The sequence below is a fragment of the Longimonas sp. genome, from assembly GCF_040409695.1.
In the GTDB taxonomy this organism is placed as follows: domain Bacteria; phylum Bacteroidota; class Rhodothermia; order Rhodothermales; family Salinibacteraceae; genus Longimonas.
In genome coordinates this window covers 1-43,826 of the sequence record NZ_JARWGJ010000062.1, presented here as the reverse complement: position 1 = coordinate 43,826, position 43,826 = coordinate 1, and the positions used below count along the sequence as shown (strand labels likewise).

34 protein-coding genes, 1 tRNA gene and 1 riboswitch are annotated in these 43,826 nt (G+C 58.3%); of the genes, 23 read left to right on the top strand and 12 right to left on the bottom strand.

Features of this window, described 5'->3' with window-relative positions; all coding sequences use genetic code 11:
• Positions 1-114 precede the first annotated feature (114 nt).
• Together leuS and PPP56_RS03700 are read right to left on the bottom strand one after the other, a co-directional pair.
• A complete protein-coding gene (leuS, locus tag PPP56_RS03705) occupies positions 115-2,727 on the bottom strand; it encodes a leucine--tRNA ligase (RefSeq protein ID WP_353562688.1) in 2,613 nt (870 codons plus the stop codon).
• A gap of 153 nt (positions 2,728-2,880) precedes the next feature.
• A complete protein-coding gene (locus PPP56_RS03700) occupies positions 2,881-4,047 on the bottom strand; it encodes a phosphopentomutase (RefSeq protein ID WP_502912544.1) in 1,167 nt (388 codons plus the stop codon).
• A 275-nt stretch (positions 4,048-4,322) separates the two neighbouring features.
• On the opposite strand from PPP56_RS03700, the gene PPP56_RS03695 reads away from it, so the two are divergent.
• On the top strand, positions 4,323-5,009 hold the full coding sequence (locus tag PPP56_RS03695; RefSeq protein WP_353562686.1) for a phasin family protein: 687 nt from the start codon (positions 4,323-4,325) through the stop codon (positions 5,007-5,009).
• Positions 5,010-5,434: 425 nt separating this feature from the next.
• On the opposite strand, the gene PPP56_RS03690 is transcribed toward PPP56_RS03695, so the two are convergent.
• A complete protein-coding gene (locus PPP56_RS03690) occupies positions 5,435-7,093 on the bottom strand; it encodes a S41 family peptidase (RefSeq protein WP_353562685.1) in 1,659 nt (552 codons plus the stop codon).
• Positions 7,094-7,663: 570 nt separating this feature from the next.
• Between PPP56_RS03690 and PPP56_RS03685 the strand changes: the two genes are divergently transcribed.
• The 6 genes from PPP56_RS03685 to PPP56_RS03660 all read left to right on the top strand — a co-directional run bounded on the left by PPP56_RS03685 (position 7,664) and on the right by PPP56_RS03660 (position 14,714).
• The gene (locus PPP56_RS03685) at positions 7,664-8,269 is read left to right on the top strand and encodes a hypothetical protein (protein ID WP_353562684.1); all 606 of its coding nucleotides are present in this window, start codon (positions 7,664-7,666) and stop codon (positions 8,267-8,269) included.
• Positions 8,270-8,427: 158 nt separating this feature from the next.
• Positions 8,428-9,423: a Rossmann-like and DUF2520 domain-containing protein gene (locus PPP56_RS03680; protein ID WP_353562683.1), complete on the top strand. Its 996-nt coding sequence runs from the start codon at positions 8,428-8,430 to the stop codon at positions 9,421-9,423.
• Positions 9,424-9,768: 345 nt separating this feature from the next.
• Positions 9,769-10,338 (top strand): hypothetical protein, encoded by a 570-nt coding sequence (locus tag PPP56_RS03675; protein WP_353562682.1) that lies wholly within the window; start codon positions 9,769-9,771, stop codon positions 10,336-10,338.
• Between the two features lie 218 nt (positions 10,339-10,556).
• Positions 10,557-12,095 (top strand): lysine--tRNA ligase, encoded by a 1,539-nt coding sequence (lysS, locus tag PPP56_RS03670; protein ID WP_353562681.1) that lies wholly within the window; start codon positions 10,557-10,559, stop codon positions 12,093-12,095.
• A 200-nt stretch (positions 12,096-12,295) separates the two neighbouring features.
• The gene (locus PPP56_RS03665; protein WP_353562680.1) at positions 12,296-13,651 is read left to right on the top strand and encodes an MFS transporter; all 1,356 of its coding nucleotides are present in this window, start codon (positions 12,296-12,298) and stop codon (positions 13,649-13,651) included.
• Positions 13,652-13,760: 109 nt separating this feature from the next.
• A riboswitch (TPP riboswitch) is annotated at positions 13,761-13,867 on the top strand.
• Positions 13,868-13,940: 73 nt separating this feature from the next.
• Positions 13,941-14,714 (top strand): 3-oxoacyl-ACP reductase, encoded by a 774-nt coding sequence (locus PPP56_RS03660; protein ID WP_353562679.1) that lies wholly within the window; start codon positions 13,941-13,943, stop codon positions 14,712-14,714.
• A gap of 25 nt (positions 14,715-14,739) precedes the next feature.
• On the opposite strand, the gene queG is transcribed toward PPP56_RS03660, so the two are convergent.
• The 4 genes from queG to rpsT form a co-directional block, all read right to left on the bottom strand.
• Positions 14,740-15,729 (bottom strand): tRNA epoxyqueuosine(34) reductase QueG, encoded by a 990-nt coding sequence (gene queG, locus PPP56_RS03655; RefSeq protein ID WP_353562678.1) that lies wholly within the window; start codon positions 15,727-15,729, stop codon positions 14,740-14,742.
• A 159-nt stretch (positions 15,730-15,888) separates the two neighbouring features.
• Complete coding sequence (locus PPP56_RS03650; protein ID WP_353562677.1) at positions 15,889-16,746, bottom strand: PKD domain-containing protein; 858 nt, start codon at positions 16,744-16,746, stop codon at positions 15,889-15,891.
• A 434-nt stretch (positions 16,747-17,180) separates the two neighbouring features.
• Positions 17,181-18,674 (bottom strand): PKD domain-containing protein, encoded by a 1,494-nt coding sequence (locus tag PPP56_RS03645; RefSeq protein WP_353562676.1) that lies wholly within the window; start codon positions 18,672-18,674, stop codon positions 17,181-17,183.
• Positions 18,675-19,474: 800 nt separating this feature from the next.
• Positions 19,475-19,726, bottom strand: a complete 252-nt coding sequence (gene rpsT, locus PPP56_RS03640) for a 30S ribosomal protein S20 (RefSeq protein WP_353562675.1) — start codon at positions 19,724-19,726, stop codon at positions 19,475-19,477.
• A 188-nt stretch (positions 19,727-19,914) separates the two neighbouring features.
• On the opposite strand from rpsT, the gene PPP56_RS03635 reads away from it, so the two are divergent.
• The 11 genes from PPP56_RS03635 to PPP56_RS03585 all read left to right on the top strand — a co-directional run bounded on the left by PPP56_RS03635 (position 19,915) and on the right by PPP56_RS03585 (position 31,276).
• Positions 19,915-20,808: a peptidoglycan DD-metalloendopeptidase family protein gene (locus tag PPP56_RS03635; RefSeq protein WP_353562674.1), complete on the top strand. Its 894-nt coding sequence runs from the start codon at positions 19,915-19,917 to the stop codon at positions 20,806-20,808.
• Positions 20,809-20,963: 155 nt separating this feature from the next.
• A complete protein-coding gene (locus tag PPP56_RS03630) occupies positions 20,964-21,440 on the top strand; it encodes a bactofilin family protein (RefSeq protein ID WP_353562673.1) in 477 nt (158 codons plus the stop codon).
• Positions 21,441-22,432: 992 nt separating this feature from the next.
• Complete coding sequence (gene atpB / locus PPP56_RS03625) at positions 22,433-23,614, top strand: F0F1 ATP synthase subunit A (RefSeq protein ID WP_353562672.1); 1,182 nt, start codon at positions 22,433-22,435, stop codon at positions 23,612-23,614.
• Between the two features lie 109 nt (positions 23,615-23,723).
• Complete coding sequence (gene atpE / locus PPP56_RS03620; protein ID WP_353562671.1) at positions 23,724-23,954, top strand: ATP synthase F0 subunit C; 231 nt, start codon at positions 23,724-23,726, stop codon at positions 23,952-23,954.
• Positions 23,955-24,287: 333 nt separating this feature from the next.
• Positions 24,288-24,797 carry a F0F1 ATP synthase subunit B gene (gene atpF, locus PPP56_RS03615; RefSeq protein WP_353562670.1) on the top strand — a complete coding sequence of 170 codons (510 nt, stop codon included), beginning with the start codon at positions 24,288-24,290 and terminating at the stop codon, positions 24,795-24,797.
• 62 nt (positions 24,798-24,859) lie between these two features.
• Complete coding sequence (gene atpH, locus PPP56_RS03610) at positions 24,860-25,420, top strand: ATP synthase F1 subunit delta (RefSeq protein WP_353562669.1); 561 nt, start codon at positions 24,860-24,862, stop codon at positions 25,418-25,420.
• Positions 25,421-25,546: 126 nt separating this feature from the next.
• Positions 25,547-27,178 (top strand): F0F1 ATP synthase subunit alpha, encoded by a 1,632-nt coding sequence (atpA, locus tag PPP56_RS03605; RefSeq protein WP_353562668.1) that lies wholly within the window; start codon positions 25,547-25,549, stop codon positions 27,176-27,178.
• Positions 27,179-27,290: 112 nt separating this feature from the next.
• The gene (gene atpG, locus PPP56_RS03600; protein ID WP_353562667.1) at positions 27,291-28,202 is read left to right on the top strand and encodes an ATP synthase F1 subunit gamma; all 912 of its coding nucleotides are present in this window, start codon (positions 27,291-27,293) and stop codon (positions 28,200-28,202) included.
• 166 nt (positions 28,203-28,368) lie between these two features.
• Positions 28,369-28,458 (top strand) — tRNA-Ser (locus tag PPP56_RS03595).
• 69 nt (positions 28,459-28,527) lie between these two features.
• Positions 28,528-30,009 (top strand): NAD(P)H-binding protein, encoded by a 1,482-nt coding sequence (locus PPP56_RS03590; protein WP_353562666.1) that lies wholly within the window; start codon positions 28,528-28,530, stop codon positions 30,007-30,009.
• 19 nt (positions 30,010-30,028) lie between these two features.
• Positions 30,029-31,276, top strand: coding sequence for an ATP-dependent DNA helicase (locus PPP56_RS03585; RefSeq protein WP_353562665.1), 1,248 nt, complete (start codon positions 30,029-30,031; stop codon positions 31,274-31,276).
• Positions 31,277-31,296: 20 nt separating this feature from the next.
• Here PPP56_RS03585 and PPP56_RS03580 read toward each other — a convergent pair whose 3' ends face one another.
• From PPP56_RS03580 to PPP56_RS03560, 5 genes are all read right to left on the bottom strand, one after another.
• On the bottom strand, positions 31,297-34,158 hold the full coding sequence (locus tag PPP56_RS03580; RefSeq protein ID WP_353562664.1) for an Npt1/Npt2 family nucleotide transporter: 2,862 nt from the start codon (positions 34,156-34,158) through the stop codon (positions 31,297-31,299).
• Positions 34,159-34,242: 84 nt separating this feature from the next.
• Positions 34,243-35,838 (bottom strand): hypothetical protein, encoded by a 1,596-nt coding sequence (locus PPP56_RS03575; RefSeq protein WP_353562663.1) that lies wholly within the window; start codon positions 35,836-35,838, stop codon positions 34,243-34,245.
• Between the two features lie 179 nt (positions 35,839-36,017).
• Positions 36,018-37,322, bottom strand: a complete 1,305-nt coding sequence (locus PPP56_RS03570) for a BamA/TamA family outer membrane protein (protein ID WP_353562662.1) — start codon at positions 37,320-37,322, stop codon at positions 36,018-36,020.
• Positions 37,323-37,331: 9 nt separating this feature from the next.
• Positions 37,332-38,624, bottom strand: coding sequence for a metallophosphoesterase family protein (locus PPP56_RS03565; protein WP_353562661.1), 1,293 nt, complete (start codon positions 38,622-38,624; stop codon positions 37,332-37,334).
• A gap of 129 nt (positions 38,625-38,753) precedes the next feature.
• Complete coding sequence (locus PPP56_RS03560; RefSeq protein WP_353562660.1) at positions 38,754-39,536, bottom strand: lysophospholipid acyltransferase family protein; 783 nt, start codon at positions 39,534-39,536, stop codon at positions 38,754-38,756.
• A gap of 311 nt (positions 39,537-39,847) precedes the next feature.
• Here PPP56_RS03560 and PPP56_RS03555 point away from each other — a divergent pair, with 311 nt between their 5' ends.
• From PPP56_RS03555 to PPP56_RS03535, 5 genes are all read left to right on the top strand, one after another.
• A complete protein-coding gene (locus PPP56_RS03555) occupies positions 39,848-40,225 on the top strand; it encodes a DoxX family protein (protein ID WP_353562659.1) in 378 nt (125 codons plus the stop codon).
• A gap of 51 nt (positions 40,226-40,276) precedes the next feature.
• On the top strand, positions 40,277-41,401 hold the full coding sequence (locus PPP56_RS03550) for a hypothetical protein (protein WP_353562658.1): 1,125 nt from the start codon (positions 40,277-40,279) through the stop codon (positions 41,399-41,401).
• 58 nt (positions 41,402-41,459) lie between these two features.
• The gene (locus PPP56_RS03545; protein ID WP_353562657.1) at positions 41,460-42,158 is read left to right on the top strand and encodes a hypothetical protein; all 699 of its coding nucleotides are present in this window, start codon (positions 41,460-41,462) and stop codon (positions 42,156-42,158) included.
• Positions 42,110-43,309, top strand: a complete 1,200-nt coding sequence (gene ribD / locus PPP56_RS03540) for a bifunctional diaminohydroxyphosphoribosylaminopyrimidine deaminase/5-amino-6-(5-phosphoribosylamino)uracil reductase RibD (protein ID WP_353562656.1) — start codon at positions 42,110-42,112, stop codon at positions 43,307-43,309. Before PPP56_RS03545 ends, ribD begins: the two co-directional genes overlap by 49 nt.
• 89 nt (positions 43,310-43,398) lie before the next feature.
• A partial coding sequence (locus tag PPP56_RS03535) for a Uma2 family endonuclease (protein WP_353562655.1) occupies positions 43,399-43,826 on the top strand: 428 nt, incomplete at its 3' end.

The window sequence follows — 43,826 nt, the reverse complement described above, 5'->3', positions numbered from 1 at the left end:
TCCTACCGCGCCCGTTCGCTTGCCGCCTCTGCTCGCTCTGAACGGCGATGCACGAGACGGCGTTGCCGCAAGCGCTCCTCGCAATGTACGATACGCGAAGGTGACCCTGTAGACCTACTTAACCACGAAGTTGACGATGCGCCCCGGTACATAGATCTCGCGCCGCACAGTCCCCTCATCCAGGTAGCGGGCTACGTTTTCGTCGGATCGTGCTTCGCCGAGCACCTCCTCTTCGGGCGCATCCGGTGCCACCTCAATCGTACCACGCACGGTCCCATTTACCTGCACGGCCATTTCGACCACTTCGCGCTTCAGGTACTCTGGATTAAACGACGGCCAGTCGGCATGGGCGATGCTCGTATCATGCCCGATTCGGGCCCACAGCTCTTCAGCAATATGCGGGGCAAAGGGGCTCAAGAGAAGCACAAAGGGTTCTGCAACGGTCCGTGGCACCGCGTCCCACTTCTTTGCGGCATTCACGAACTCCATCATCTTCGCGATGGCTGTGTTGAAGCTGAGGGATTCGATGTCTTCGGTGACCTTCTGGATGGTCGCATGCAGCACACGGAGCTGCTCGCGGTTCGGTTCGGTAGTGTCTGCTACCTGTGCGTTGCCGTCAGCGTCGACCAGAAGGCGCCACACGCGTCCGAGAAAGCGGTACACGCCGTCCACGTCGGATGTGCTCCAGGGCTTGACCTGCTCCAGGGGGCCCATGAACATCTCATAGAGGCGAAGCGCATCGGCACCATACTCATCGATAACGTCGTCTGGGTTCACGACATTGCCCCGGCTCTTGCTCATCTTGTGCGAACGCGCGTCGACCCGGATTGCAGGCTGGTCGGCCAGAACAAAGTGGTCGCCGTCTTTTGTGATCGCCTCTTTATTGACAGCAGTCGGGGTAACGCCGGCACCGGTGCGTGTGTCGGTTGCGTCGTCGACATGCTGGGCCGATACGTAGTGGCCTTCGTCGTCGACGTACGCGGTGTACTCGGTTTCGCCCAGAATAAGGCCCTGGTGGATGAGCTTTTGGAAGGGTTCGCGCGTAGATACTACGCCTGCGTCGTACAGCACCTTGTGCCAGAAGCGGGCATAAAGCAGGTGCAGAACGGCATGCTCAGACCCGCCCACATACAGGTCAACCGGCATCCAGTACGCCTCTTTCTCTGGGTCTACGAGCCGGTTCTCGTTGTGCGGGTCGATGAATCGCAAGAAGTACCAGCACGAACCGGCCCATTGGGGCATGGTATTCGTTTCGCGCTTTGCAGGGGCACCGGTTTCCGGATCGGTGGTCTCGACCCAGTTCTCCAGTGCAGCAAGCGGGCTCAGGGCGGCGTCTTGCTCCAGAATCTCGTTATACGACTCGATGTCTGGTAGCTCGACAGGCAGTTCATCTGCAGGAAGGGGCTTTGCCTCGCCATCCACATGAACGATGGGGAAGGGTTCGCCCCAGTAGCGCTGACGGCTAAAGAGCCAGTCGCGCAGCTTGTAGTTTATCGTCGCCTCCCCATAGCCATGCTCTTCCAGCCAGGTCGTAATACGATCTTGGGCCGACGCCACATCGAGTCCGTTTAGGAAGCCGCTGTTGACGGCCGGGCCATCACCGGTGTACGCATCCCCCTCAAAGTCTTCGGGGGGCTGTACAGTGCGTACGATGGGAAGGTTGTACTTCTCGGCAAAGGCCCAGTCGCGATCGTCCTGCCCGGGCACCGCCATGATCGCTCCGGTGCCGTATGAGGCCAGCACGTAATCGGCGACCCAGATCGGAATCTCCTCGTCGGTAACCGGGTTCACCGCATAGCCCCCTGTAGGAACGCCCGTTTTCTCTTTTTGGAGTTCGGTCCGCTCCAGCTCGCTCTTTTTCTGGGCCTGGTCGCGGTATTCGGATACGGCATCGGCGTGCTCCTCGGTGGTTACCGTGTCAACGAGCGGATGCTCAGGAGCAAGCACCATGTACGTGGCGCCAAAAAGTGTGTCAGGACGCGTGGTGAAGACTTCGAGCTCGCCATCGTGATCGGCCAGCGGGAAGCGAATCGTAGCGCCTTCAGAGCGCCCGATCCAGTTGCGCTGCATCTCTTTCGTGCTCTCGGGCCAGTCAAGGTCGTCGAGCCCATCGAGCAGCCGTTCGGCATACTCGGTGATCTTGAGCATCCACTGGCGCATGGGGATCCGCTCGCAGGGGTAGCCACCGCGTTCGCTCTTGCCGTCGATCACCTCCTCGTTGGCAAGCACCGTACCCAACTCTTCGCACCACCACACCGGCACCTCGGCCTGATAGGCCAGGCCGCGCTCGTGGAGCTTCAGGAAGATCCACTGCGTCCACCGGTAGTAGTCGGGGTCGGTCGTGTTAATCTCCCGATCCCAGTCGTAGGAAAAGCCAAGTCGTTTCAGCTGGCTACGGAAGTTGTCGATGTTGCGCTCGGTGGTCTCGCGCGGATGCGTTCCGGTCTTTACCGCGTATTGCTCGGCTGGTAGGCCAAAAGCATCCCAGCCCATCGGGTGCAGCACGTTAACGCCCTGCATCCGTTTGTAACGGGCCACAATATCTGTAGCAGTGTACCCCTCGGGGTGACCGACATGAAGTCCGGCACCGCTTGGGTACGGAAACATGTCGAGCACGTAGCACTTTTCGGCCTCAGGATCTACGTCCTCGGGCGTTCGAAACGTGTGGTTCTCCTCCCAGTAGCGCTGCCACTTGGGTTCGATCTCTGCGAAAGGGTAAGCGGGCATATTAAAGCGAGAGCCGGTAGATTCGTCGATAAGAACAAGCACGACAGCCCAACGACTGCCGCGGTACGAAGATTCGTTCGCATCCTCCTAACGAGACAGCAAGACTGTGTAAACATGGTGTGTTAGGGGTGGGATACAGCGGGCTGAGGGCCTCTAAAAAGCTGTACCCATCGTCGAGAAAGAGGCGTCGAAGTAGCGGGCTACGGTTGCGGCATGATCGGCAAAGGTAGAGCGGAGCCCAAGCGCACGCCCGGCTGCATTGGGACGTACGACAAGCAGCGGCACAAATTCGCGGCTATGGTCGGTACTGGGAGTGGTGGGGTCGTTGCCATGGTCGGCTGTGATAACAAGGACGCCATCGTTGGGAAGGGCATCAAGGATGCGGGGCAGCGCGCGGTCGAAAGACGCAAGGGCCTCCGCGAATCCCTCCGGATTGTTGCGGTGGCCATACTCCTGGTCGAAGTCCACCAGGTTGGTCCAGACAAACGTGGGGGGCGATGCCGGTGCGTGGCTTCTGAGTGCTTGGATGGTCGCTTCGATCCCTTCGTTGTTGTTCGACGTTTTGACCATCTCGTCAAACCCGGTTCGGGCAAAGAGGTCAGCGATCTTTCCGATGGAGACGGTGCGTATCCCGTGCTCCTGCAGTATGTCTTGCAGCGGTGGCGTCTCGGGGCGGCGAGCGAAGTCTTTGCGTTCTTCAGAGATGCGCGTGTAGTTGCCAGGGGTTCCTACAAACGGGCGGGCAATGACGCGCCCCACGCCATGCTCGCCGGTACAGACCTTGGTGCGTGCCACCTTGCACAGGTGGTATAGTTCACGTAAAGGGATGACCTCTTTGTGGGCAGCAATCTGAAATACGCTGTCGGCTGAGGTGTACACAATCGGAGCGCCTGTGCGCTCATGCTCCGGACCGAGTTCCTCGATGATGACCGTACCTGATTCGGGCCGATTGCCAAGCACGCGGTCTACGCCGCCGTGCGACCGGAATGCATCGATGACCGTGTCTGGAAATCCATCGGGATATGTTGGAAACGGGTGCTCAAGATGCAGGCCGGCCAGCTCCCAGTGCCCGGTAGTGCTGTCTTTGCCCGCCGAAACCTCGCGCATACGTCCGTAATCAGCGGCGGGGGCGTCAACGCGAGGCACGCCGTCGAGGTCAGCAACATGGCCGAGTCCGAGAGCGGCCAGGTTGGGCAGAGACGGCTGCTGCGCGGCGCATACGTGCCCGAGCGTGTGGCTGCCGCGATCGCCGTAGTGTACGGCGTCGGGCTGAGCGCCAACGCCAACGCCGTCGAGTACAATAGTCACAAAGCAAGGCATATCGTTGAGCCGGTTAGGTAGAGAGGTAAAGCGAGAGGCCTTCCGCCATATTTGTGGTGGGTGGATGAGCAGAAGGACGTTCACAAGATGGTAGGAAGACGCACGGCTTTCTATAGGAGTTATGTGAATATGTGTCTTTATAACGCTGTGCGTCATAAAAGGGGAACTTGTGACGCACTGCGTTATAAGGGGTCTTGGACAGTAAAGACAAAACGTCCACCCCTTGAAGGACAGTGTCGCACGACCTGTTAACAACTACTTACGAGGTGATTACTATGGGTACTCAAGCAGAGCAAAAAGCGAAAGAGAACGGTTCACGAAAGCCTGTTGATTTCAGCAAGCTACCTGAAGAGCTCACAGAGCGTGGCCGCGAGGTATGGCTGGCTGGACTTGGTGCGCTCTCACGTGTTGAGGAAGAAGGCGACCGGGTGTTCAAGGATCTGGTGAACCGTGGTGAGAAGTATGAAGAGAAGCGCCGCAAGCAGCTTGACGACGCGGCGGCAGAGATGAACAAGCAGCAAGAGTCGATCACGGAAGAGTTCAACCGTCGCTTTGAGGACGTATCGAAGCGTGTATCGGATGCGGCCCAGACGGTGGAGCAAACGGTGTCGTCGACTTTAAACGATACGCTGGGGCGCCTGGGCGTGCCTACCCGCGAAGAGGTACAGGGGCTTTCGAGTAAAGTCGGGCAGCTGTCCGAGAAGCTTGATGCGCTCTCTGCCATGCTCGACCAGCGTGCCTCAGGAGAGATGCCGGTTTTCCACATTGCGTACAGAGAAGACGAGTGGGTTCTCTTGCAAGATGGTGCGGATGCGCCGCTGCAGACCTTCGAAACCAAAAAGGAAGCGGTTGATGCTGCCCGCGACGCCGCGAAAGCACACGCTCCGAGCCGGCTGATCATCCACAAGCAGGATAACACGGTGCAGGAAACGATCAGCTACGATCAGGAAGATGACTCGTAGCAAGGAGAAAGAGTGTCGGGTCCGTCATTAACGGATGAGGAACTCTACCCCCCTTATCACCGGGTACCGGCCCGTCTCCCTATGTGGGGGCGGGCTTTTTTTGTGTTTGTTGGTATACTGATCTCGCATACCTATTGCGCATGCTGCGCGGGCGTGCGCAGATATGGCAACCATCGGGGTATGGAGAGAGACAGAGAGGAAGGCGTGAACGAAAAAGCGTATCGCTTTCTGCTGAAAGATACGTCATCCGCAGATGAGGAGGCGCTTTCGTCGGGGCTAAACAGTCCGGTAGGCGGAGGGAGCGTTGCAAGAAGGCATACCGGCCGGCATCCCAAAGAACCAAAAAAAGCCGCTCCGGCAGAGAGGCCAGAGCGGCTTGATTGAAAGAGCGTGTTGCTTTGGATGCTCTTAGCGTGGCGCGTGCATCAGCGTCGCGGATGCAACGCGGCAAGCTCCTCGGCATCATCCCAAAGGGACAGGGCGTGCCGGTAGATCGGGTCGGTTTCGTTGAGCGTAGGCTGGGCCGTACGGAGACCGAACAGCTGCCGGGCCAAGAATCCTTTGAGGCGAAGGCGTAGCATCTCTTCGCTGTTAGTGCGGTCGGCATAGAGGAACGTGCCCTGACTTGGAGCTACCTCACCTGGATCGCTCGTGTACGACATGCCCCGCTCTTCTGTGAACTCCCAGAAGGAAGTGACAAGCGAGTCGGGCGTTGAGAACTCCTCGAGGAACACGTCTGCGTCATCGCCCCACGAGGAGCGTACATGCTGTTCGTTCTGTGCAAACCAGTTGCGGATAAAGGCGAAGTCCATGTTCACCGTAGACACGAAATTTGTGAGGCTCGACGTATCAGGCTGCACAACGATGTCGGGCATAATACCGCCGCCGCCGAAGACTTCGCGTCCGTGCTCGGTTTCGAATACGAGCGAGTCAGGAACGCTTTCGCGGTAGGCACTGGGGTCGAAGGTAGCTGCTTCCTGATCAGCCATCATGCGCTCGATGTACTGCTCTTGATCGCCGTTCTCATACGGCGTCTGGATGAGGCGTCCGAGGGGCGTGTAGTAGCGGCCCACGGTCATCTGCAGCAGGCTGCTGTCGTCCAGGTCAAACTGCTTCTGGATGAGGGCTTTGCCGAAGGTGCGTCGCCCCACGACGAGGGCTCGGTCGTGATCTTGCAGAGCTCCCGACACAATTTCACTGGCAGAAGCAGAGCCCTGGTCTACGAGCACGATGACGGGCGTATCTTCGAGGCTCCCGCCTCCGCTTGCGTTGAACGTCGTGTTCATGGAGCGCTCGCGACCGCGCGTTTCAACGATCGAAAGGCCAGCTCCGAGCATCTCGTCGGCAACCTCGATGGCAGAGCGCATTACACCGCCGGGATTGCCTCGCAGGTCGAGCACGAGGCGCTGCATGCCCTGCTCGCGAAGCTCACCTACATGCTCCATAAACTCGTCGTGCGTGGTCATGGCAAAGCGGTCGATCTTCACGTAACCCGTACGATCGTCGCTCATGTACGACGTATTGATCGAGTGCATCGGGATTTCGTCGCGGGTGATCGTGTAGTCTTCTTCCTGGCTGGTGCCGGGACGGTAGATCGTGATCGTGACCTCCGTACCCACCTCGCCTTTCAGGCGCTCCTGAATGCCATTCGTACCGATACCAACAGCGGTTTCGTCTTCGATGCCGACGATGCGATCGCCTGCCATGATGCCGAGACGCTCACTCGGGCCATCGGCAATGGGGGAGATGACCCGGGCGGTGTCTTCGACGACCTCAAACATGACTCCGATTCCGCCGAACGAGCCGCGGTAGCTATCCTGGACGCGCTGCACATCCTCAGCAGGGATGTAGGTCGAATGCGGGTCGAGGGCGTTGAGCATGCCTTCGATGCCTTCTTCCACGAGCTTCTTGGACTCAACCTCGTCGACGTACTGACGCGTAATGATGACAAAGGAGCGTTCCAGCTTCTGAAGTTGCTCGTAAGCCGTATCATCAGAGGTGAATGAGTTTACCTGCACACCAAGCACGGCACCGAGAAGAATCAGGCCGATGGCAGGAAGAACGTATCGTGTTACATGTCTCATAAGACACAGCCGGTAAGGCGTAAAGAGAACAGGTTGTGCGGATGCAAGGCGTATATGCAGGGCATAGGTGCAGGGTGAACGGAGCGCACTGCCACAGAGTAAAACAAGTAAAACAGGAGCAGGCGCTGGTTGCAACTGCAGAGGCGCTTTGCATATATGGGCTACAGTGATAAGACCTGCACACCGGGTTTGTTGCGTGCAGCCAGCACTTTGAAGCGAATGTGGACTATCCTGTTACCATCTGGCGGAGTTGGGGATGAGAAGCCCTGAGATGAGAAAGATATTATATATGGTGCGTATGCTTGTTGTGTGTCTTAGAACCGGTTTTAATTTCTTAATTTGGGCTGTGAGCGGCTCCGCTGGGCTGCAAATTGTCCCCGATATCGGCCCGTAACCCCGGCTACGAACCTCTATCGTGGTTCAATTTTCGCCGCAGCGGCGCTCGCTCTCGCCAGCAAACCAAAACCCAAACAGGTTCTTAAAGCTATAAATTACGGACACCACACCCTGTAAATAGAAGTTTGCTCCTTACGCCAATCGCCTCTATGCTCATCGGCAGCGGCGCTACCCATGAATAAGCGAATAGCAGACTACTACTACATCTTTGATGGACGCAGCGGCCGGTCGGTGGCTGTTGAACGGAGTAGCGGAAAGCCTGCTTCTGTGATACCAAACAAGGAGTTGGACGATGAAATGAAGCTGGCACGCTACCTTGAGTCGGAGCAGTCGTCTCATGTGCTTCGTGCATTTGCATGCTGGTGTGCTCGCCAGACATGGCAAGAGGAGGCCCCGTCGCAACGCTGCTATAGCCTGTGGAACACCGCGCGCGCAGTATGTACCCGCAGGGCTCCGGTCTCGGCACTGCGGGAAGTGCGAGCCGCCTCAGACAATGAAGCGGTTGCCGCTTCAACGATAGGACTGCCACGCCGCAGTCCCGAAGCCGCCCAGCTTCTTGCGGCGCGGGGCTGTGCTGACCCCGACGTGCACACGGCTGTGCACGACGCGATGCACATGAGTCTCCGATGGGCCGAGTGCGTGGCTCCATCAGATCCTGAAACGGCTATCCGCATGATGCGTACGCGCCATCGCAACGCATTGCTTGATGCGATAAACGGCGACGCGCCGTTCACAACGAAAAAACATCGTGAGAGAAGCGACCCCGACCCAGGGGTGTAAGCAGTACGTTAGCACGCTAAATGTAAGTATGCTTACACAGCATACTGTTGAGGGAGTATCGAGAGAGCACACAGTATCCCCTTACGAATATCCCCTTATGATGGCTGCCTGCTCAATGACCGCTTCTCGCTGCTGTGCGAGCATGCCCGCGTCCCTGCATGTCCGATGATCCCCCGTGTTACATGAAAGAAGTCGTCGCGCAGCCTACAGTTGTTGTGGGAGCTGGAGCCGTTGGTTCTGCACTTGCACGTGCGTTGCATGAGCATGGAGCGCCGATAATCGGCATTGTGAGCCGCACACACGCTGACGCTGCGGCACTTGCCAGTAAAGTAGATGCAGAGCATGTAAGCAGTAGCGTAACCCAGATCCCGCCCGCTACAAAGCGAGTTCTCATATGCGTACCCGACCAGCAGTTGGACCAGGTAGCCGGCGAATTGGCACGTGCGTCGCTGGCACATCCGTGGATCGCGGCCCACACGTCAGGGGCACACGCAGCTGAGGTACTGGCTCCGCTGCGAGCAGCAGGGGCAGCACTGCTCAGCATTCATCCGCTGCAGACGTTCACCAACGAGACGCCCCCGTCGGCATTTCAGGGAATATGGATGACACTCGAAGGCGACGAAAATGCATACGGATATGGCGAAGCCCTTGCCAAGGGGCTGGGGGCCTCGCCACAACACCTTGAATCGGGCGCGAAGCCGCTCTATCACTTGTCGGCTGTCTTGGCGTCTAACGGATTTGTTGCGCTTCTGGCGGCGGCACAGCATGTGTGGGAAAACGCCGGCCTGGAACCGAGCAAGGCGTTTAATGCGCTCAGCCCCCTCGTTGAACGGACATGGATGAACATCCAAAATAACGGCACCGATGCTCTGACGGGCCCGGCAGCGCGGGGCGATCATAAAACAATTGCCACTCATATAGCAGCGCTTCATGCCTCATCAGAAAGGCCCAGAGGGGAGGAGGTGTTGCCGGAGGAGGCTAAAAGCCGCGTCATGGAACAAAATATGGAGATGGAACGGTTGTACGCCTCACTAACCAACGTAATGATTCAACTGCAGCGCCAAGCAGGTAAGCTGTCTCAGCGCGACGCTGTGCGTGTACAAAACATACTTAAAAACTCTCCCTATAAAGTTGAGAGAAATAACAGTGCTTGACATCCTCCGCTGCGATTGCGATACTGCGTACACAATGCTTAACCCCACAGTGTAACGCTTCATGGTAGACCGCACATTAGACTGTTGCAACGCGATGAAGCGTAATACTTAAGCATCCCCCACGAAAGCTGTTGATGCAAAAGCCCCCACCGGCTGGTGTGTCCACATGCATCGTCTCAACGAGTTTATCGCTTTCTGAGACGAGAGCGTCGCAGGCTCACTTTTTCCGGTTCGTATCCTCACACTCAGGGTGCGCACCAACCGCCTGCTTCCCTCACTGCTATCCACGTTGGCCTGCCAGCACATAGCAGCACACGTGTTTGTGTCATAACCCTACACTCGCATATGAATACCCCTGCGCGCACTCCCAGCGAGCGGATCGAAGACAGAATGTTACTGGACTCCGGTCACTCTGAAGATGCAGGTACCGCCACACTCGTTCAGCACATCCCGTCAGACCTTGCTATGCTCCGATCCATCCTGGAAGAGCGCCACACTGGAGCCGCATTCCAGTCGGTTGTCATGGCAACCGTGAAGATCGTGGAGCGTGTGGCATGCCACGAATACCATGTGGCAGAGGCTGCGCTCTCGCTCGGACAGCGTGAAAAGCTCGACGAGATGTTGCACACAATCGACGAGATGGCAGAGCTGCTCCGTGCACAGCTTGACATGCAGGGAAACGGACTCACGCGTCTGTGTGGCGAAAAGCCCGCCGCTGCAGGCGACGCGCCGCCGTGGCCTGAGGCCCTTTTTGAGGCCGTTGAAGCGCTTAGCGAGAGCGTCAATCAGCTTACATCACTTTCAAACGCGCAGCAAAAAGAGAGCCCCGCACGTGCCCTGAGCAACCGGGTTGCCGATCTTCTGCGCGCCCATCATAACACACTGCTTGTTGAAGCTGAACAGTGGACGGCATAGCGCCGGATTCCCTGCCAGAGCAAGCTTCCGGGCATCTTCCCTCTTTTGCGCAGTTGTGCTGAACACGCTGAAACTGCGCTGAAACCGTACCGCAACAGCGAACGCGACTCCTGGTACCCCGTTACTTGTCTTCTGCAGAAACGCCTTCCAAATGCGAAGGCGTTTCTATTTTTACCTGGTTCCTCCTACTCGCTACCGATTCGATTTCCTGCTTTCTTATGGATTCCACCGCGTCTGCCTCACCAGAACCTACGCGCTCTGAGCAAGAACAGCGTCGCCGCGAAGAGCGGCAGGCGCTTGAACAACGCGGCATCGACCCGTATCCGTACAGCTGGCCTGTAGACGACCATGCGGCTGACCTGCTTGCGACGTTCGACGACGAAGCACACGACCCTGACGAAGGCACCAAGCTTACCGCGTCGATGGCCGGGCGCATTACCAACATGCGGGTGATGGGAGGCTCCGCCTTCTTCGACGTGCAAGACGAGTCGGGTACCATTCAGGCGTACATCCGCAAAAACGAGGTCGGCGAGGACTTCTACAATGAGGTCTTCACCGAACTGCTCGACATTGGGGATATCGTGGGCTTGAAAGGGTATGTGTTTCGCACCGGCATGGGCGAGGTAACGGTGCGTGTCGACGAGATGCAGCTGCTTTCAAAGGCGCTGCGTCCGCTCCCCGTGGTGAAGGAAACCGATGAAGGCGATACCTATAACCAGGTTACCGACAAGGGCTTCCGCTACCGGCAGCGCTACGTAGATCTGACCGTCAACCCTGACGTGCGTGATGTCTTTCGGCAGCGCGCTACGCTCATCCGCACCCTTCGTCAGTTTCTGGATGCGCAGGGCTATCTTGAAGTGGAAACGCCCGTGCTGCAGCCGGTGTACGGCGGTGCCACAGCGCGGCCTTTCACGACGCACCACAACGCGCTCGACATGGAGCTCTACCTGCGCATCGCAGACGAGCTCTACCTCAAGCGGCTCCTGGTTGGGGGATTCGAAGGCGTTTACGAAATCAGCAAAGACTTCCGGAACGAGGGGCTGAGCCGCTTCCACAACCCTGAGTTTACGATGATGGAGCTGTACGTAGCGTATAAGGACTACCACTGGATGATGGACTTCACCGAGCAGCTGGTAGAGGCCGTTGCCACAGCGCTGCACGACAGTACCGACGTGACAATCGGCGAGCACACCGTTTCGTTCGAGCGCCCGTGGAATCGTATTGCGTTTCTTGAGGCCATCGAAGACAAAACGGGTTACGACCTGCACGGCGCTACCCGCGAAGAGCTGCTGGAGGTGGCTGAGGAGCTTGGTATCGACGTAGACCCGGACTTGGGTGCAGGCAAGCTCTACGACAAGATCTTCAGCGAAACGGTCGAGCCGACGCTCATCCAGCCTACGTTTGTAATGGATCACCCCGTTGAGCTGAGTCCGCTCGCAAAGAAGCACCGCGAAACCGACGGACTCGTGGAGCGCTTCGAGGGCTTCGTGGCTGGACGCGAGATCTGCAACGCCTTTAGCGAACTGAACGACCCCGATGACCAGCGCGAGCGCTTCGAAGAACAGGTGCGCCTCCTTGACGCGGGCGACGACGAAGCCACGCCCATCGACGAAGACTACCTGCGCGCCCTTGAATACGGCATGCCGCCCGCTGCCGGACTTGGCATCGGTATCGACCGCCTCACCATGATGATGACCGATCAGGAGTCTATCCGCGACGTGATCCTCTTCCCCCTGATGCGCCCTGAAAGTCAGTGACAATGTGCACACCACCGGCGTAATCTGCGGTACAACCAACATAGCACCACACCTTGCTGGGTCCACCGGTTTTGCTTGGTGGACCTGGTTGCATTTATGTGCGAAACGCAGCTGGATCCGGAACGCAACATTGCTGCGAGAAATGCCAGCACAGAGCATCGTCAGAAACCTGGAGCGGAGTGGGTCATGTCAAACTGCCTATGGCTACATCACCCCGCAAGCACGACATCGAGGTTGAAGACCGCGCTGGCTATCTGGAGCTGCTGCGCACCAACGACAACTACCGCCGGCTCTGGTTCGGTAGCAGCCTGTCGCTCTTAGGCGACTGGTTCAATCTGATCGCACTCTACACGCTCGTCTCTACGCTCACCGGTTCGCCGCTCGCCATCGGCGTGATCTTCCTGGCGAAGATGCTGCCGTGGGCCCTGGCTGCGCCCGTTGCCGGACTTATCGTAGACCGCTACAACCGGCGCCGGCTCATGATCGGGGCCGACCTCGTGCGGTCCGTTATTGTGCTGGGGTTTCTGTTTGTGCAGGAGGCGGCGCACGTACCGCTCATCTATGTGCTTATCGCTGCACAGGTCGTCGTGGGGTCGGTCTACGTGCCCGCAAAGAGCGCATCCATTCCCAACATCACCGCGCCGCGCGAGCTACTCACGGCGAATGCGCTCTCTTCAGCTACCTGGTCGACCATGCTGGCGGTAGGCGCTGCGCTGGGGGGATTCGTAGTGGAGTTCGCAGGGATCGAGGCGGTGTTCATTCTTGACGCCCTCACCTACCTGTGGTCGGCCTGGTTTGTCTATCGCACCGTCATTCCTCAGAATACCGAGCCCGACACCGATCCACTGGTGCGGACCGCCGCGCGTAAGATCATGGACGGCTGGTCGCATCTTCGAGCACATCCACGCGTGGCACGCATCGCAACAGCCAAAGCTACGTGGGCGCTGGCCGGGGGCGGACTCGTCTACATGCTCACGCTTATCGGCGAGCAGGTGTCGCCGGGGGCTATCGCGGCAGGCATCGGCGTGCTGTTCATGGCGCGTGGTATTGGCACCGGCATCGGGCCGATCATTGCTCGGGGGCTCTTCACAGACCAAGCAAAATGGCCCATGGTGCTGGGCAGTGCCATTGCAGTGAGCGGAGGCGCCTACTTTGTAGTCGGTTTGGTGCCTTGGGCGCCTGAGGGCATTGCCCTGTTCACGGTCATCGCGCTGGTGGTCATGGCACATGCCTCCAGTGGGGGCAACTGGGTGCTCGCCACCGTGCTCCTGCAGAAACGCACCGAAGATGCCTACCGTGGACGCGTCTTTGCAACCGAATGGCTCCTGGTAATGATTGCGGAGAGCATATCCATTGGCGCAGCCAGCGTGCTGCTTGAGATCGGTTGGCTCGATCTTGCCGGCGCGGTGCAGCTCTTTGCGGGCGCGCAAGTTGCATTCGGACTGATCTGGCTCCTTGTGGTCGTGCCCAAAGAATTGCAGTCTGACGCTGAAGTTCAGGAAGCAGGTCAAGCAGATCGAGCAGATAAGATAGCAACGCCTCACGAAGACGCGTAGAACCGTTGCGGTTGCATGCGTGCTGTGGTACATTAGGTGTTGTTCAGGGGGATGCGTCTGGACTGTCGTACAACGGATACACCGTCGCATCCCCCAACCCACTTTTCGATAGCGAGGCTGGGGGTGCCCCCGCACAGAAATGCGCAGGGGCTGAGAGATACACCCTTCGAACCTGATCCGGATCGTACCGGCGAAGGAAAGCTTCCCGCTGTTCCCCGTGCATGTCTGCCTTAGGGGCGCCGCTGGCTTCGCACTTCTTCAGGTTTCTTCAAGCCAACGCCTACCTGCTATGTCTACAGCCCCTGCCCTTTCCGATCAGGTCGTTCTCATCACCGGTGCCAGTCGCGGACTCGGCGCCGCCCTTGCCCGTGCCTTTGGGCGCGAAGGCGCACGCGTGGTCGTAAACTACTACCAGAGCGAAGACGCTGCCCATGAGGTTGCCGCCTCGATTGGCGACCGCGCGCTCCCCTATCAGGCCGATGTGCGCGATCGCGAGGCCGTGCAGGCCATGGTCGAGGCCGCTGCCGATCACTTTGGCACGCCCGTAACCACCGTCATCAGCAACGCACTGATCGATTTCCGATTTGACGCCGAGGCGCGCGCCACTGCCGACACCGTGTCGTGGGCAGACTACCAGACGCAGCTCGAAGGCAGCGTGCAAGCAGCGCTCCACCTGGTGCAAGCGTGCCGCCCGGCCATGAAAGACGCCGGGTTTGGGCGCTTCGTAGCTATCGGCTCCAATCTGGTGCAGAACCCCGTCGTGCCGTACCACGACTATACCACCGGCAAAGCCGCGCTGCTTGGCTTTGTGCGCAACATGGCGCAGGAACTTGGCCCCGAGGGCATCACCGTCAACATGGTATCGGGCGGACTCCTCGACCGCACCGATGCCAGCGATGCGACGCCCGACGGCGTGTTCGACCTTATCCGCAACTCTACGCCGCTACGCTCGGTGACCACCCCCGAAGAGATGGCCGATGCGGTGCTCTTCTTTGCTTCGCCGTGGGCGCGTGCCATCACGGGGCAGAACCTGATTGTGGACGGCGGTCTCGTGATGCAATAGCTTCATGCGGCGGGCGGAGGGGTCCCTATTCCTCCACCGATACGTTTTCGAGAGCAGTGCGCACGTTGCGCTGAAAGCCCTCGTACGTGGCGCGGGTAACGGGGCTGCCGGAAAAACGCTCGCGAAACTCCTCGAGCTCCAGCTCCACCCAGTCGCGCAGGTCGGTATCCGACATGCCATTGCGCGGCTGGTAGCGGGGCTCTTGCGTGGGCTCTTTGAACTTATTCCACGGGCACACATCCTGGCAGATGTCGCAGCCAAAGATCCAGTTCTGCATATCGCCCGAGATCGCTTCGGGCACATCGTCGCCGCCGTGCTCAATCGTGAGGTACGAGATGCATCGTGTGGCGTCGACCGCGTAGGGCTGGTAGATCGCATCGGTCGGGCAGGCATCCACGCAGCGCGTGCACGAGCCGCAGAAGTCCTCAACCGGATGGTCATTCGGTAGCGGCACATCCACGATAATCTCGCCGATGAAAAAGAACGAACCCATGTCGCGCGTTAACAGATTAGAGTGCTTACCCTGCCACCCGAGTCCGCTTCGCGCGGCCCAGGCCTTGTCGAGCACCGGAGCCGAATCCACAAACGCACGCCCGTGCACCGACTGCCCCACGTGTTCTTCGAGCCAGTGCAAGAGCAAATAGAGGCGGTCTTTGAGCACATCGTGATAATCATCGCCCCACGCATACCGGCTGATCTTGCCCGTCGTAGCCGACTCGTCGTGCTGCGTATCCGGCTGATAGTAATTATGCAGCACCGAGATCACGCTTTTAGCGCCCGGCACCAGCCGTGTCGGGTCAATGCGCTTGTCGAAGTGACGCTCCATCCAGTGCATGGTACCGTGGCGGCCTTCGAGCAGCCACTGCTCAAGGCGCGCAGCCTCGTCGTCGAGCGGCTCTGCCGTTGCAATGCCACAGGCGTCAAAGCCCAGCCGGGCCGCCTCCGCTTTAAGCGCCCGTGCAGCGCGCTGCTGAGCCATGCGTCCAAAGTCAGAAGTTGGCGCGGGCGTGCACATGCTTGGTCTGTAACGGTGTGTCCTAAAGTAAAGTTGATGGTTTAACGAGGCATCAGGAGTAGAGTTGTTAAGGAATGCGAGGCGAGGTAAGCCCCACCGAAGTAAAAGCCGCAAACTGGAACTCAGTCACATAGGGATGCACAGCCTTTCTTTGCCTATCTACTCGTTAACGAGATGAGAGGTAACGCGCTGTAAGGACAGCCCGCCTTTGCGCGTCTTCCCCGCGGGAGCAGGTACAGTACGCGCATCCACCAGAAGCCGCTCTGGATCGATGCGCTGCTGCTGGTAGAACATTGCAACTGCACGGCCCCGGTCATGAGCCAACGTGGCTGCGCGGGGTTCGCTGGAGCGAGCGTACGCCTCAATACGAATGGGGAGAGGAGCACACGTGGCAAAAAGCTCTGCATTAGCACGCAGCGCTTCCCGGGCGCTGTCAGAGAGGTGGCTGGTGCCGTGGGCAAAGAAAACCGGGTTGGTTTCAAGGTCAGCCCGGCAGAGCGCAGGTACGTCAGGCCGCACGGTGAGCGAGACCGTGCGTGTGTCGCTTCCCGCTTCGTTGGCCACGTACAGGCGCACGGCGTACGTGCCAGGGGCCGTATACCGGTGCTCCCCGCTTGCATCTGAGACCTCCGTTCCGTCGCCATAACTCCAGAGGCGTTCCGCGACTACGCCCCGCACATCTGCCTGGTAGGTTACGGGCTGTCCGACCACGACCGGGTTCGGAACCGCCTGAATAGTCGCAATCTGAGGAGATGCAGTTGGGGGCTGCACGCGAACGAGATGGGTACGCGTTGCGGACCCGGCTTCGTTGGCAGCGGTGAAACGGACGGTAAACGTGCCGCTACGTGCAAAGCGGTGAACCGCGCGAAGTCCAACATCGGTCGTGCCGTCCCCAAAGTCCCAATCGAGACGCACGTGCTCGGTAGCCTGCTCGTTGATCTGCGCGACAAAGACAGCTGCCGTGTCTACAGGGACTTCCCCAGGTCCGCTGAGAGCGAGCACGCGAGGCGGCTGCATAGAAGTACAGCCGCCAAGAATGACAAGCAGATATCCTGCTGCTACGAAATACGCCAGGCTCGCATGTGCGAAGAAAGGGCATGATGCCTGGACGGAGGCAGGCAGGTGCGAGGTGTGCGATATGCGACGGAAAAGGGATGCGCAATGCATTGGGAGCGGCGCGTAGTCATCTCTAATAAGGCGAGCTACTGTAGTGAAAGAGCACGGCAGAAGCATTCATGTGGTGAACAGCGCAGCATACCAATAGAGGATCTGGAGTGTCATCCAGTTTCGGCGCTTGACACATGTCGGAAAGAGCGCATGCGCGGAATGTGTGAGGCATCACATACCAACAAAAAAGAGCGAGCCCACTTCCCGGAGGAAGCAGGCTCGCTCATGCACGGTAGCAGCGGCTTAGCTTGATGCGCTGCTACGATTTACGTGTGCGGTGCGGGTTAGCGCTGTGGGATCGAGTCCACGCGGCGCTGCTGTTCCGTACCCGCTTTCTTGGTGGTGGTATCGTCGTCGATCGCACCGCGGCCTTGCACCGTAATCCGGTCGGCTGGCACATCGTTTTCTTCGTAGAAGTCAGCGACGGCCTGAGCGCGGTCTTGCGACAGCTCATCCGGGTTGCGCTCGCCAGCGGCAGCGAAGCCTTCGACGCGAACCGTGAGGTTCGTGCACTCAGCGAGGATCTCGGCGTTCTCTTCAAGCGCGCTGCGGGCTTCATCCGTGAGCGTGCTGGAGTTGACACCGAAGAATGCCGGGTTGAGCTCCGTAACGGTACCGCAGATCGGCGGCAGGTCGGGCTCGACCATCAGCGTGAGAGAGCGGGAGTCGTCGCCTACGTCGTTCGAGGCGTTGAGCGTGACCGTGTACTCTCCTTCTTCATCGAAGGTGTGCGTGGCAGTTTCACCGGTACCGGTGTTGCCATCGCCGAAGTCCCATTCATACGTGATCGGCGTGTCGCCGCGTACGTTGCTCGTGAAGGTAACTTCCTGACCCGCGGTTGCAGGGCTCGGATCGGCGTTGATCGTCGCAATGCGTGCCGGAGCAGGCGGATCGGTCACGTTAACCGTGAGCGACTCCGATACTTCGCCGGCTTCGTTGCTCGCCGTGAAGGTCACTTCGTACTGTCCCTCCTGATTGAAGGTGTGCGTCGTCAGCAGACCCGATCCCGTTGATCCATCGCCAAAGTCCCACTGGTAGGAGACCGGGCGGGTGACGTCGTCTTCGTTGACGGTTGCCGAGAACGTTCCGGATTCGCCGGTATCGAGTTCAGCAGGTCCATCAATTGCAAAGATGGCCGGAGCCGTCGTAGCAGGCTGGAACGTGTACGAGATGCCGAGAGCGGGCATAATCGTGAGGGCATCGAATGAATCGTAGTCGGCCTGCTCAAGGTTGTCGAGCGCGTCGCCTGGGAACGTAAGGTGGCTGCGAGCCTCAACAAAGAGCGAGGTGTGGCGGCTCACGACGATATCGAATCCACCTGCCACGGTCGGACCGAAGGCCGTGTCTTCGCCACCGAACGAGACGTGACCGCCAAAGTCAGCGTACGGAGAGATCGTCCAACTACGAGCACCCAGACCGAGACGCCCGGTCAAGTAGGCTGTCGTAATGCCCGCGCTTTCCAGGCCAGGACGTCCGGGGCCACCAGCAAACTGGTAGTCACCATACTGGACACCAAGACCGATACCGAAGTTGGGGTTGAACTTGTATCCAAACTCGCCGAGGAAGCCAAACGGGAAGCTTTCGTCGAACTTCTCTGTGTCAAAGATGTCGCCAAAGCCAGACGTTGGGCTCCGTTCACCAGCGTAGTCTACAAGACCAACACCCGCTTTGATATAGAACGTATCGCCGGCTCGCTTCGTCTGCGCGTCGGACGTGTCTACCGTGAAGGCAAACAGCAAAGCGATGGATAAGAGGAATGAAGTAAGTGTTCGGGTCATAGCTCTGAAAAGATTCTTAGGAGGCAGTGTCGGACAAGTGATCATTGAGCGCTACTCAGCATGCATGAAAGCAAGCCGAGAGCTTTGTATTTGTAATACCGCTGACAAAATGCGATGATGGCCAGGACACACAGGGTGCCTTAAAGGCTGCAGAGGGTTTACCCATTCTGCGAAAAAACGCTATTCAGCGGTCAAGGGTATTTCGCGAGCATGTTCATTTAAGGACGAAAGCGCGATGCGTGCATACCTGCACAGATCACTCTGAGAATGCGATGATTGCATCATCTCATCCATGTTGCAAATTTGTCTTACGCAAGAGAAGCCGTGACGCACACACATGATTGCGTACGGGCTTGTACGTCGTAAACCAAGTGGCAGAATGAAAAAAGCTAACGGCAGAAACGTCTCATATCTGCTCAAGCCAGCTATATCTTGCTCACAGTATTGACGTTGTGGCTGTAAGGAGCAAGGCAATACCGCTTCAAATGTATGAAGATGTATCGTAAAATCAAAGGTCTCGGACCAACTTTTACGAATACACGAAGCCAGAGTGATTGACAGCTTCGGGAAAAGTCACGGCGAGACGGACTTGGCAAGCGCCCGCTTATTCAAAAGAGCGGGAAGTCGTTGACGTATCGGACATACATATCGAACCCGTGGTGTCTTGCAGCGGCGCTCGGTTCATTTCGGTCCGCTGGGTTCCAGCCTGGTGCGTTTAGGCCGGTTTTTCCACGCAGTGTTGCTCGCACTGCAGAGAGCGCCAAATTGCGTCGACTGCTTGATGAGGTTGCAGAAGCCGCTTACAGACTATTTACATACTTCTCCAGCTTGCTCTTTTTGTTAGCAGCTTTGTTCTTATGAATAAGGTTCTTAGAGACGAGGCGGTCCAGTCCCTTCTTAACGTTGGGCAAAAGAGCACGCGCTTCTTCTGCATCGGTTGTAGACTTTAATTTCTGGACGAGGGTACGCACCTTGCGCTTCTGCGCGCGGTTGCGGACTCGTTTCTTGGCATCCTGGCGAAGGCGCTTCTTTGCAGATTTATGTTGGGGCATAGTAAACGTGTAATGGGTCTGTGACGTAGTTCAAGTATGTGTGCTGGCGTATAGCGCTGGATCAGCAACCTTGCTGAATACACAACAGGAGCAATCCACCGGCACTCATGCCGGATGTTTCCCAATACTCCATAAATTAGGCATCAACGCGCTGTAAGCCCTCTCCTTAACTTAAGCATCATACCGTCATGTGGGCGTTCCTGAAAGAACTGTTTAGCGACATTGACACAACGTACACGGTTCTCCTTCTTGATGAGAACACGGTCGAAGAGCCGCGCCGATATCAAGTAGAGCCCCGTCGTCTCCTTTTCATCTGGGGGAGTTCTATGCTTGTGGCCATGCTCGTAGCGGTGAGTGTACTTGCATTTACACCGCTGCGCCAGCTTATTCCTGGATACGGTACCGAAGAAATGGAACGTAGCGCACAGCTCAACGCCGTACGCGTGGCTGCGCTGCAAGACACGTTAAGCGTACAGCAACAGTATATTGAGCGACTCCAGGCGCTACTGACGGGCAGCGTTGATGGAAGTTCTGAAGCTGTACAGCAAGACGAAGGGAGCGCTGGTTCCGATGTCGATGATTACAGCCCGGCGCCAAGTAGCGATAGCTGGTCGTTACACGAACAGCCCGCGCTCATGCTGACCCGGTTCAGCGGAGATCAGCAAGCCGCCCCGGCAGCCACAGCTGAATACGATCTCCCAGCACTGTCCATGCCCGTACCGCCTCCTGTCGAGACCGGCTATCCGACACGGGGCTTTGATCCGCGTGCAGGCCACTATGCGTTAGATATTGCTGTGCAAGAGGGCTCATTCGTACGCACAATCGGGGATGGATACGTGGTCTTGTCTGACTGGACCCAGGAAGGAGGGTATACAATCGCTGTGCAACATGGTGGCGGCTATCTCTCGGTCTACAAACACAACAAACGCGTGCTGAAGCAAGTTGGCGAACAAGTGCGGGAGCAAGAGGTCATTGCCGTTACTGGCAATTCGGGCGAGATCACAACAGGACCGCACCTTCATTTTGAGCTCTGGCACCACGGACTGGCACAAGATCCTCGTTCGTTTATTGCGGGCTGGTAGTAGCACAGATATGTCGCAAATAGCGACAACACGCTGCTGCGATGCAAGCACTAAATTGGCATAGGTCAGCTTGCAAACTGCGGGCTAATTTCGTTCAAAATCACTGCCTACAACCCATGGGAATTTTCTCGTCGAAAAAAACAGACAATAAGAATATGGCACAGAATAAGCGAGCAGTATCGGATCAGATTAACCTTGTTGGAGAAGGAACGACGTTCGAGGGTACGCTTCATGCCGAAAACGACGTGCGCACCAGCGGCCACATTGTGGGGACTATACGTGTCGAAGGGCGTGCTATTATCGCGGAGAGCGGGTCGGTAGATGGTGAGGTTGTTGCTACCAATGCCGACGTTGCGGGACGCGTACAAGGAGAGGTGCGCGTGAGCGAATGCTTGGTGTTGAAGAGCACAGCCCGAATTGAAGGCGACATCCATACAAAACGCCTGGTTGTGGAAGAAGGCGCACTTTTTACAGGCAGTTGCTCAATGGAAGAAATAGGAGCCAGCAAGGACGCAGAAGCTGCGTCAGACACAGCACCCGGGCAGAAGAAGTCGACCCCCACAGGCGAGAAGTCGGAAGACAGAGGAGCGTCTTCAGCATCAAAGAAAGACAAAACGAAGTCGGCGTCGTAAACACGGCGCGAGAGTGAGTTGAGAAGAGAGACGATCTATTGCATTGCATAGCGTAGTGGCTTCTCATCCCCACTCGAACGCCGTCAAGAGGCTTGAAAATGGATATAAATGGCACTGACAGTCCAGAACGAGGAGACAAAGCAGAGCCCAGAAAAACCCAAACCCCTTGGCGTGACGCGTGGCACGACGTGGCTCCACACCTTGACTTAGGCTGGCGCCTGGTTGGGGCAGCCGGTGGGCCCCCACTGCTTGGGTGGGGCGTCGATCTTGCGCTCAACACAACTCCTGTTTTTGTGATGGTCGGCAGTTTGTTGGCGGTGATATCTGTAGGATACATTGTGACGGAACTGTACTATGGAGGAAACCCACCGCGCAGATAGATGCTAAGTCCCGCCTTTCATTTTTTATTCATCGTATGAGGCGGCTATTTTCTGCTATTCACAGGTCTTCCACCGCTTCATGCTTTACACTTTGTGATGTGTGATATGCAGCCACAGATGCTTGGCTTCAGTCCTGCTTGACCCGTCAAAAAGCGACGGGCTCGGAAACAGCTACGCCAGCACACATTAGTTGTTAAATGGTGTTGAGCCGGTGAAGCTATGCACGGTCTGCTCTCTACATGGTGGTTCAGTGCAATCCTGGGGGTTGGCATTGTTGCGGCAAGTACACTCATTCGCGTTGTGACGCACAGAGGCGCGCTCCGAGCGTCTTCGATCACAGGTGCGACACGTGCGACAGTGCGAGGCATCTTGCTTCGCATGGCAGTCGTTCTTGGTGGGCTTGCTCTTGTAGCCACGATGCTCCCGGTTCATAAAACCGCCTTCGTGATAGCGCTCGTCACGGCACTCATTGTGAGTGTAGTGCTCGAAACAGTGATCATATGGAGGCACACCAGCAATACATGCTCCTGACGTTTCTTTCAGACTGACCTACTCGACTCGGTGGATCGATACTCCTGCTTATCATTCCGTTACGTTCTGCTTGTCGGGCTAATGCTATCCGCGCTTAGCCTCACGGCATTGAGCACATCCGCTTCCGCCCAGACGACCGATCAAGATAGCGAAAGCAATGGGCTTACGCTCGATTACATTGTAGACCGATCGGTTGTCGGACACGCTGCTGACGGATTTTACCTCGACTTCAACCCGTTTTTCAGTGTGGAGCTGCCACGCATCATGCTGACAAGGGATGCAGAAGGGAATATTGGAATTGATGCTTTTGCTTCCACGAAAAGCTTGCTTGACTCCGGGCGCTATGGGCTGATGGACGGCGAGACGCTCGTCACTGATCCGGAAGCCCTCGCGGAAAAGAAAGCAAGCAAGTCGCACCTGTACAGCCCCGTGGCTCTTGCTGAGGAAGGTGGGCACATTGTTGCCGACTTTTCGATCACGCGTCACTTCATGTTTGGGCTTGCTGCAATGGCACTCGTGTTTTTGATTTTTGTGACGCTGGCCAATCGGTACAAGCGAGGTGTTGGCCGAAAAGAGGCGCCCCGTGGTGTACTCCAGAATATGATGGAGGTCATTATTGTATTCATTCGTGATGAAGTGGCTAAGCCAAACATCGGCGCCAAGTACAAAAAGTTTGTCCCGTATCTGCTGAGTGCCTTCTTCTTCATTCTAACGGCCAACATTCTTGGGCTCGTGCCTTTCTCAGGGTCTGCTACAGGCAACCTTGCCGTGACCGGGATACTCGCGCTCTTTACATTTGTGATTGGGCAGGTCTACGCAACAGCCGACCACTGGAAACACATTTTTCTTGGCCCTCCCGATGCGCCAGCGGTAATTCGCGTTATCCTTGTCCCGATCGAAATCCTGGGGCTCATCACACGCCACGCAGCGCTCGCCATCCGTCTCTTTGCTAACATGATGGGGGGCTCACTGGTCATCTTCAGCCTGATCGGAATCATCTTTATTATCAATGTTCTATTTGCAAGTAGCGCCGCATCCTTCGGAGCGGGCATCATTAGTACAGGATTCATCGTTTTCATCTTGCTGCTAAAGCTGCTTGTCGCCTTTATTCAGGCATACGTATTTACCATTTTGTCCGCGCTCTTCATTGGCATGGCCGTTGAAGAGCATGGGCACCATGACGAGGAGCATGCCTCCTCGCATCATGATTCCGATGCTTCTGCATCGGCGCAATCTTCCGCTGCAGCACCAGCTGCGGGTTAATCCGCACTACGCGCTGTATGCCCCCTCGGGGCGTTCGCGGCAGGGACGTCATGCCCCTGCACTCTGCATGACCTTCGTTTTTACATCACGACAACGTAACCCTAATACTATGGAAGCTGCTGCTCTTGCATACCTCGCTGCTGGCCTCGGTGCCGGCCTCGCTACCATCGGTGCCGCCTATGGCATTGGTCGCCTCGCTGACTCGGCCATGGACGGCGCAGCCCGCCAGCCAGAAGCTGCCGGTGACATTCGCGGACTCATGATTGTGTCTGCCGGTCTGATTGAGGGTGTGGCCCTCTTTTCCGTTATTATCTGTCTGCTGCTGGTTCTCTTTGCGTAGTTGAGCCAACCACGTTGCGTCTTTGGACGTCTCGCATATTCAACCGCGCTGCTGTACCCTGCATAAGTGGTTCTGCACTGGTATAAAGAGGAGCCTGCTCGCGCCCGTCTGGGCTGTGGGAGCAGGACATGCAACATCCCGTTACATGCTTCTGCTTGAGCACCTCTCGGTTTGCACCATGCAGAATGTGGCTAATCCTTATACAAAGGTTTGCCAGATGCTACGTGCCTGACCTGCTGCATAGACCCTGAACACGTTCCTCTTGTTAGGGGGGCGCTTGTGCCTTGGCGCAGTACCTCCTTACGTTTCCCGTATCGTTTTTCCCCGTATACTATGGCCTTCTATCTTGCTCAAAGCCTGATCGAGCCGACCGCGGGCCTCTTCTTTTGGAAAGCGCTCGCCTTCGCCATCTTTCTGTTCCTCCTGTATAAGTTTGGGTGGGGGCCGATTACCGAAGCGCTCGACGAGCGCGAGTCGCGCATCGAAGACTCCATGACGCGTGCCGAGCAGGCCCTTGAAGAGGCCAAGGCAATGCAGGCAGAGAATGAAAAGAAACGCCGCCAGGCCGAGCGTGAAGCGCAACGGATCTTGCGTGAAGCACGTGAGGCTGCCGAGGAGCTGCGTGAAGAAGAGCTCGAGAAGACACGCGACAAGATCAGCCGTATGCGCGACCAAGCGCAGGCGGAGATTCGACGCGAGAAACAGGGAGCTCTTGAAGATCTTCGCGACGAAGTCGCAGACCTGGCTATTGAGGCAGCTCGCAAAGTTGTTCAAGCCGACCTGGATGCCGATCGGCATCGTCAGCTGGTGAGCAATTTCATTGACGAACTGCCTAAAAACTGATCGTCTGTATCGTTTCATCGCTGTAGCGCCCTTCACGGCTCTGCAGCCTGGCCCCTTGTCTTATGAGTCAACGTGCGGTTGCAACCCGATACGCCTCGGCCCTGATCGAGGAAGCTACAGCGAATGATCGCATCGATACCATCGATGATGATATGGCGCTCCTTCAGCGCTCGATCGAAGAAAACAACGAACTGGCCCGGTTCTTCAAAAGCCCCGTTCTCTCGGCTGATCAGAAAAACCGGGTCCTTGGTTCGTTATTTGACGACCGGGTTGATGAGCTTACGCTTCGTTTTCTCAAGCTTCTGGCTCGAAAAAAGCGCCTTACACTGATCGATGAAATGCTGTCGGTCTACCGTTCGATACGAAACGAGCAAGAGGGCATCGTAGAAGCTCACGTGCGCATCTCGCATGAGATGGATGACGAAGAGACACGCATGCTCACTCAGGCGCTCGAAACGATGACAGACGCTACGATCCGTATGGAGGTGACGGTAGACCCGTCTCTCATCGGCGGGCTCGTTGTGAAGATTGGTGATCAGGTGTATGATGGCAGTGTGCATCACAAATTGGAAGCTCTGCGTGACCGCTTTCATACCAACGCACACCTGACCGCCACCGCATAGCCGGGGCCTGATGCCCCAGCCTGCAAACGGTCTATCCCGCGAAATCTACTCCCTCGCAGGTGACAGTGCCTACGCCCTCACCTGCGCATCCCTTTGTACCATTTACCTCTTTAACACCACTCCGTTATGTCTACTTCCATTCGACCAGATGAAGTAACATCTGTCCTTAAGCGTGAACTGGGTGGCTTCGAAGCCGATGCTGACGTCTACGAAGTAGGCACTGTGCTTCAAGCCGGTGACGGTATTGCTACGCTTTATGGTCTCTCAAACGTTCAGGCCGGCGAACTGGTCTTGTTTCCCGATTCCGGTGTGCAAGGCATGGTGCTAAACCTTGAAGAGGACAACGTAGGTGTTGTGCTCTTCGGTGAAGTCGATGCTGTTAGTGAGGGCGATGAAGCACGCCGCACAGGTAAAATTGCGTCGGTCCCGGTCAGCGAGCACATGCTCGGACGCGTGGTAGACCCGCTCGGGCGCCCACTTGATGGGAAAGGACCCATTGAAGAAGATGGAGTTGACATGCCACTTGAGCGAAAGGCTCCTGGGGTAATTTACCGCGAACCGGTTACCGAACCGCTTCAGACCGGGCTGAAAGCTGTTGACTCAATGGTCCCGATCGGCCGAGGCCAGCGTGAGCTTGTCATCGGCGATCGCCAGACTGGAAAAACAGCGGTGATCGTAGATACGATCATCAACCAAAAACAAACCCATGATACCGATAAGCCGGTCTACTGCATCTACGTTGCTGTAGGGCAGAAAGACTCAACAGTAGCTCAGGTGCAACGCGCACTTGAGCGCAACGACGCCATGGACTACACGGTGATTGTGAACGCGTCGGCCTCTATGCCGACGCCGCTGCAGTACATCGCCCCCTTTGCAGGGGCCTGCATCGGCGAGTTCTTCCGTGACACGGGGCGCCACGCACTGGTGGCATACGACGATCTCTCGAAGCAAGCCGTTGCTTATCGTGAGCTCTCACTGCTTCTGCGGCGTCCACCCGGGCGCGAGGCCTACCCTGGAGATGTCTTCTACCTGCACAGCCGCCTGCTGGAACGCGGTGCGAAGATTATCGACAACGAAGAGGTGGCTGCAGATATGAACAATCTGCCTGAAGGGCTCAAAGACCGCGTTCAGGGCGGTGGGTCGCTGACGGCTCTGCCGGTTATTGAAACACAGGCAGGCGACGTGTCTGCCTATATCCCGACTAACGTAATTTCGATTACGGATGGTCAGATCTACCTTGAAACCGATCTCTTTAACTCAGGCGTACGACCCGCGATTGATGTGGGGACGTCGGTAAGCCGTGTGGGGGGAAGCGCGCAGATCAAAGCTATGAAAAGCGTAGCCGGTACGCTGCGTATCGACCTGTCGCAGTACCGCGAGCTTGAGGCCTTTGCTAAGTTTGGATCTGACCTGGACGCCTCAACCCAGCGCCAGCTAAACCGCGGCGAGCGCATGGTTGAGATCCTGAAGCAGGACGAGTTCTCGCCCTTACCTGCACAAGAGCAGGTTGTTATCATCTATGCTGCCACAGAAGGACTACTCGACGACGTGCCTGTCGAAGACATACAGGACTTTGAAGAAGACCTGCTTGAGCGTGTCCGAACCCAGCATACAGACATACTCGACAGCATCCGCGAAACCGGTAAGCTGAGCGAAGACGTTGAGTCTGACATCCGCGATGTGGTGAGCGACGTAGCCTCCACGTACATCGTTAAGGATGAGGAAGACGACGATGAAGAGATTCTGGAGGCGCTCTAACCGGGCTCCTCTGATATAGTCCTTATAGCAAAATTGCTTGGCGCGATGCATGACGCTCCGCGTGATAATATGCGCCGCGCCCAACCTTGTATGTATTCATTCCTGGCTGCTTATGGCTAACCTCCGCGACATCCGTAACCGGATCGACTCGATCGAAAACACGAAGCAGGTCACCCGGGCCATGAAAATGGTTGCGGCTGCGAAGCTGCGGCGCGCTCAGGAGCGCATCTTCCACGCGCGCCCATATGCATACAAGCTGAGCGAGCTCATCGCGCATCTTACCGATGAGCTTGAAGACGCTGGGCACCCCCTGTTTGTAGCACCCGAAACGGACGGTGTATTGCTCGTCGTTATCACAGCCGACCGAGGGCTCGCAGGTGCGTTTAACTCGAACGTGATTAAGACCGCCGAAGCAACAATAGAGGAGCGCTATACCAAGGAACGCGCCAGAGGCGACCTTTATCTGCTGTGTGTAGGACGCAAAGGCCACGAGCACTTCGAGCGTCGCGGTTATCAGCTTGTGGGGGACTTCCGTGGCGTGTTTGATAACCTCACGTTTCAACTCCCTCAAAAAATTGTTGAGGCCGCACGCGAGGGATTCGAGCGCGAAATCTGGTCTGAAGTGCAGGTCGTGTACAACGAGTTTAAGAACACGATCAGTCAGAACCGAATCGTGGAGCCCCTGCTGCCGCTTCCGGAAGAGCAGTTTCTCACCCCTGTTATGGCAGAAGATGCTCCTCCAGAGCAAACAAGCGATCACGGAGTTGACTATATCTTCGAGCCGAGTGCACGAGACATTATGGACGTACTGGTGCCACGATTCCTAAACTATCAAGTATGGCGCGCCTTGCTTGAGTCGAATGCCGCAGAGCAGGGGGCTCGAATGGTAGCGATGGATAACGCAACCAGCAATGCCGAAGAGCTGCGCGACGAACTGCAGCTCAAATACAACCGGGCACGCCAGAATGCGATTACGATGGAGATCCTTGACATTTCAAGCGGTGCTGAAGCGCTCTCATCGTAAATTGATGCAATCTATTGCAGCATAAATCGGAACTTCTGGCTGCACGTGTCTCGTATGTAGTATCCGATATATAGACCAGTGCACGTAACCTCATGTCGACACGTCGCTGCGTGTACATACCGTCTACCGTACACTGCTTAGTACGCACGTGAACGGATAAACAAACGGAGAGGTGGCCGAGTGGCTGAAGGCGCTCCCCTGCTAAGGGAGTAAACGGTTTATAGCCGTTTCGAGGGTTCGAATCCCTCCCTCTCCGCAGCAAAGCCGGTCTCGGATCTCCGAGATCGGCTTTTTGCATTTCCGCCCAATCGATTGCAGAATGCTCATGGCAGGCTCGTCTGAACGCCCACTCGTAGCTATTGCTGGAGCTACCGGATTCGTAGGGACTGCCCTTCGAGGGGCGTTGGCCCCACATTATCGCATCCGTGCTCTCACGCGGTCGCCCGCACGAGCATCCGCCAACCAGATCCAGGATACCGGCGCTGAATGGGTTCACTGCGACCTGTTTGATCCCTACGAAGTAAAGCAAGCCTTAGAGGGCGTCGACTACATTCTCTACTTGGTGCACTCTTTGCACGCCTCAGCGCGGCTCACGCAAGCCCGTGTACCCGACCTGGATCTTCTCCTGGCCGACAATGTAGCGCGCGCTGCCGATGAGGAAGGCGTACGTCAGATTATAACGCTTGGAGGGCTTGTGCCCGCACAGGGCATTCTACCAGATCGCCTGCGCAGCCGCAAAGAAGTCGAACAAGCACTTGCTTCCTGCAGCACACCCCTTACCGCACTTCGTGCCGGGCTCATCGTAGGGCGTGGCGGTACATGGCTCAGCATGCTTGTACATCTTGTGCGACGCGTGCCCGTGATGATCCTACCCGCATGGACATCGGCAAAAACACAGCCGATCGTTATCGATGACGTCGTGCGCGCGTTCGAGACCGTGCTGGGAGAACCGACTCACTACGGCAAAACATACGACCTGGGCGGACCCGATGTTATGTCGTATCGCGAGATGCTGAAACGTACGGCACGGGTGCTTGGACTGTCGCGGCCGATGGGGACCGTTCCTGTTACTTCGCCCCGTCTCTCTAAGCTCTGGGTCTGGCTCTTCAGCGGAGCTCCCTGGGCCCTCGTTAGCCCGTTTGTAGATAGCCTGCGCTACCAGGTTGTTGTAGACACGAATCCGCTACAGGAAAAGCTGCGTTCAGGCATGAAGTCGTTTGAAGACGGACTTCGTGCATCGGTTAACAAGCAAGGGCTCCCGTATCCCAACCCGCGATCGGAGCTGCAAAACGAAGACCAGGCCATTATGCGTGAGCAAAGCGTGGTGCGGTCGGTGCAGCGCCTTCCGCTTCCGCCGGGATACACGGCACGCGACGTAGCCAACCAGTACATGCGGTGGCTCCCGCGCATTGGCGGACCGCTCTTGCAGTGCACCGTAGCCGACCAGCGGGTGTGCCGGGTCCGGTTCAAGCCCTTGGGCATTACGTTACTGGAGCTTAGCTACGCCCCCAACCGCAGCCCGCGCGGGCGCCAGCTGTTTTACGTAACAGGCGGGCTGCTGGCCAGCAAAGCACCGGATGCCCATAATGCCGGACGCCTGGAATTCCGCCGGACCGCCGACGGGAAGCACATTCTGGCAGCCATCCACGATTTTTCGCCGATGCTACCGTGGTCTGTCTACAACGCCACACAGGCTGTTGCACATCTGCTCGTTATGAACGGATTCGGACGCCACCTCAACCACCTGGCTACGCTGCGCAGAAACACCAAACTGTCGTCGCCTGCGCCCTCGTCTCCTTCATCGTAAGCCCTTTTGCCCTCCCTCTATGAACCTCTCCGCTGATCAACAGGCAGCCTTCGATGCTGTCTATGAGCGCCTGGCCCAGGGCGAACGGTTTACTGGACTGCGCGGCTATGCCGGAACAGGAAAAACATACGTGGTGAGCACGCTCGTTGAGAAGCTCGACAATGAAGACTGCGCGGTCTACGTCTGTGCGCCAACACATAAGGCCGTGCAGGTTTTACGCAATCACCTGCAGGTTGGCGTACCCACGCAGACGCTGCACTCGTTTCTCGGACTGCGCCTAAAGCCAGATGGCAAAGGGGATTACGAGCTGGTGCCTGATGACAAAGAGCGTGACATGGAGGCAAGCATTGTGGTTGTTGACGAAGCGTCCATGGTTGGGCGCGACGAATGGCAGTATGTAAAGGCGACCCCCGACCGCGTGCAATGGCTCTTCGTGGGAGACCCGGCACAGCTCCCGCCGGTTAACGAGGAAGACTCCCCAGCCCTACAGGTACCCGGCGCCACATTGGAAAAAGTCCACCGGCAGGCAACAGATAATCCTGTACTGGAATTAGCTACGAAGGTGCGCAACCAGTCGTGGCACGGCTTCCGGAGCAAGTATGAAGATGGGCAAGGGGTGGCGATCACTCACAACGATGATCAGTTCTTTGGAAGCCTGGTGCGTACGTTTGCGAGCGATACCTTTCGGGAAAACCCCGAACATGCGCGTATCCTGGCCTACCGAAACAAGACGGTGCGAGCCTACAACCGCCGGGTGCGTGCCGAGCGATACGGCTCCGAAGCCCCTCGTTTCGAGGTGGGCGAGTGGATTGTGGCCCGAGAAACATGGTACCATGACCAGCGGCCGCTGATCAAAAATAGTGAAGAGGTGCGCGTGGAGTCCATCACCGAAAAGCGGATTGAAGGCGATGACTTAAGCTCCTGGAAGGTGTGGATGCTCAAGGTGCGCGGGGTCTACGATGGCATGCGGCGAGAGATTGCTGTGCTTCACGATGAAGAAGAGGAGCGCTACCAGGATGCTCTGCGCCGTCGCCGCGAGGATGCCAAAGACAATGCAAAAAAATGGGATCGCTACTACAGCCTGCGCGAGCAGTTCGCAAAGGTCGATTACGCCTACGCATCCACGGTCCATAAGGCGCAGGGGTCAACGTTCGACACCGTCTTTATCGACTACCGTGACCTGCAGGCCTGCAGAGGCGCTGAGCAGCAAGCGCTGCTCTATGTAGCAGTAACTCGCCCGTCGCGTCGCCTGGCGATGCTGGTGTAAGGCCAGGGCCTGCGCACGCGCTATGCGTAAATATCCTCATGCTCATCAGAGAGCGCACGGGCATAGCGAGCAGCCGTCTGCGCGCGCTTGCCGCCGATGCGAATCAGGGCACGCGCTCGCGCAACGAGTCGCGGCGTCGAAACGGCAGGCACCAGGAGAATCGCGTAAGCCTGTAGCTTGCTATCGGCGCTGTTGATAAGGGCGAGCAGCGCCTCTTCGATCGTCTCGGTAGTGATATCCAAAAGACGCTCGCCAGCACGGGCCTGCACGTAAAGCTCAGGCGGATCAATGATAGGTCGCAAGCGGCGCCGGAGCGAAGGGTCAATGACGTTGTCAATCCACTCCGCTGCCATAGCACGCAGATCTTCCTGTTCGCTCGAAAACGCGTTGTACGCATAGCGCACAGTGCGCTGCGAGTAGCGCAACCCGAGCAGCTGAAAGATACGCTCGGCGCTACGCTCGCGCCGCTCACCTAATAGCGTAGCAAGCGACCGGAGCTTAAACGGCGGTTTGAGAACGCCCCGGTCGTACAGATCGAGGATCTGGTCTTCGCGATCGGCAAGCGGCTCGCCGTCCTGCTTGATGCGATGGTGCACCTGGGTGAGCCGGTAGTAGACCTCAATCTCAGCGTTGAGTGCCTCGTCGAGTTCATGGTCGGGAAGCGAGCAGGTGTCCATCTCGGCGTTCAGCCGTCGCAGAGCCGTCGTAACATTGAACCGAAGGATGGGATCGTCGCACTGCAGGCGGTCGCGTAGTACGTCGACGCTGCGCTGATCGGGAATCGAGCTAAGCACGCGCGGGATGCGCCGCCGTACGTGCTTGGTTGTGTCGGGTGCACGGAAGGCATCAACGAGCGCAGGGAGAACCCGGGAGCCCTGACTGGCAAGCGCGTTCCAGGCCGCTACATGCACGTCGTCGTCAGCCAGAGCCGGAATGAGCGTATCTGTAAATAATGCCTTGGTTGTTCCCATGCTCTGAATCGCTGCGCGTCGGACCGAAGCATGATCGTCGTTGGCTAAGGTGTGAAGGCGCTCTTCCGTTACCGTAGGAGAGGCTTCGCGGAGGACATGAGCAAGGGCGGCACGCAGCCCTGGGTCGTCGTGCGTGGTGAGTGCATCTATCATTTCGATATCGAGGCATGCCGTAGCGCCGTCGGAGCCGAGAGGCACCACACAGCTCGCATCGGCAACATCGATCGTGGCTGCCCCATTTTTTTTCAGGTACGCTTTCAAAACTTCCGTCTCTGGAACGTCATAATCGAACTGGTGCCGATATGCAGCTTCCTGGATGGCACGGTCGTCATCCAAAAAGCGATCATCGATATCAGGAAACGACGAGGATGCATGGTCAATGGTTTTGATGGCTTGCATACGAACCTTGGCAGATGGGTATCGCAGCAGCGGACGTACGGCTTCATCGACACGAGAGCTGGCATCTGTCGTAACGTCGTGCTGCTCCAGGGCGCGCAGCGCGTACAGAATGCGCATGTCGTCGGCGTTGGTAACGGCGTGTTCTAACACCTGCAAGGTGTCGTCGAGGCTAGCGGTGCGCGTCCACGACGTAGCCATTTCGAGTTGACCTGCTTCGAGGGCCTCTTGAAAGGCCACGGTGTAACTACGCCGCGCGCAGAGTGCAACAACAATCCACGCGACGATAAACAGCAGCGTGGCAATGCCGAGGGGAATTACGCCCCAGCCGAGCACCGCCGTGAAAAGCAGGAGCAGCGCCCCAGCCAGCCCACGAAATCCTCGGTCGATAAATACGTCGATGAAGACCTTGACCTTCTCTTTCACCTTCATCGGCACCGGAAGAAAGAGCAGCTCGCGCCCCACCTTATTGGCTGAGTGCTCAATACTCAGGTCGGCACCGCGAAGGAACACGACAGCCCACAGCCCCGGCACGATCAGCAGAAACACTGATCCGGCAAATAACGCAATGGGCATCATAAGCAGAGCACTTCCGATGCCGTATCGGCTTAGCAAGCGCGGCACCACAAAGATCTGAAGCGCGAGGGCGATCAGGCTCACCCGTCCGTAAAACGTAGCAAGGAAACTTGTTAGGTCAGACTCCTCGGGAAAAGCTTCTGCTGTGAGCGCTTTAAACTGGTAGTCGACAAACGTATGCGTGAGCATCTCCAGGGCAATAATGCCTACAATAAACGTGAGTAGCCAGGAGCGCCGCACGGTGCCCAGCATCGATAAGAAACCGGCGGAGGCGCCTCCAGCGTCGTCGGGAGATTCGATGGCATCGCGGCTCGTTGGGGGAAGCGGCACGGTGGAGCGGTCGGCCTCGCGGAGCGCGCCCCATACCACGAAGAGACTGCCGGCAAGCACCCCAGCCGTTACGAGAAGAAGGTCTTGTGTCCGCATCCCCAATACGTCAACCAACAGATGAGCAACCTCGCCGCCCGCAAAGGCGCCCAGCATTGCTCCGGTATTAAGTACAGCAAATAGGCGCCGCCCCTGCGCAGCTGTGAATAGGTCATTTGCGAAGAGCCAGAACTGCGACGCAGTGAGCGCACCGTAGATGCTGACCCAGATGTACAGCAGGTAGAAGAGCCACTGGGAGCGCGACTCGAGGGCGGCCCATAGCGCAACAAGCGAAGCAGCCAGAATAAGTGTAACCAGACCGATCAGGGCGCCCGTAGACAGGCGGCGCGCTGCGTAGCCATGTATGCGCACAACAGGGGCAACAACAATAGCCACCATGATAAACACGATGGGAAGCTGCTCTGCTCCGAGCTCGACCAGAAACATGCTGTCGCGAACCGGCTTCAGCAGGTAGTACGTTACCAGAAGCACGAAGAAGTACGCCGTCATCAGCAGCGTAAGCGCGGCTTCGTGTGGACGCACGTCTGCGATGTAGCGAAGCAGAGAAGTCATTCAGGCAAACGGGTGCAAGGATGCAAAGCAGTGGTTTGCGTAATGGCACCCGCCTGTCGGGTAGATGCGCATGCCATGCAGCAATCACTCGGTGGGCGGCTTCTCGGGAAGGGTAGTCCATATCGGTGGAGAGGCATCGGGGCCATTCGCGAGGCGCCGAACGCCGACGACCGTAGGTGTGCTCGTATGGAGGCGCACGTACACCTCTGTTATCTGATCGGGAGCCCCTACCCGGCGGATCTGCCCAACGACGTATGCTGCGTCAGATGTGTGGGGGAGCGGTGCTTTTGTGTTACGGACTGAGGTAGTGGCATGTACAGGGCCGCGCGTACCGGTGTCGTTGTCAAAGACATGCCATTGGGTCGGAGCGAAGGGGGCAGGGGGCTCATCGAACGCCAGATGGTCGAGCAGGTCGTCGAAATGCAGGGTGTCTTCCTCGATGTGAAACCGGTCGATGCCTCCTCCGTGCGGGAGATAGGCACGTGCAATCTTGTCGCGGCGAATCAGCAGGGCGGTAGTGAGTTCGTCTTCAACAGCCGGGTCTGAATATTCGGCTGCAGCGAGAAGGGCGCGGATATCGGCTTCGGTGAAATGCGCAACCTGCTTGGCAGCCCAGAACGCATCGTCGGCATCCATATTCTGGAATGCGGGGTTGTGGTACTCCGGCTTCCACTGCTCCGGGTGAAAGTGCACCGTATCAAAGCGGCCAACAGCAGGATGGTCGGAGTACTCGAATCGATTCCAGGGGCGCCCGGCCCAGCCCAGCGTGAGCGCGCTGGTGAGCACCGTAGGCACGTCGATGATGCGCTCTTTGCCATGCCAGACGCGCTTCGGGCCGAGCGGGGTGGCGCCGAATGTGGTCGTGTGGTCGATCATGTAGTGGCGCACAAAACCGCGCCCATCTTCCTCGACATACGAATCCAGCGTGTTGTTGCTGCGCGAGTCTACGCGATCGAGCCATGCGGCAAAAACGCGCATCCCACGAAGCTCGCGCCGATGTTCGTGCGGAAACAGGTCGTTGGGGTCGTCGGGACGGGTGCCGTGGTATTTGAACGGACCCATTACGCTTCCCGGAATAAACCGGCTGGCTACAGCACGGTAGCGTCCGTCGTTGTACTGCGGCATCTCATCCAGAATATCGTTAAGGTCGTCTTCCGTCATTGGACGTTCACGGCCCAGGTTGTCCGTAAACGTGGCCCCCTCGCCCACGGCGAGCTGGTCGCGCTCGAAATGAACGAGGTAGTTCTCGGGCGTGTGGTAGCCGAAGGCGTGGAAGAAGCGCGTTACAGCGGCCTCCGACCCGGTTGAAAGCTCCAGATGACCGGGGGCGTCGAACTTGAACAGATGGCGATGCTCGCCCGCATCCACCCAAAACCCGGTGGTTGTGCCTTCGTCTTTGCCTTCAACAACACGCCACGGCTCGGAGCGGTCGAGATCGTCTTCAGTCAGCGATCCGCGTGTCAGCTCTTCCAGCGACAGGCGGTCGTAATAATGGCGCGGCACGTACCAGCTGGAGCGTGGCACTTCGCCGAGCGTGTTAACATTCATCGCCGCGCCGCCCGATTCGCCGCGTCGTAGTACGGCGTTTTCGTAGAAGTCATAAAAGTCGTAGAGGTCGCGTGCTTCAGGCGGGTCGATATGCGCACGGTCGGGGTCGTCCCACACCGGATCATCAGGCAAGAAGGTCTGGGCAGAGGCGCCGGACAAGAAGAGAGGGCTGCCGCATCCAACGAAGAGAATCAGCAGAAGCAGAGCTGAGGGGCAAAGGGGGATGCGTAGCGGGAAGATGCACGATGAGGCGTTGCACATGTCACTTTAGGAAAGCATTGGGAAGCGGGGCACACGAGAGGCTACGAGAGTCAGAAGACGTTGCCGGTGCTGATGGTTAGCCGCAGTCCGTCATCGCCATACGCAAGGTCTATGCGCCCGAGTGTGGAGCCGTTGCTGCTGAGGCGGCTGCCAATGCCGTACGACATGTTGAGGTCGGTGAGCCCCCAGCGGTCGACCGTATCGAAGGACTTGCCGGCATCAGCAAAGAGCACGAGATCTGCAAAGTGCCAGGTCCGCCAGCGATATTCGGCATTGAACAGCAGCGCATGCCGCCCGCGAAACTGGAAGTCGCGAAAGCCGCGCAGCGTGTAGCTGCCTCCGAGGGCTGGGAGCTCGAAAAACGGAATGTCGGCCGTCGAAGATACATCGGTCAGCACCGTGCGGTGGCGCAGCGCAAGTACGTGATAGCCGTGGCGGGTAGACAGATACTGCTGCACCTCGCCCACCAGGCGGCCAAACGAGAGGGAGCGGTCGGTGGTGTCGTAAAAGCGGTGCGCTTTAAGCTGCAGCATTGTGCCCGACCGGGGAGCGACCGGACGGTCGTTCAGGTCCTCGGTAAGCGGGGTGAAGCGATTGCCATACGCATTACCGTACCGGGCATCGCGCCGGTCAAACAGCAGGTGGGTGCCATATGTGACATAGCGCGACCGATCGAGGTCAAGGAGCAGTTCAGACGCAGCGAGGTCATCGTCGGTGCGCGGACGGTTCGTGGTGTATGCAACGTCGGCTGCCAGTGTAAGTGCTGGAGAGAGACGCAGGCCCATGAGTCCACCAGCGGCTGTATTGCGGATGCGAAACGCAAGCCGCTCTTCGGCGTCGGGAGCGGCACTGAGTACGACCTCTTCCGGACGCAGGTGGAGGTGGCCGTACACCTGGGTAAAGACCGGCCCGCGCTGTAGCGCAAAAGCCGTGTGTGCAGTCCAGAAGCCGCGTATCGAGAGCGCGCCACCGGCCATCAGGTCGACGTTTGAGGCGCGATGTAGCGGGTGGACCGAGAGGCGCGCGCCAAGGCCGGTGCCGGTGCGCAGCCCGCCAATCTGTGCACGCAGGGTACCCCGTGTGATGCGGTTAATGGCATGGATGAGGCCATCGTCTTCGAGTCCGATAATGAACCGTTCAATGCGGCCAGCTTCTGGCAGATCCACCCGCGGCTGCTGCGCACGGGCACGGCGCAGCTGCTCCGTGCGCGTCCGAGGCGCGGCATTGGTGGTATCGATTGCGATCGAGGCAGCCCACAGCGTATGAGACGGCGCGGCATGCGCATCCGCTACCTGCCATGGCACGCCCCATGCGGCAATCAGAAGCAGAAGAAAGGAGACATGACAACGGCTCATACGAAGCAGCTATTGGGACGATGATTCAGTGAGCGTGCAGGCTTGGGAGGCGGCATCGCCCCGAATGGTAACGTGGTCAAGGAGCGTCACCTCCGTTGGGGTTGAAACGTCGACCTCGTACGTGTCGAGCGTGAGGGTAGCCCCTTCGATGGTGGCCCAGGTGTAGTGGTAGACGGACTTCTGGGCCTGTAGCGTTACGTCGAAGCCCTGGCTGGCATAGTGGCGCTTGCGGGTCCGCTCCTCCTCGGCGGTTGTGGTCGGACGCACAATGGCCCCGCCGCCGCTGCTGATAACAGTGTGCATGGTGCGGAGCGTGTCGTTGCGGCAGGCGGTAAGCTGGTTGCGTTCGTACAGGTGCTCATGGCCGGTGAGCATAGCCTGCACATCGTGGTCGAGCAACAGATTAATGAGGCGTTCGCGCTTGTCCATCAAGTTTGGGCCGTAGGCGTCCTTACGAAAGTCACGTTCGTGCCAGCTGAGCGTAGAGAGCGGGTGGTGTGAGGCGATGATCTTGAGTGATTTGTCGCGGTGCGCCTCAAGCTGGCGTTCCAGCCACGACGGCGTCTCGTCTCCGACAAACCAGGAGCGAAACGCCGCTTTGTGCTGCTCGTCTGTCATGATCGATTCCTGGTCAACGATCAGGTTGGAGTCGACGACGAAGAGCACGGCATCGGGAAACTCAATGGTCTGAAAGCGAGCGTCCGCGCCAAAAATGGCCTCGTAATTCGGGCGCCCGTAGTTGGGGTCGTTCGTCAGGTCATGGTTGCCGGCGGCGGCTACGAAGGGATACGAACGGAGCAGGCTGGCCTCGCCAGATCCATACTCATCCAGAAAGTGATGCCAGTGTTCGGCGTAGCGTCCGTCGTGCGCAGCCATATCGCCGGTATGGACGATAAAGGCCGGCTCGTGCTCTTCGGTTGCAGCGTGCATGGCTGTTCGCACAGCCGCCCGCTCGCGGCTCCCGAGGTCGGGCTTCTGCCGCAGATAGTTGATGCCGCCGACGAACCCGTTGCCCACACGCGTGAGCTGGTAGAACGGAAACGCGAGCTGCCACCATGTCGCCCAGTTATGGCGCCTCCAGAAGCGATGCTCGGCCCGCCAGGAATGCTGCGTATCGCCTACGACCAGGAAGCGCGTCGAATCGGGTTGGACCGCTTCGGGCGGCTCAATGAAGGCGTAAAGCTCTTCGTCGTACTCCTCTTCGACAAGCTCCATCGAAGCACAGCCGCCGACGGACGTAACCAGCACAGCAGTCAGTGCAATCAGTACGGCGAAACGAATGGGGTGGGAGCGTTGACGCATAAGAGAGGGAAGCAGAACGGGGCGGCTGGGCTATGTGTCAGAGCAGGAATGTGCGTTACACCGTTCAACGGCCTGGCCTGTGGGCACGCTGCACAACTGACGGACAGAGCCGGTGGGGCGATGCGCAGGCTACGACGAAGGCGCCGATCGAGACGTCAAGGCATCGACCGCATCAGGAGAAGTGCCGCGCCACTCGGCAAGCTGTGCGACAATCTGCTGACGGACATGCGCGCGAAGGGTGTCGACTTCGGTGAGGCCTTCGGCACGGGGATCTACAGGGGGAAGCACCTTCACGCGCATGGTCTCCGGGTTAGTGCGGAAGCGCAGGCTATGCTTAGGGAGGGCCTCCTGGGTGCCGTCGATGACGATCGGGAGAACAGGGACTCCTGCATCCAGCGCCAACCGAAAAGCACCGTTGGCAAACTGGTGAACGCGTCCGTCGCGCGAGCGGGTGCCTTCAGGAAAGAACATGACGCTGCACTTATGATCGATGTAGCGTCGTGCTTTGTCGATGACACGGCTGCGGCTTGCCGGGTCATTGCGATCGACGCAGATATCTCCGGAGAGGCGTAAGAGCCACCCGGCTACGGGCAGGTCGAACAGTTCTTTCTTGGCGACCCACTTCATCTCCCATGGAAGCCGCGACACTACGGGCGGGTCGCCCTGAGAGAGGTGATTCCCGACAACTACGTAGGGGTTGCGCGGATTATCGGGAGGCGTACCCTCAACCTTTACGTCCCAGAACGGGTTCAGGTAGGTCATGCTGCGTCCCAGAAGCCGCAGGGTATAGCCACTCCGGTAGAGAGCCGGGTCGCGGTCGGTGAGGCGCACCACCGCAATGATCGGCACCCAGGCAATGAGAAGAAGAGCCGTGGAGGTCCAGACCCAGGCTGAAAGCAGAATGTCGCGCATCTATACAGGCTGTTTGTAACGTAAGGAAAGCCAGAGCCATGAAGTCGCGTCGAGAACGTCCAGCAGCGAGAAAAGAGATGTCCGTATCTCGTGGCTACAAATCTGGTCGGGTCGGCCAGCAAAAATATCAGGTCCTAAGGCACTACGTACTTGGCAGAAGTACGCTTCGTTCGATTGTACCGTTTATGCAAGAAAGTGCTTCAGGCGCCCCGTAGAAAAAAAGAGTAGGGAAGAACCGAACTGTGCAGCCACGCACCTGTTTAGAGTCATACGTTATCATAATTTGTGTGTTGTAACAAATAAAGCTTAACATGACAAAACGCGATTACATCTATTGGGGAGCTACCGGACTCCTTGCGCTGGCGCAGTTTGCATCGGGAACGCTGTACTTGCTGGCAGAGGACATGGCTGAGGCGTTCCGGCATCTGGGGTTTCCGGACTATTTTCGGGTGCAACTGGGCATCGCTAAGATCGTAGGGAGTATAGCTCTGTTGGCTCCGCTTCCGCGTTTCTTGAAAGAGTGGACGTACTTCGGGTTCATCACCTCGTTTGTGTCCGCGTTCATTGCGCATACGGCGGTAGGCGACCCAATCGGTGACATTCTGCCCCCAGTCATCGTACTCGGGGTTCTGGCTGTTTCATATGTCACCTATCGGCAGCGCCAGGCGGCGCCTGCAAACGACGAATAACTGCAGCACTTGCAGATAGCACTTGCACACAGCACTTGCGCACAATAGCCCGTGGATGGCTCTACGCTGGTCACTATTCTCGTTATTCTGGCGGTTGCCACGGTGTTGGCGCTCGTACGCACGCGCCGGCGCGACCGCTGCCTGAAGTCGTTTGACGGCTTCCCGATTACACTCGTAACGCAGGCAAACGAAGCCACCTGGGGCACCGCCGACATCCGCTCTACCGGACTGGAGCTTACATACCCTGAACCGGTAGTAGCCCGTGAGGGGCATCTGGAGCGGTCGACCATCCTATACAAGGAGCAGTACGCTTCCGTGCACGCGCTCTACCGGTGTCCGGAAGGCCTCACCGAAAAGAACCGGGAGCGCCGCGAAATGCTCATCGAGCAGACGCGGAATCCGGGTCTGTTCCGGCGGCTGGGGCGGTGGGTTCGCAACTGGATGGGTATGGTGCGCGATGCGCTGCTGCAGTCCATCGGCATGATCATCGGCGTGGCGAAGGCAAAGGCACCGGCAGGCGGACTCATCGGGCGGCACGATGCACAGGTGCAGTCTATATCGACGGAGGTCGTGCAGCACACGGGCAATGCGTTCGACCCGCTGCTGGAGCGCCACCTGTTTTCGCAGGTCGTTGTTGAGGTGACGGTAGCCGATGGAGCGGTGCGCAGCTACTGCGGCTGGCTGAAAGACTACACCAGCGACTTCATTGAGATTCTGGATGCGTATGCCAACACCTCACGTGCTGAACCGCTCGACCTGGAAGCCTATCACGTAGGGGATGAGCGGCTCCCGCAGCAGCAGATTGCGCTTACCGACGGGCGCGCCCAGGTGGCGAACAACGGCACGCGCATGTTCTACATCGACCGGCTGGAGCAGCGCGACTGGCGCCACCCCGTCGATGTGGTGCTGCCACCGGGCGCCTCCATCACGCTCGCACTGCCACCGGCTGTGCACGCCCGTGCACGCCGCGCTGGAAAGGCGCTGAAGGTCTGGATGGGCACCGTAGACCGGGTCGACATGCTGCTGCCCCGCCAGCGCGCGCAGGTCCGCCACGCCGCAGGCGGATCCGACGCCTCGTACGAAGCGCACCGCGAGCAGCTGGAGGCAATCGACCCAGGCTCAGAACCGGCCGCCACCGCCGGTGAGCCCGTCACGCATCCCGCTGAAAACCCATAGCCCGTGTGCGCCGTATCCTCGACCCACACTCGTTGCGTGCTACCCCCGCAGTCCCACCATGCCCATCGTTAAATACTTCGTTGAAGAGCCTGCCCTGCTTGAGGCCGTGACGGAAAACGCCGATCCCGATGCTCGGAAGCAGGCCCAGCGCTCTGCCGACACCACAGCCCAGCCCGATCCTGCTACGCTGCGTGCCCTCCTCGATCCGCCCACGGCCTACCGCGGCTATCTTGCGGGCACCGATCTGGATGCAGACCGCATCGGACTCACCGCGCTTCCTGTCATGGATGCCGTCGTTCATGCGTTGGCCGAGGTGTTCTCGCATCCGCACGGTCTCGGTGTCGATCCAGAAGGCACGCTCGAAGCCGATCTCGACATGCAGGCCGTGCGCCGGCGATGGATGCAGCCCAATGGCGAACGTGTAGTTGCTGTATCTGCGCATCCCATAGCGCCCGCTCCCCTTCGCACGGTGGCCGCGTCGGGCCGGCGGCAGGCCAGCAGCGCGCTGCATGATCTCCTCGAATCGGGCGCTACGGTGTTCTCGTCGGAGCCCGCCCATGACGGCTTCGATTGGAGCTTCTTCAGCCCGGCGCCCGTACGCGAGGCCCTTACCGATGCGCTCCAAACGCACGTCTCCACCGAATCCACGCGGTGCTTTGTGCTTCCGTTTCAGAAGGCGCGCTCCGAATCCAAATTCTACTTTGAGCAATGGCAACTGACCCAGGCTTCGCTGCCGAGCTACATCCAGGAAGTGTAGACACCCCCTCCGACGGAGCGTCCGGGGCATCCGGGTGGATGCGTCGCTGCATCGCTCTGGCGCGGCGGGGCGCCGGACACGTAAGTCCCAACCCGATGGTGGGGGCTGTCTTGGTGGATGCGCACGGTGAGATCCTGGCAGAGGGCTGGCACGCGAAATACGGGGAGGCGCACGCAGAGGCGCGGGCTATCCACACGGCGATAGACACCCACGGCCCCGATGCGCTGCGCCGCGCAACGCTCTACGTGAACCTCGAACCATGCAGCCACCATGGCAAAACGCCCCCCTGCAGCAACCTGATCGTCGATGTAGGCATCCCGCGCGTAGTCGTGGGCACGGTTGATCCGTACCCGGAGGTGGCCGGGCGTGGCATTGAGCGAATGCGCGCTCATGGGATCGACGTAACAGTTGGCGTAGAGCAAGATGCATGCAAGCGGCTCAACGAGGCGTTCTTTCATCACGTAACGACCGGACGCCCGCTCGTCACGCTCAAGATTGCGCAGACGCTCGACGGACGTATTGCCACAACCACCGGACACAGCCAGTGGATCTCGGGCGCGGAGTCGCGCACGCAGGTGCACCGGTGGCGCGCTGAGCTCGACGGCGTGCTCGTAGGCAGCGGCACCGCAGCGGCCGACGACCCGCGCCTGACGGTGCGCCACGTAGATGGCCTCCAGCCGCATCGCATCGTGCTCGACCGCACGGGCACGCTTTCGCCGGAGCTGCACCTCTTTACCGATGGCCACACCGCTTCCACCGTGGCCGTTGTCGGCGCAGAGCGGGCAGCGCCTGCCTATGCCGAAACGCTCACCGCGCAGGGCGGACAGGTCGTGCGCATCCCCGAAACGCTCGACGATCACCTCGACCTGCAGGCTCTACTTACTCACCTCGGCGCCCCCGACGGCCCTGTCGCTCGCCCGCTGCAATCGCTTCTCGTAGAGGCGGGTCCGGGGCTTGCTACGGCACTGTTTCAGCAGGACCTGGTCGATCGCTTCTTCTGCTTCATCGCGCCTAAGGTTGTGGGCACCGGCATGCCAAGCCTGCACGATCTCGGCATCCGCCGCATGGATAACGCCCTGACCTTCGCCGATCAGCAGTGGACATCCGTTGGGGAGGATCTACTGTTCAAAGGCTACATGCGATCGGTGTGACGTGAGGTGAGAGAAAGTCGCAGGGATACATCGCGAATACGCAGCGTATAAATGCACACATACCTCCATCACCACAGGTTGACAGAGTCATGGAATCGACGACGCTGCCATTGCCCGAGACGCTGCCCGACAAAGAGCAGTATAGCTACGCTGATTACCAGCAGCTTCCCGAAGGCGCTCCCTATCAGCTCATCGATGGATCGCTTGTCATGTCGCCTGCGCCTACATCCAACCATCAACGCATTGTTGCATATCTGTATCGTGCGCTGTATGCCTGTGTTGAAGATGGAGGCGAGGTGTTGTTCGCACCCATCGACGTAAAGCTCTCGGATACCAATGTCGTGCAACCCGACCTGGTGTTCGTAGCGAAAGAACGGTTAGATGTGATCGGTGAGCAGGTAATCGACGGAGCCCCCGACCTGGTGATGGAGGTGCTCTCACCGTCGACGGCCCATCACGACCTCACGACAAAAAAGCGGCTGTACGAAATGCATGGCGTGCAGGAGTACTGGGTCGT

Excerpts from the sequence above, each read along its gene's own strand:
- leuS (WP_353562688.1), bottom strand. The coding sequence starts at position 2,727 with ATGCCCGCTTACCCTTTCGCAGAGATCGAACCCAAGTGGCAGCGCTAC.
- PPP56_RS03700 (WP_502912544.1), bottom strand. The coding sequence starts at position 4,047 with ATGCCTTGCTTTGTGACTATTGTACTCGACGGCGTTGGCGTTGGCGCT.
- PPP56_RS03695 (WP_353562686.1), top strand. The coding sequence starts at position 4,323 with ATGGGTACTCAAGCAGAGCAAAAAGCGAAAGAGAACGGTTCACGAAAG.
- PPP56_RS03690 (WP_353562685.1), bottom strand. The coding sequence starts at position 7,093 with ATGAGACATGTAACACGATACGTTCTTCCTGCCATCGGCCTGATTCTT.
- PPP56_RS03685 (WP_353562684.1), top strand. The coding sequence starts at position 7,664 with ATGAATAAGCGAATAGCAGACTACTACTACATCTTTGATGGACGCAGC.
- PPP56_RS03680 (WP_353562683.1), top strand. The coding sequence starts at position 8,428 with ATGTCCGATGATCCCCCGTGTTACATGAAAGAAGTCGTCGCGCAGCCT.
- PPP56_RS03675 (WP_353562682.1), top strand. The coding sequence starts at position 9,769 with ATGAATACCCCTGCGCGCACTCCCAGCGAGCGGATCGAAGACAGAATG.
- lysS (WP_353562681.1), top strand. The coding sequence starts at position 10,557 with ATGGATTCCACCGCGTCTGCCTCACCAGAACCTACGCGCTCTGAGCAA.
- PPP56_RS03665 (WP_353562680.1), top strand. The coding sequence starts at position 12,296 with ATGGCTACATCACCCCGCAAGCACGACATCGAGGTTGAAGACCGCGCT.
- PPP56_RS03660 (WP_353562679.1), top strand. The coding sequence starts at position 13,941 with ATGTCTACAGCCCCTGCCCTTTCCGATCAGGTCGTTCTCATCACCGGT.
- queG (WP_353562678.1), bottom strand. The coding sequence starts at position 15,729 with ATGTGCACGCCCGCGCCAACTTCTGACTTTGGACGCATGGCTCAGCAG.
- PPP56_RS03650 (WP_353562677.1), bottom strand. The coding sequence starts at position 16,746 with ATGCAGCCGCCTCGCGTGCTCGCTCTCAGCGGACCTGGGGAAGTCCCT.
- PPP56_RS03645 (WP_353562676.1), bottom strand. The coding sequence starts at position 18,674 with ATGACCCGAACACTTACTTCATTCCTCTTATCCATCGCTTTGCTGTTT.
- rpsT (WP_353562675.1), bottom strand. The coding sequence starts at position 19,726 with ATGCCCCAACATAAATCTGCAAAGAAGCGCCTTCGCCAGGATGCCAAG.
- PPP56_RS03635 (WP_353562674.1), top strand. The coding sequence starts at position 19,915 with ATGTGGGCGTTCCTGAAAGAACTGTTTAGCGACATTGACACAACGTAC.
- PPP56_RS03630 (WP_353562673.1), top strand. The coding sequence starts at position 20,964 with ATGGCACAGAATAAGCGAGCAGTATCGGATCAGATTAACCTTGTTGGA.
- atpB (WP_353562672.1), top strand. The coding sequence starts at position 22,433 with ATGCTATCCGCGCTTAGCCTCACGGCATTGAGCACATCCGCTTCCGCC.
- atpE (WP_353562671.1), top strand. The coding sequence starts at position 23,724 with ATGGAAGCTGCTGCTCTTGCATACCTCGCTGCTGGCCTCGGTGCCGGC.
- atpF (WP_353562670.1), top strand. The coding sequence starts at position 24,288 with ATGGCCTTCTATCTTGCTCAAAGCCTGATCGAGCCGACCGCGGGCCTC.
- atpH (WP_353562669.1), top strand. The coding sequence starts at position 24,860 with ATGAGTCAACGTGCGGTTGCAACCCGATACGCCTCGGCCCTGATCGAG.
- atpA (WP_353562668.1), top strand. The coding sequence starts at position 25,547 with ATGTCTACTTCCATTCGACCAGATGAAGTAACATCTGTCCTTAAGCGT.
- atpG (WP_353562667.1), top strand. The coding sequence starts at position 27,291 with ATGGCTAACCTCCGCGACATCCGTAACCGGATCGACTCGATCGAAAAC.
- PPP56_RS03590 (WP_353562666.1), top strand. The coding sequence starts at position 28,528 with ATGGCAGGCTCGTCTGAACGCCCACTCGTAGCTATTGCTGGAGCTACC.
- PPP56_RS03585 (WP_353562665.1), top strand. The coding sequence starts at position 30,029 with ATGAACCTCTCCGCTGATCAACAGGCAGCCTTCGATGCTGTCTATGAG.
- PPP56_RS03580 (WP_353562664.1), bottom strand. The coding sequence starts at position 34,158 with ATGACTTCTCTGCTTCGCTACATCGCAGACGTGCGTCCACACGAAGCC.
- PPP56_RS03570 (WP_353562662.1), bottom strand. The coding sequence starts at position 37,322 with ATGAGCCGTTGTCATGTCTCCTTTCTTCTGCTTCTGATTGCCGCATGG.
- PPP56_RS03565 (WP_353562661.1), bottom strand. The coding sequence starts at position 38,624 with ATGCGTCAACGCTCCCACCCCATTCGTTTCGCCGTACTGATTGCACTG.
- PPP56_RS03560 (WP_353562660.1), bottom strand. The coding sequence starts at position 39,536 with ATGCGCGACATTCTGCTTTCAGCCTGGGTCTGGACCTCCACGGCTCTT.
- PPP56_RS03555 (WP_353562659.1), top strand. The coding sequence starts at position 39,848 with ATGACAAAACGCGATTACATCTATTGGGGAGCTACCGGACTCCTTGCG.
- PPP56_RS03545 (WP_353562657.1), top strand. The coding sequence starts at position 41,460 with ATGCCCATCGTTAAATACTTCGTTGAAGAGCCTGCCCTGCTTGAGGCC.
- ribD (WP_353562656.1), top strand. The coding sequence starts at position 42,110 with ATGGCAACTGACCCAGGCTTCGCTGCCGAGCTACATCCAGGAAGTGTA.